The following is a 55,831-nucleotide window of genomic DNA, read 5'->3' as shown; positions in this document are numbered from 1 at the left end:
GGGAGGCGTTGTTCATGCCCTGGATATGGGTCAGCAGCACCACGCCCATGGCGAAGAAGACGCTCAGGGTGATGCCGAGGCCGGCGTCGGTCTTGAGCCGGCTCATGCGGGTCAGCAGCAGCATCACCAGGGCGGCCAGCGCCCCGGTGGCCAGCGCGCCGAGCAGGATGCTGCCGATCTCCCGGGTGCCAGCGATGATGAAGCCCAGGCAGACCCCGGGCAGCGCCGCGTGGGACATGGTGTCGCCGAGCAGGCTCTGGCGGCGCAGCACGGCGAAGGTGCCGAGCACCCCGCTGACGAGCCCCAGCAGGGCCGCCCCCATGACGACGTTCTGGATGGTGTAGTCGGAGAGCAGCTCGACGAAGCTCATTCGGCCCGCTCCACGGGCTCGGCGGCCGCCTCCCCGGAGAGGAAGGTATCCTGGTCGAGCAGCGCGATCTGGCCGCCGTAGGCCTGGCGCAGGTGCTCGGCGGTGTAGACCTTCGCGACCGGCCCCTGGGCGATGACCCGCACGTTGAGGATCAGCAGCCAGTCGAAGTAGCTGCGCACCGTCTGCAGGTCGTGGTGCACCACGATCACCGTCTTGCCCTCGTCGCGCAGGCGGCGAAGGATGTCGACGATGGCGCGCTCGGTGGTGGCGTCGACCCCGGCCATGGGCTCGTCGAGGAAGTAGACGTCAGCCTTCTGCACCAGCGCCCGGGCCAGGAAGACCCGCTGCTGCTGGCCGCCGGAAAGCTGGCTGATCTGGCGGCGGGCGAAATCGGCCATGCCCACGAGCTCCAGTGCCTCCATCGCCTCGTCACGCTCGCGGCGCCCGGGGCGGCGCAGCCAGCCCAGCCGGCCGTAGAGCCCCATGGTGACGACGTCGAGCGCGGTGGTGGGGAAGTCCCAGTCGACGCTGGAGCGCTGCGGCACGTAGCCGACCCGGCGGCGCTGCGCCTTGTAGGGCCGCCCGTGCAGGGTGACGTGGCCCGCCACCGTGGGCACCAGCCCCAGCACGCTCTTGATCAGGGTGCTCTTGCCGGCGCCGTTGGGGCCGACGATGGCGGCCATCACCCCGGGCGGCACGTCGAAGTCGATGTCCCACAGCACCGGCTTGCTGTGGTAGCTGACGGTCAGGTCCTCGACGTGCAGGGCCAGATCCGGTTCGTGTAGCGTCGTCGACATGGGGCTCTCCCGCGGGATGGCGGCTCTGGGGTGGCGGTCAATACGTTCGGCGGTCAGGACGAGGGGGCTCGTCGGCTGCAGGCGATCAGCTGGTGGGGATCTCCCAGCGCTCGGCCCAGCCCTCGAGGGTCTCGGGCAGCGCGGCCGGCTCGCCGCCGAGGGCCTCGACAATGTGCCGGGTATTGGCGTGGAGCATGCCGATGTAGGTGCCGCCGGCGGTGCCCGCCTCGCCCATGGCATCGGAGTAGAGCTGGCCGCCGATCTCGACCTCATGGCCCTTCTCGCGGGCGGCATCGATCACCGCCTGGACGGTGCGCGGGTTGATGGTGCTCTCGATGAACACGGCGGGCACCTCACGCTCGATCACCACCTGCGTCATGCGACGGATGTCCGCCACGCCGGTCTCGGTCTCGGTGCTGATGCCCTGGATGCCGGCGACCTCGATGCCGTAGGCGCGGCCGTAGTAGTTGAAGGCATCGTGGGCGGTGACCAGGATGCGCTGCTCCTCGGGAATCGTCGCGATGCTCTCCTCGATCCAGCCGTGCAGCGCCTCGAGCTGGCTGGCGTAGGCGTCGGCGTTGGCGCGGATGTCGGCCTCGCAGTCGGGGCGCACCTCGACGAAGGCGTCAGCGAGGGTGGGAATGATCTGAGCCCACAGCGAGGCGTCCATCCACAGGTGCGGGTCGATGCCGTAGACGTCCTGCACGGTGATCAGGCTCGCCGTGTCGATGGAGGACGGCGCCACCGCCACGGTCGGAGTGATCTCGGCGAAGCGTTCCAGCACGTTGCCGAGCTGGCCCTCCAGGGAGTAGCCGGAGTAGAAGATCTGCTCGGCCTGCTGCAGGGTCGCCACGTCCCGGGCGCTCGCCTGGTAGAGGTGGGGATCGACCCCGGGCCCCATGATCGCCGAAACGTCGGCGCACTCGCCGCCCACCTCGCTGGCCACGTCGGCGATCATGCCGATGGTGGTCACGGTGGTCACCGGCGGCTCCGCCGCCATCGTCTGGCCGCTCAGCGCCAGCGGCGCCAGCAGGCCCAGCATCCTCTTCCCGCGTGTCATCTGCCTTTCCCCATCAACGTGGCCACAGTAGGAGTGAGATAGTCGATCAAGTATAGCCTTTGCTATACAACAGGGTAACGCGGGAACGCCTCCCCCGCCCACCATGCCTTTGCGGTCGGGTGATCACGGCGTCACGTCGTGCGTCGCCCGGTGCGGCCCGGCGCCGCGCGCCGGCGGTTCAGTCCTCGTCGAGAAAGCGCTCGAAGGCCGCCAGGGTCTCGCCGCTGACGTGGTGCTCGATGCCCTCGGCATCGAGGCGGGCGGTCTCGGCGCTGACCCCCAGCTTGCGCAGGCAGGCCTCGACAAGGCGGTGGCGCCGTCGGCTCTCGGCGGCGAGACGCTCCCCGGCCTCGGTCATGGAGATCCCCCGATAGGGCCGCTTGACGATCAGCCCCTCCTCCGCGAGGCGCTTGAGCATCTTGGCCACGGTGGGCTGGGCGACGCCGAGGCGCCGCGCGATATCGATCTGCCGGGCCTCGCCGCTATCGGCGATCAGGTCCGAGATCAGCTCGACGTAGTCCTCCGCCAGCTCGGTGCGCCGCGCATCGCGCGCCTTGCGAAAGCCCTGCACGTGGCTGTCCGGCTCGATGAGTCGCCCATGGCGAGGCTTAAGCGCTGATGTCATCGGATCCTGACCTGGGGGAAAAGAGTGGGGGCGTGATGTCCTCATGATGCCTTGCGACAACAGGAATGCAATTTTGGTGGCGCACGCACTGGCAACGGCACCTCGGTACGCCCGCCCGAGACGCAGAACTCGCTCGGCTCGCCAGGCGCAGCCATTCACGCAGAGCAAAACGCTACCTACAGGCCTTTCTTGCAGGCCTTATCACTCTGAGATGAGCGCCAACTGGTATACTTCTTGCCTATTACATCATGAGGGCCTACCCGGCCCGAGTGATCACGGCGCCCTACCCGGGCACCGAACGAACGAGGAGAAACCCGATGTCATCCGATCCGGTTACCCTGATGGTGGCGCGCCGCGTGGCCCGCGGCCGCTACCAGGACTTCAGCGCCTGGCTCGAAGAGGGCCGCGAGCTCGCCTGCGACTTCGCCGGCTACCTGGGCTCCGGGGTGCTGGCCCCGCCGCCCGGCGAGGACGAGTATCAGATCATCTTCCGCTTCCGCGACGCCGAGACCCTGGCCGCCTGGGAGCACTCCGCCTCGCGCCGGGCCTGGCTGGCCCGCGGCGAGGGGCTCTTCGAGGCGCCTCAGGAGCACCGCGCCAGCGGCCTGGAGGGCTGGTTCCAGGACGCCACCGGCCAGGCGCCGCCGCGCTGGAAGCAGGCGATCGCCATCTGGCTGGCCTTCTTCCCAGTCTCGCTGGTGTTCCAGGCGCTGTTCGGCGAGGCGCTCGCGCCCCTGCCGCTGCTGCCTCGGGTGCTGATCGGCACCCTGATGCTCACCCCGGTGATGGTCTTCGTGTTCATCCCCCTCTCCATGCGCCTGCTGGGGCCATGGCTGCGCGGCGAGCTCACCCCCTTGGCGCTTTTCCGCCGCCGCCTGCACCAGCGCAGGGCATGACGCCCCGGTGGCTCCTTGAGCGGCTCGTCATTAACGGCTAGGGTCCATGTGCCGACCCAAGACCGGCGACGCCCTAGCCATTCCGAAGAGGGACAGTGACCCGATGAGCGCTGAACAACACCGCATAGTGCTGCTGGATGGGGGCATGGGACAGGAACTCAGGCGGCGCAGCGATCGCCCCGCCACTCCGCTGTGGTCCGCGCAGGTCATGCTGGACGAACCACAGCTGGTCACCGACGTCCACCGCGACTTCATCGACGCCGGCGCGCGGATCATCACCACCAACAACTACAGCGCCACGCCGCAGCGCCTGGCGCGCGACGGCGATCCCGCCCTGTTCGCGCCGCTGCAGGCCGCCGCGCTGGACGCCGCCCACCAGGCCCGCGAGCAGAGCGGCCGGGCGGTGCGCATCGCCGGCTGCCTGCCGCCGCTGGTCGCGAGCTACCACCCCGAGGTGGTGCCGGACGACGCCACCTGCCTGCGCGACTATCGCCGGCTGGTCCAGGCCCAGGCCGAGGGGGTCGACCTCTTCATCTGCGAGACCATGACGCTGACCCGCGAGGCGCTGGCCGCGACCCGCGCGGCGATGGAGCACGGCGTGCCGGTGTGGGTCGCCTTCACGGTGGACGACGGCGACGGCACGCGCCTGCGTTCCGGCGAGCCGCTGGCCGAGGCGGCCCGGGCGGTAGCGGCGGCCGGCGCCGCGGCGGTGCTGGTCAACTGCTCGGTGCCCGAGGCGGTCACCACCGCCATGGCGACGCTGGCCGATCTCGACGTGCCCTACGGCGGCTACGCCAACGGCTTCACGGCGGCGGCGGATCTCGCCCCCGGCGGCACGGTGGAGGCGCTGGAGACCCGCGAGGACCTGGGCCCCGCAGGCTATGCCGAGCACGCCTGCCGCTGGATCGAACAAGGCGCGACCATCGTCGGTGGCTGCTGCGAGGTCAGCCCGGCGCATATCGCCGCCCTGGCCGAGCGCCTGACCGCCGAGGGCTATCGCCTGGCTTCCCCCTGAGGCCAGGCGGCCGACCCGGGCCGGCCGTGATAGGCTCGGGGCCATTATCCATGTGAGGAGCGCGCCATGACCGCCACCCAGCTACTCGACCGCCTGGTGGGCTTCGCCACCGTCTCCCGGGACTCGAACCTGGACCTGATCGCCTTCGTGGAGGGCTATCTGGACGAGCACGGCGTGGAGCACTGGCGCGTCGAGAGCGACGATGGCGGCAAGGCCAACCTGCTGGCGCGCATCGGGCCGGATGTGGCGGGCGGCGTGGTGCTCTCCGGTCATACCGACGTGGTGCCGGTGGACGGCCAGCCCTGGTCCACCGATCCCTTTACGCTTTCCGACAAGGGCGACGGCCGCCTCTACGGCCGGGGCACCTGCGACATGAAGGGCTTCATCGCCTGCGCGCTGGCCGAGGTGCCGCGCTGGGTCGGTCTTGAGCTCGACACGCCGATCTGGCTGGCCCTCTCCTACGACGAGGAGGTGGGCTGCATCGGCGCCCCACGGATGATCGAGACGCTGCTCGCCGATCACCCCCGCCCGGCGGCGGTGATCGTCGGCGAACCGACGATGATGCACCCGGTGGTGGCCCACAAGGGCGCCACCAACCTGCGCACCACCGTCACCGGTCGCGCCTCCCACTCCAGCCAGGTCAACCAGGGGGTCTCGGCGATCCACGTGGCCGCGCGCCTGGTGACCCGCATCGAGGACGTGATGGCCGAGCTCAAGGCCGAGGGCCGCGTCGACGAGGCCTTCAACGTCGTGCACTCGAGCCTGCACGTCGGCAAGATCGCCGGCGGCACGGCGATCAACATCATGGCCCGGGAATGCAGCTTCGAGTGGGAGATCCGCCACCTGCCGAGCGACCGCTTCGAGGAGCTTCTCGGGCGTGTGAACGCCACCGCCGCCGAACTCGAGGCCGAGATGCAAAGGCGCGCGCCGGAGGCGGGCATCGTCACCGAGGCGCTCAATACCACGGTGCCGGCACTGGCCGACGACAACAACGCCGAGGTGCTCGCCCTGTGCCGCGAGCTGCTCGACGAGCGCCCCGCCGGCGCCGTCGCCTACGCCACCGAGGCCGGCCAGTTCCAGCGCGAGGGGCTGCCCACGGTGATCTGCGGCCCGGGCAGCATCGGCCAGGCCCACCAGCCCGACGAGTACCTCGACATCGAGCAGCTCGAGGCGGGCGCGCAGTTCATGGCGGCACTGGGCGAGCGGCTACAACGAAAGTAGAATACCGGCTTCCCGCCCTCGCCCGGAGCCCTCATGCCGCGCCTGACGATCCTCAAGACCGGAGACAGCTTCGACGACGTGGTCCGCGACCACGGCGACTTCGAGGACCTCTTCCTCGCCACCCTGGCCCCGCTGGCCGAGGCGCGCGACGATCTCATCCTGACGGTCCACGATGCCCGCACCGCAGGCGTTCCGCCGGTGCCGTCCGCCGAGGACGGCGTGGTGATCACCGGCTCCCACGCCATGGTCAGCGAGGCCGAGCCCTGGAGCGAGGCGCTCAAGCCCTGGCTCGTCGAGGCCCGCGAGCGCGGCGTCGCCATGCTCGGCGTCTGCTATGGCCACCAGCTGATGGCGGCGGCCTTCGGCGGCGCGAGCGGCTATCATCCGGGCGGCCGCGAGGTCGGCACCCGCCGGCTGCGTCTCAGCGACGCCGGGCGTACAGATCCGCTGTTCGGCACCCTGCCGGCGGCCTTCCCCGCCCAGCTGACGCATTCCCAGTCGGTGCTCACTGCCCCGGCGGGCGCCGCGGTGCTGGCCGACAACGACCACGACCCCTTCCAGGCGCTGCGCCACGGACCGCGGCAGTGGAGCGTGCAGTTCCATCCGGAGTTCAGCGCCCCGGTGATGCGCGCCTATCTCGCCCACCAGCGCCAGGCCCTCGCCGATCAGGACGACGACCCCGAGGCGCGGCTCAAAGCGGTCGAACCCACCCCCGAGGCCGGCGGCCTGATCGCCCGCTTCGCCGAGCGGCTCATGCGCGTGCAGAGCGTCGCCTGAGCCTCGGCCCCGTCGGCGCCTGGCCAACCCGGCTTCTGCAAACGGCCCACCGAACACAAGAACGCCCCCGCACCAGACGGTGCGGGGGCGCTTGCATGGCATGACAGCCGGCCTGGCGGCCCGAGGCTAGCGGCGCGAGCTCTCGGCGACCTCCCCGGCCGGTGCCTCGTCCTCGACGGCCTGCTGCTGGATGCGCCCGATATCCGGCGCCCCGCCGGCGGCCTTGCGCCGCTGGCGATGCAGGTCGCGCAGCGAGCTTGCCATCATGGTGACGACGATGATGCCGCCGCCGATCAGCGCCAGCCGGGTCGGCACCTCGCCGACCCACCACCACACCAGCAGCGAGCCGAGCAGGGTCTCCAGCAGCAGCACCAGGCTGACCTCGGCGCCGGGCAGGTAGCGGGCCCCGGTCTGGATCAGGAAGTAGGCCGCCGGCAGGAACAGCGCCATGATCGCGAGCAGCGGCACGTCCTCGGCCGGGGGCAGGGTCGCGCCGCCGAAGAGGGCGGCCGGCAACAGCATCGCCAGACAGCCCAGCGGCAGGATCACCGTGGTGTCGATGCCGCGGCGCCGCTCGCCCTTCTGGGCACTGGCCACCGTGGTGTTGATGGCGATGGAGATCGGCACGAACAGCGCCACGCCGAGCCCCAGCAGGCTGCCCTGCCCCACCTCACCGGCCGCCATCAGGCTGGCCCCACCGACGCAGATGGCGATCACCACCCAGGTCTGGCGACGCAGGCGCTGGCGGAAGAACACCAGGCCGATCAGCCCGGCGACCAGGGGTGCCAGGTTCATCATCACCAGCACGTTGCCGGCCGAGGTGAAGCGGTTGGCGATGACGAAGGCCCAGCCGCTGGCGGCGAAGGCAAGCGGGCACCACCAGGCGGCGGGCCCGCAGGCGCGGATCGCCTCGGGCAGGCGGTGGCCGTAGCGCGCCAGGGCGATCATCAGCAGCACGGTGCCCAGCAGCAGGCCGCGCCAGAACAGGAACGTGACCGGTGATACGCCGGTCCCCTTGACCAGCAGGGCATCCGGCGAGAGCAGCAGCACCCCGGTCATGGTGATCAGGTAGCCCCGCAGCCGAAACGGCAAGCGCTTCCACATGTGAGGGTCCTCCTTGCGGGTGAAGATGTCGGGGTGACCAACGACAACAGGCCGGAGCAAGGCTCCGGCCTGTCGATGAGGCAGGGGTGCCGCCCTGGGGCGGCAACCGCTGTCTCAGGCGCTGGTGCGACGGCGAATCGGCGCGTCACCGTCCTGGCGACGACGCGGTGCACGCTCCGGCGCACCCTTGTCCTCGCTGATCTCCAGCGGACGACCGGCGACGCGAGCCCGGGCCATCTTGGCCAGGATGCTCTCCGGCAGCGAGCTCGGCAGCTCGACCACCGAGAAGGCGGTGCGGATGTCGATGCGACCGATCCGGTTGCCCTCGATGCCGCCTTCGTTGGCCAGGGCGCCGACCAGCTGACCCGGCTTGACGCCGTCCTGGTGGCCGACGGCGACGCGGTAGCGGGTCATGCCCTCGCGCGGCGCGCTGTCGCGGCGCTTCGGCTTGGCGTCACGCGCGTTGCGGTCGTTGTTGCGCTCGGCGCGGGGCGCCTGCAGGCGACCGATGGGCGGCTCGTCGGCACGCGCCATGCGGGAGAAGGCGCAGGCCAGCTCGATGGGGTCGTGACCCTCCTCGACCAGGCGCTCGATCAGCGCACGCTGCTCGTCGGCACCGGCGGTCAGGGCGGCGACCACGCGCTGGTGGAACATCTCGTCGCGATGGGCGCGGATGGCAGCCTCGTCGGGCAGCGGCATCTCGCTCATCTTCTGGCCGGTGGCCTGCTCGAGCCAGCCCACCTTGCGGCCTTCGCGGAAGCCGACGAAGGTGATCGCGACCCCGGTGCGACCGGCACGGCCGGTACGACCGATGCGGTGGGTGTAGGCCTCGGCATCCTGCGGCAGGTCGTAGTTGATGACGTGGGTGATGCGCGGCACGTCGAGGCCGCGGGCGGCGACGTCGGTGGCGATCAGCACGTCGACCTTGCCGCGCTTGAGGCGCTGGATGGTGCGCTCGCGCAGGCTCTGGTCCAGGTCACCGGAGAGGCTGGCGACGCTCATGCCGCGGGCGGAGAGCTGCTCCATCAGGGTGGTGCAGGCGGCACGGGTACGCACGAAGACGATGGCGCCATCGACGGGCTCGACCTCGAGGATGCGCGCCAGCGCCTCCTGCTTGGCGCCGCCGTCGACCCGCACCATGCGCTGGTCGATGCTGGCCGCGGTGCCGACCTTGGCGGCGATGGCGACCTTGACCGGGTCGACGAGATAGCGGTTGACGATGCGCTCGATCTCGGTCGGCAGGGTCGCGGAGAAGAAGACCCGCTGGGCGTTCTTGGGGGTGTCGGCGACAACGCGCTTGACGTCGTCGATGAAGCCCATGCGCAGCATCTCGTCGGCTTCGTCGAGCACCAGCGCGGAGAGGCCGTCGAGCTTCAGGCTGCCACGATCCAGGTGATCGATGATGCGGCCCGGGGTGCCCACAACGACCTGGGCGCCACGGCGCAGGGCGGAGAGCTGCTCACGGTATTCCTGACCACCACACAGGGTGGCGACTTCCAGGCCCTTGAGGTTCTGACCGTACTTGCTGAAGGAGGCGGCCACCTGCTGAGCCAGTTCCCGCGTGGGGGCCATCACCAGCACCTGGGGCTCGCGGCGCGTCAGCTCGAGGCGAGATAGCAGCGGCAGAGCGAAGGCAGCGGTCTTGCCGGTGCCGGTCTGGGCCTGGCCCAGCATGTCGCGGCCTTCCAGCAGCGCGGGAATGGTCTGTGCCTGGATCGGCGACGGGGTCGTATAACCCTGGGATTCGACAGCAGAAAGAACGGCAGGCAGCAGGGCCAGTTCGCCGAAGGACGGCGAGACGACAGAAGTCGAGGTCATGAATCACACCTTAATAGGCCGGCATCGCCGGCAAGTAACATCGGTGGCGCCCCTGACGCGGTAAAGCCATCAAGGCACCCTGCCGACCGTCGGCCCGAAGGCAGCGGAGCAGAGCGTAAATCGGAGTCGGGGACGCCGGTCGCACCTGGCATTCGGCCCATGCCATCGCAATCGATGGCCGCATGAGCCGCTGTGGCGACCGTTGGCGCCGATCTCGCCCGGGTGGCGGATCTCGGTGGCGCTCCATCTACACAATTCGAACGCGTGAGGCGCAGCTCTCGTGGCTGGGCTTCCCGCTTCGGCGCTTGCCTCGCCCGTCGGGGGGAGGTCGCGTCGTCATGATGGTGGGGTCAACACATGCGAGGAGCGCGCATGCTACCATCGTCGCGATGACCTGGCCAGCCTTATTCGTTCCACCTCTTCAGGAGCCCTTCATGCCGAGCCTCTGGGTCGATGCCGACGCCTGCCCCCGGGCGGCGCGCGAGATCATCATCCGCGCCGCCGAGCGCACCGCCACGCCGACCTGGTTCGTGGCCAACCACGCCGTGCCGCTGCCGGCCTCGAAATGGGTCAAGGGCCTCGCGGTGAGCCAGGGCTTCGACGCCGCGGATAACGAGATCGTCGAGCGCATCCAGCGGGGCGACCTGCTGATCACCTCGGACCTGCCGCTGGCCCTGGAGGCTATCGAGCGTGAGGCAAAGGTAATGACCACCCGCGGCGAGTCGCTGGATGCCAACAACATCCGCGCGCGGGTTCAGATGCGGGATTTCATGGAAACGTTGCGCGCCAGTGGCGAGCACACCGGCGGCCCCAGCGGCTACTCCGACGCTGACCGTCGCGAGTTCGCCAACGCCCTGGACCGGTGGCTGGCCAAGAACCCCTAATCGTAACGCCTCCGCACCCGGTGCAGATGCGACTGATACCAGGACGGGCATGGATACCCTGCGCGCCAGCGGCGAGCACACCGGCGGCCCCAGCGGCTACTCCGACGCCGACCGTCGCGAATTCGCCAACGCCCTGGACCGGTGGCTGGCGCGGCAGCGGTAGAGAGCGGCTTACTGGCGACAGGCTGCGCGGAGGCGCTGTAATCCCTTCCCTGGGCGCTACTTTTTCCATCCCTGGAAAAAGACCTCCGCTTCGCTCTGTCCCCAGCGCCACTCTCCGGCACGGCAGGTCGCCATCCTGAACGAAGCCGCCCGGTTATCGCTTAGGCCTTCTCGCGGATCCCCTGCCCCGGCAGGCGGTCGCGGTCGTGGGGCCGCTCCAGCTCGAGGCGCGGGCCGGCGGGCACGATGCGGGTCGGGTTGATGGTGTCGTGGCTGTAATAGTAGTGGCGCTTGATATGGTCGAAGTCCACCGTCTCCGCGATGCCCGGCCACTGGTAGAGCTCGCGCAGATAGTTCGACAGGTTCGGGTAGTCCTCGATGCGCCGCAGATTGCACTTGAAGTGGCCATGATAGACGGCATCGAAGCGCACCAGGGTGGTGAACAGGCGGATATCGGCCTCGGTCAGCCACTCGCCGGCCAGGTAGCGGGAATCGGCGAGGCGCGCCTCGAGCCGGTCAAGGGCCGCGAACAGCGCCATCACGTGCTTCTCGTAGACCCCCTGCTCGGTGGCGAACCCCGACTTGTAGACGCCGTTGTTGACGTGTTCGTAGACGTCGGCGTTGACGGCATCGATGGTCTCGCGCAGGTCGGTCGGATAGAGGTCCAGCCGATTGCCGGTGAGCCCGTCGAAGGCGCCGTCGAGCATGCGGATCAGGTCGGCCGACTCGTTATTGACGATGCGGCCCTGCTGCTTGTCCCACAGGGCCGGCACGGTCACGCGGCCGGTGTAGTGCGGGTCGGTGAGGGTATAGAGCTCACGATGGTAGTCGACGCCGTTGACGGCATCACCGCTGGAGCCCTCGTCACGGTGGTAGCTCCAGCCCTGATCGAGCATCAGCGGGCTGGTGTGGGAGACCCCGATCAGATCATCGAGGCCCTTGAGGCGCCGCATGATCAACGCGCGATGCGCCCAGGGGCAGGCCAGGGAGACATACAGATGGTAGCGACCCGCCTCGGCCGGCAGCCCCGGCTGGCCATCCGGCCCCGGGGAGCCGTCGGGGGTGATCCAGTCACGCAGCTTCGCCGATTCCCGCACGAACTCCCCGCCGTGCTTCTTGGTGTCGTACCACTGGTCGTGCCACTGTCCGTCGATCAAGAGCCCCATCTCGGCCTCCTCGGTTCGTCATGAGATACTTTCAGCTTACGACTATAAAATCGAAGCTCAAGCGCACTTTTTGCCCTCAATCATTCGATTTTTTCAATCACCGGCACCGAGTGCGCAGGCCTGGACGGCCTCTTGCAGGTGGCGGGCCATGGCGCGGGTGGCCGGCCCGGCGCGGTCGCGGTCGCGATGGATGAGCTGGATCGGCACCTCGCGCCGCCCACCCGCCGCCAGCGGCAACGGCGCCAGACGACCCGATTCCAGGGCCTCGGCGATGCGTGTCTCGGGCACCCAGGCAAAGCCGAGGTTGCGCTCGAGCATGTCGATGGAGGTATCCAGATGGCTCACCGTCCAGCGCTGCTCGGCCTTCAGCCAGCCGGAATCCAGCGACTGGCGCAGGGCGGAATCGCGCACCACCAGCTGCCGGTGCTGCTCGAGGTCGCGCAGGTCCAGCACCCGCCCCAGGCGATGCAGGGCGTGGTCGGGATGGGCGACGGCGACGAAGGCAACGGTCACCAGCGGCTCGCCCAGGAAGCCCTTGGCGGTGAGACCCGAGATCAGCAGGTCGGCATGGCCATCCTGGAGCATCTCCAGGCCGCCGTTGAGCACCGTTTCGTGAAGCTGCACCCGGACGTGGGGATAGGACGCGGAGAAGGCCTCCAGCGCCCGGGCCAGGGCATCCGGGGGAAAGATCTGGTCGATGGCCAGCACGATCTCCGCCTCAAGGCCCTCGGCCAGCCGACTCGCCACGTCCTCCAGGGAGTCGGCGTTCTCGATCAGCTGGCGGGCGCGGCGCAGCAACATCTCGCCGGCCTCGGTCAGTCGCACCTGACGCCCCACGGGCTCCAGCACCCTCACTCCGAGCTGCTGCTCCAGCTTGTGCACCGCATGGTTGAGGGTCGAGGGGCTCTTGTGAATGGCCTCGGCGGCGCGCGCGAAGCCGCCATGATCGACCACGGCGGCCAGCATCTGCCATTGGGCCAGGGTGACACGTGACATTTCGATTTCCTCGAATATCAATAGCGAAATATTGCGCTTAATCTTCGAAAAAACCGACCTAGAATGCCAGTCAAGATCCCCAAATGGAGACAGACCATGGCCCCCTCCCCGACGACCCGGCAAGTTGCACGCCTGTTGAACACCCGGCCGAGCCAGGATGGCGACGGCGTCAAGATCCAGCGACTGCACGACTTCGGCGGCGGCCTGGATCCGTTCCTGATGCTCGACGAGCTGGTCTCCGACCAGCCAGATGACTATATCGGCGGCTTCCCGCCTCACCCCCACCGGGGCATCCAGACGCTGACCTACGTGATCCATGGCGGCCTGACCCACGAGGACCATCTCGGCCACTCGAGCACGATCCACCCCGGCGATGCCCAGTGGATGCACACCGGCCGTGGGATCATCCACTCCGAGATGCCGCTGACCGATCACCAGGGGCTCCACGCCTTCCAGCTGTGGCTGAACCTGGCGGCCGAAGACAAGCTCAGCGAGGCGACCTACCGGGACGTTCGGGCGGAAGAGATGCCACGACTGACCGACCGCCACGCCTCATTGACGGCGTTGGGCGGGCACTGGCAGACGCTCGCCGGTGACGGCGTCGACGGCCCCCTGACGCGACTGGCCGGCCAGGGCGCCGTCGCCCACGCGCGACTGGCGCCCGGCGGCACGCTTGAACTGGCCACCCACGCCACCACGCTGCTGGTCTATGTCTTCGCCGGTGGCCTGGACGTCGCCGGCACCCGGATCGAACGAGGACAGCTCGCGCAGCTGGCCAGCGGGGAGGCGCTCAGGCTGACCAGCGCCGAAGGCGGGCAGGCCCTGCTGCTGGCCGGCGAGCCGCACGGCGAACCGATCGCCCACTATGGCCCCTTCGTGATGAACCGTCAGGCGGAACTGGAACAGGCGCTCAGGGACTACCGCGATGGCACCCTCACCGACTGATCGCGCTCCCCTGGGTTGAAAAACTCCGCGCCGACCTATTCAATATGCTTAGAGAACGGCGTTCGCGCCCCGACGCTCGCTCGATAATCGCCGCCCTGGCGCCTCGAGCGGGCTTTTTCTGTATATCTATACAGACTAGGCATCTCATGCATCATAGAGTATGGTTCTAAGGCCCTTTTTTTGTTTTCTTCATTCAACTTGTCACGGCCTTTTCCCCATGATGCGAATCCTTCATTCGCTACCCCGCACCCATAAGCTGCTGCTGTTACCCGTTGCCACCATGGTGACCGTGCTGGGAGCCCAGAAGGTGCTCACTACCTTCGAAGATGTTCAGCGTGATCGACAGACACCCGATACCGTTCTCGTTCCTCTCGATGCCGATGCCAGCCCCGGCCTGCCCTCGCTCAATACCAAGCGCGACGCGGTGAGCGAAGCCCTGGCGAAGGCCAACCAGGCGCTCGACGCCACCCGCGGCCACGTGCCGATCTCCGCCCTGACCGCCTCGGAAGTCGTCGACATCGACTTCATCGATGCCGCACGAGCCAACCGGACCGAATCCGGGGTCCCCGCAACGCTGGCCATGCCCGCCCAGGGCACCGCCTCTGCCCGAACCGGTCAGGCGCCAATCGAAGGCGACGCGATGCGTCTCGACGAGGGTGCCCAGCACATGGCCGTGGTCATCGGGACCATCGCCGCCGGCATGCTCGAGCTCGAGGACGGCATGGTGGCCGATGCCACCTCCTACGAAGACGTCACCGAGGACGAACTCGCGCTGTTCGACGAGGGCCCGATCGTCCTGGAGCAGGAGATCGTCGCCAACGAGCCCTTCGTCCCGCAGTGGCAGACCTATACCGTCCAGAGCGGCGACACCTTCGCCATCATGGCCCAGCAGCACCTCGAGATGGGCTATAGCGAGGTCATGGCCCTGCTCGACAGCATGCCCGAGCCGCGCCTGCTGACCCACTGGCGGGTCGGCGATCATTTCGAATACCAGCTGGACGAACAGGGCGACCTGCTCGCCCTGCGGATGATGAAGAACGCCCGCGACGGCTACCTGGTCGAGCACAAGGACGACGCCTTCGAGGTCGCCACCATCGAGCGCGCCGGGGAAGCGACCCAGCGACTCTTTGCCGGTACCATCAGCGGCAGCTTCGCGCGCTCGGCCAAGGCCACCGGCCTGACCAGCGCCGAGGTCTCGGAACTCTCGCGGGTGCTGGAGAAGAAGCTCGACTTTCGCCGCGACACCCGTCGCGGTGATCGCTTCCAGGTGCTGGTGGAGTCCGACATCATCGACGGCGAGAGCCTGGACCCGCGCGTCCTGGCGGTGGAGTACGAGGGCGCGCGCATGAACCTCACCATCGTGCGCAACAGCGAAGACAACCGCTTCTATACCCCCGAAGGCGAAAGCCTCGACCCGGCCTTCAACCGCTATCCCTTCGAGGGGCGCTACCGGCTGAGCTCGCACTTCAACCCCAACCGCCACCACCCGGTCACCGGTCGCATCAGCCCCCACAAGGGCACCGACTTCGCGATGCCGATCGGCACCGCCGTGCGGGCCCCGGCCAACGGCCGCGTCGAGAAGGTGGGCAACCATCCGGCGGCGGGACGCTACGTGGTGATCCGCCACGACAACGGCTACAAGACTCGCTACCTGCACCTCTCGCGGCCGATGGTCAGCAACGGACAGCGCGTCACCATGGGCGAGCGCATCGCGCTCTCCGGCAACACCGGGCGCAGCACCGGACCGCACCTGCACTACGAGGTCCTGGTCAACAACAGCCAGGTGAACGCCATGAAGGTCTCCCTGCCGGAGAACCAGAGCCTGCAGGGCGATCGCCTGGTGGCCTTCCAGCGTCAGGCCGAGCCGATGCTGGCGGCCCTGGAGAGCGGCCAGACCGGCGCCGTGGTGGCCAGCACCGAGACGCCGGCCGCGGACGACGACGAGGGCTGATCACTCCTCGTCACCCGCTGCCGCTACTGCGCCCCGCCCCGTGCGGGGCGCCGTCGTTTCGGGCCCGGCTCAGCCCAGGATCATCACCACGCAAGCCGCGGTCAGCAGGCCCATCACGGCGTTGAAGATTCGCCAATGGCGCCTGGTCTTCATCAGCCGGCCCACGGCCACGCCGAAGCCCGCCCAGAGCGCGATCGACGGCAGGTTGGTCATGCCCATCACCGCGATCACCACCACCGCCGAGGCCAGGAAGGCATCACCGGAGAGCGTGAAGGAGGCGATGCCCGAGATCGCCATCACCCAGGCCTTGGGGTTGGCGAACTGAAAGGCGGCAGCCTGCCAGAAGGTCAGCGGCCTGGCCTCGTGCTGGGCGCCGTCACGCTCTGGCGGCGGCGCGGTGGCGATCCGGTAGGCGAGCCACAGCAGATAGGCGCTGCCAATCAGCTTGAGTGCCTGCTGCAGCGGCGGCCACTGCTCGAACAGGGCGCCGAGCCCCAGCGCCACTGCCCCCATCAATACCATCACGCCGATCGAGATGCCGAGCATGTGCGGCAGGGTGCGCAGGAAACCGAAGTTGGCACCCGAGGCGGTCAGCATCATGTTGTTGGGGCCGGGTGTGGCGGACATGCTGATCGCAAACAGCATCATCGGACCGACCAGGGCGAGCAGCTCGGGCAGCGGAAGGGTCATGGGAGCTCCTGTGAGTCGGGCAGCGAATCGAAATCGAGGCAAACGCCGACCATTGTAGGGGTACAATTTGACGCAAATTGCCTGACAAGGCCGGAAATTGCGCGCACAATCTCAGTATGCGCCGCCGTGTTCGCCGATCAAGGACGGCTTTGTCACCCCGACATTGTCCGATTCCCGAGCCGCCCTGATGCTGTCGGACAGGGTCGCCCGCAAGACCCAAGACCCAAGACCCTGCCGTTACCCGAGGGAGAGACGCCCCATGGACATCCAGGCCCAGGCCCGCGCTCGCTGCCAATGGCTGCCCGACCTCGAGGGCACCGACACCCCGCGCTACCAGGCGCTGGTCGATCAGCTGGCCGCCGATATCGCCGCCGGCACCCTCGCCCCCGGCGAGCGCCTGCCGCCCCAGCGCCTACTGGCCGATGCGCTCAAGGTGACCGTCGGTACCATCACCCGCGCCTATCGCGAGGCCGAGCGCCGCGGCCTGGTCGAGGCCCGGGTCGGCAGTGGCACCCGAGTTCGCTCGCCGTCGACGGATGCGCCGCGCTTCCACCACCTCTCCCACGCCGCCGAGGGCAGCATCGACCTGTCGCTGAGCGTACCGATCCCTCACCCCTGGCGGGCCGAGCAGCTCGCCGGCGTGCTGTCGCGCCTGAGCCAGTCGCCGCCCGCCGTCGAGGCCGCCCTGGCCTACCCCTCCGAGCAGGGCAGCCCGGCCAGCCGCGAGGCACTGGCCGGCTGGCTGACCCACCAGGGCCTGCCGATGAACGCCGAGGACCTGATTCTCACCGCCGGGGGGCAGCACGCCGACTTCCTGGCCCTGCAGGCGCTGGTGCAGCCCGGCGAGGCGGTCGCCTCGGCGGCCCTCACCTACCCCGGCATGATCGCCACCGGCCGCCAGCTGGGCCTCAAGCACGTGGCGGTGCCGATGGACGACGAGGGCATCCGCCCCGAGGCGCTGGAGCGCCTCTGCCAGCAGCAGCGCATCCGCCTGCTCTACCTGATGCCCGAGCACAACAATCCCACCGGCGCGCGGATGGGCGAGGCGCGACGCCACGCCATCGTCGAGGTGGCCCGGCGCCACGACCTGCTGCTGCTCGAGGATGGCGTGCAGTTCGTCACCGCCGCGACCCGCGGCACGCCCTTCTACCGGCTGGCGCCGGAGCGCGCGCTCTACATCTTCAGCGTCTCCAAGCTGCTCGCCGGTGGGCTGCGCCTGGGCGCCCTGCGGGCCCCCGCCAACCTGATGCCGCGCCTGACCGCCTCCCTGCGGGCCCAGTGCTGGGCGATGCCGGAGCTGATGACCCGCGCCGCCGTCGACTGGCTGACCGGCGCCGAGGCCACGACGCTGATCGAATGGCAGTGGCAGGAGGTGGCCGCGCGCCAGCGACTGCTCGCCGAGCGCCTCAGCGGCCATGAGATCGTCGCCCACCCCTGCGGCTTCCACGCCTGGCTGCGCCTGCCCGACCCCTGGCGGGCGGTGGACGTGGTGGCCCGCGCAGCCGAACGCGGCGTCACCCTGCTCGGCGCCGATCCCTTCTGCGTGGGCAGCCAGCCCGCCCCGCAGGCGGTGCGCCTCTGCGTGACGCCACCCGCCGAGCGCGCCCGGCTCGACGAGGGGCTGACCCGGCTGGCCGCGCTGCTCGAGGAAGAGCCTCGCCGGGTCTCGCCGCTGATCTGACGTCCCCCTCTCCCCCTTCACTGCCAGGAGCCACGCGCTTGTCCTCACCTCACGCTCACGCCCCCTCCGCGCCACGCCCCGGCGGCATGCTCGCCAGCTTCGTCGGCGTCTTCCGCTACAGCCATCGCGCCCTGGCGCTGGTCTGGCAGACCTCACGCCCGCTGACCCTCGGGCTCGCGCTCTGCACCCTGGTCGCCGGTGTGCTGCCGGCGGTGGCGGCCTGGATCGGCCAGCTGATCGTCGACTCGGTGGTCGCGGCGATGGCCCTGCATCGCGACACCGGGCGCGTCGAGTGGTGGGGGGTGCTTCGCTACGTTCTGGCGGAAGCCGGGGTGATCGCCACGATTGCGCTGGCCCAACGCGGCCTCGCGGCCCAGCAGTCACTGCTGCGCGCCCTGCTCGGCCAGAAGGTCAACGTGATGATCCTCGAGAAGGCCGGCACCCTGTCACTCGAGCAGTTCGAGGACTCCGAGTTCTACGACAAGCTGACCCGCGCCCGCCGCGAGGCCTCGACGCGCCCGTTGGGCCTGGTCAACAAGACCTTCGGCCTCGCCCAGAACGCCATCTCGCTGGCGAGCTTCGGCGTGCTGCTGGTGCAGTTCTCGCCCTGGGCGATCCTCGTGCTGGTGATCGGCGCCCTGCCGGTGTTCGTCTCGGAGGCCAAGTTCTCGGGCGACGCCTTCCGGCTGTTCCGCTGGCGCTCACCGCAGACCCGCATGCAGATGTACCTGGAGACGGTGCTGGCCCGCGAGGACAGCATCAAGGAGGTCAAGCTGTTCGGCCTGGAGCCGCTGCTGCTGGATCGCTACCGGACGATCTTCGACACCCTCTACGATGAGGATCGACGCCTGACCATCCGACGCGAGACCTGGGGCTTCCTGCTCGGCCTGCTCGGCACCCTGGCCTTCTACGGCGCCTACGCCTGGGTGGTGGTGGAGACCGTGACCGGCGCGCTGACGCTGGGCGAGATGACCATGTACCTGATGGTCTTCAAGCAGGGCCAGGCGGCGCTCTCGGCGAGCCTGACGGCGATCGGCGGCATGTACGAGGACAACCTCTACCTGTCGAACCTCTACGAGTACCTCGAGCAGCCGGTGCCGGCCGAGCGTGGCACGCTGACCGAGGGCGCGATACCGGGCGACGGCATCCGCTTCGAGGCGGTGAGCTTCACCTACCCGGGCACCGCGACACCGGCCCTCGCGGGGATCTCGCTGCACCTGCGGCCGGGCCGCAGCCTCGCCCTGGTGGGCGCCAACGGCTCGGGCAAGACGACGCTGATCAAGCTGCTGACGCGCCTCTATGAGCCGACCGAGGGGCGCATCCTGCTCGATGGCAGCGACCTGCGGGACTGGGAGGTCCAGACGCTGCGCCGACGCATCGGGGTGATCTTCCAGGACTTCGTGCGCTACCAGATGAAGGTGGGCGAGAACCTCGGCGCCGGGGACGTCGAGGCCTTCGGCGACGAGGCACGCTGGCAGGAAGCGGCGCGCCGCGGCCTGGCCGACGATTTCATCGCCGAGATGCCCGGCGGCTACCACACCCAGCTGGGGCGCTGGTTCAAGGGCGGCCAGGAGCTCTCCGGCGGCCAGTGGCAGAAGATCGCCCTGTCACGAGCCTACATGCGCGAAGGGGCCGACATCCTGGTGCTCGACGAGCCCACGGCGGCCATGGACGCCGCCGCGGAGGCCGCCGTCTATGCCGACTTCCGCGAGCACAGCCGCGACCGCATGACCATCCTGATCTCCCACCGCTTCTCGACGGTGCGGGCCGCCGACTGGATCCTCGTGATCGACAACGGCGAGATCCTCGAGCAGGGCGACCATGCGAGCCTGATGGCCGGCAATGGCCGCTACGCGAGGCTGTTTCGCCTGCAGGCGAAGGGCTACGAGTGATCGACGGCGCGGAGTCAGCGATAAGCCCGGCCTAGCGAGCGGGGGGGCCATCGAGGGCCTCGAGCAATGCCGCGTCGCGCTGGTAGATATCGGGGCGGAAGACCAGCTGGCCCTCCTCGCCCGGGTGCACCGTCCAGTAGTGCAGGATGACCGGCACGGGACGCTCGAGGTGAATATTGCGGGTTCTCCCGCTGGCGACCAGGGTGGAGACCCGGGCGTCTGTCCCGGTGTCGTCGAAGAGCTGCTGGGCGAGCTCGAGCACACCCTGCACGCGGATGCAGCCCGAGCTGAAGGCGCGCTGTTCCCGGTCGAAGAGCGCCTGTGCCGGGGTATCGTGCAGGTAGACCAGGTGATCGTTGGGAAAGCGCAGGACCACGCGCCCCAGGGCGTTCCGGGGACCGGCACGCTGGCGCAGGATGACGTTGCCGGGCCGCCACCAGTTGACGTCTCTCGGGTCGAGGCGTCGCCCGGAGGGGCTCAGCACCATCAGATCCTGCTGCCACAGGTAGCCGAGGTTGCGGCGCACCCTGGGCAGCACATCTTCGCGCAGGATGGTCGGCGGCACCGTCCAGGTGGGGTTGATCGTCAGGTGGGTGATCTGCGAGCGCAGCGAGGGGGTGCGACGATAGGGCCTTCCCACCACGATGCGCGAGCGCCAGACGTCGCCGTCGGGACGGAAGTAGCGGATCCGGTAGCCGGCGATATCGACCAGCACGAAGGAGTCCGGCAGGCCATGGAGCAGCCAGCGCGCGCGCTCCAGGTTGACGCGGATCTGGTCGATGCGGGTGGCCACGGGGACATTCAGGGCCGCGCGCGTCCGGGGGCCGACGATGCCGTCCACCTCCAGCAGGTGGCGCTGCTGGAAGCGCTCCACGGCCGCCACCAGGCGCTCATCGTAGCGGCGCGGATCGATGGCTCCCGACGCGGGCTCATCGGCGACGCGTGCCGCCATCACCTCGAGCTCGCCCAGGATCGCCAGGCGCTCACGCAGCAGTCGCACATCCTCGTGGCTATCTCCCGGGCGCAGCGACTGGGGTCGCGGCGGCATCATCGGCCAGCCCCCCTGCCGCGCGATGTGACGATAGCGTGCGAGGCTCGCCCGCAGGCGCTCGTAAGGCGGCGCGCTGGGGCGCGCCGAGGCGAAGGCCTGCTCGAACCGACGGGCGTCCACCGCCTGCGATATCACCGCAAGATCGAGCGGAGGCGCCTCGATGGGCACCTCCCAGCCGAGGTCGATGCGATAGGGATCCACCTTGCCGCGCTGAAGGTGATGCAGGGCCGTCAACAGGGTCTGGCTGGCTTGCAGGTCGAAGCGAGCCCGCGCCTCTGGGGGACTCTGCTCGTCATGTGCCTGGCGATGGGCCGCGACCAGTGTGTCCGGCCGGTAGTCCTGCGGCATCAGGCCATCGGCATCGAGGGTGCGCAGGGCAGTGGAGAGGGCCATCACGGTCGCGGTTTCCTGCCAGGCAGGCCGTCCATCGCGCGCCGCGTAGAACGCCCGCAGGGTCACGTCCTGCTCTTCCAGGCGTTCGGCGAGGACCTCGTCCAGGGAGGGCTTGCCCTCCTCGGCCAGCGCCGAGGTGGTGGGCGACAGCATCATCGCCGCCGCGAGAATCAGCGGCTTCCATCCGGTTGCCCAGCGCATGGTGAACCTCCTCGAGGTTGATGTTGGTGGCTGGTTCTTTATGATGCTCACCATCATCATAGTGTCTGATCGCGAGCCGCAGGGAAGCCGCTCGTCAGTTCGCGTGATCGCCCCTCCGTCCCGGAATGGACGTCGAGTCGGCAGCGCACCCCACCCGACAGGTTTCCCGAATGCCGATCCATACCCCGAGACATTGGCTGCCCGGTGCGGCCCTCTTCAGCGCCCTGCTGCTGAGCCCCCTGCCCTCCGTGGCCAGCGACGACTTCCTGACGCAGGCCGACATGCCCGCCCCCCAGCCCTCGCCGGCACTCGACCAGACCCTGCAGCGGCTGGCCCCCGACGCCGATGCCCGGGTGATGCGCCTGGCGGCCCGCGCGCTTTCCTGCGCCGACCCGGACGCCGAGCGACTCGCGGTGATCGACTTCTCGCTGCCCTCCACCGAGCCGCGCCTGTGGGTCTTCGACCTGCAGCGTCAGCGGTTGTTGTTCAAGGAGCTGGTCTCTCACGGCCAGGGATCAGGCAATGCCGTGGCCCAGAACTTCTCCAACGTGCCGGAGAGTCATCAGTCCAGCATCGGGCTGTTTCGCACCATGAACAGCTACCGGGGGAGCAACGGCTACTCCCTGCGCCTCGAGGGGCTGGAGCCCGGCGTCAACGACCTGGCCTACGAGCGCGCCATCGTCATCCACGGTGCCGACTACGTCAGCGAGGACTTCATCGAGCAGACCGGCCGGCTCGGCCGCAGTCACGGCTGCCCGGCGGTGCGCCAGGAAGTGGCGACCCCGCTGATCGACAGCATCAAGGAGGATCAGTACCTCTTCACCTACTACCCAGATCCGGAATGGCTCGCCAGCTCGAACTTCTTCCGCTGTGACCGTGACGCGACGCCCCTGGCCATGCACTGAGGCTCCGCCCAGCGTCCGGCGGCGCCCGCAGGGGCGAGCGAGCCGCGCGCCGGGATTGCGCCGATGTCGGTGACTGCGCCATTCTGCATCCTGGTGACTCACTGGCACAGGAGAGGACGATGAAAGATCGGGTATTACTGATTACCGGAGCCTCGAGCGGCATTGGCGCGGCCACGGCCCGCGCCGCCGCCCGCGACAACTACAAGCTGGTGCTGGCGGCCCGCTCTCGGGAGAAGCTGAGCGCCCTGGCCGAGGAGCTGGGGCAGGAAAACGTCCTCGCCCTCGGCTGTGACGTCACCTCCATGGACGATCAGCAGGCCATGGTCGAGCAGGCGCTGGAACGCTTCGGGCGCATCGACGCGGTTTTCGCCAACGCGGGACGCGGCGGCTCGCCGGGCGGCTTCAGCGGCGCCGACCACGAGGCATGGCGCGACATGATCCTGACCAACGTCTATGGCGTGGGCCTGACCCTGCAGGCGACCCTGCCGGCACTGCGCCATAGTCGCGGCCAGGTGCTGCTCACGGGATCGGCCGCCGGCCGGGCCACCATTCCCGGCTCCATGTACAGCGCCACCAAGTGGGCGGTCACCGGTATCGGCTACAACCTGCGTGAAGAGCTGCGCGGGAGCGGCATCCGGGTGACGCTGATCGAGCCCGGCATGGTCAACACCCCCTTCTTCGACGAGCCTCCGGAACACGCCCTGGAGGATCGCGATATCGCCAATGCGGTGATCTACGCCCTTCAACAACCGACTCACGTGGATGTCAACGAGATCCTCATCCGCCCCACGCCCCCGGTGGAGTAAGCTCTCTCCTTCCACCACTTTCGTTACCCTTCATCGCTGCCTGGCTTCACCCGCCAGATCCTGGGCCATGGATGGCCGCAGCTCCCCTCCAGCACGGGCGTCATCGGACGCGCTCCGATCGAGCCCCTCGGTATCCAGACGCAACCGGAAAGATCGACCGGTGGCCGGATAGCGAGCGCGTTCTCGGGCAGGGCATGGTGCCAAGAAGCTCGAGCAAAAAGTCCAACGTCGAGACGACGGGACACTGGCAAGATGAGCCTTCTCAGAAGCATTAATGATGCCTTCGCCTGTCCAGGTATCAGTCCAATACCGCTTACCAGCCTCAAGTACCAATTTCATGATGCCAATGGCCAGACGATCTCTCGTCAGCCACCGGATATCTCCTCCCAAACCTCTGAAACGACGAGGTTTTCCTTTGTATGACGGATCATTCACCGATCATCACATTTACCACCGCTCTGTAACATGACTTTACAATAAAGAGAGAGCCGCCAACACTGGGAACGGCAGGCATTGGACAGTGATCGCCATGCCATCGATTCGCCACTTTCCCCTCCTTCCGGCATGGGGGCGGTCATGCTCATGTTCTGAAGGGGCTGGGGCGAGTTGCATCATGAAATGACATCATGACAAGCGGGCCAAGACCCGTGGTATCAGCAGGCTTCGCAGGGCCCTGATCACCATCAACGATGGTTGCCAGCAACCATAAGGACAACTGATGATGGAGTCATCACGGCAGATCATGGCAATCGGAAATCACTCGGCCTTTCAGGCCACCATCGAGGAGCTCTCACACCAGGGCTGGTCAGTTTTTCACCCCGAAAGCCTCCCTGAAGCCCTGGCGATTATCGGCAAGCATGATTGCAGGATTGGACTGGCCTTCCTCGAAGAAGACACCGCATCGCTACCCCTTGAAATGGAACGAGCCTCAGAGTTGGCGGCGCTTCACTGGGTCGTGCTCGTCGAGGATGTCGAGCGGTTGAGTGACAAGGCTCGCGACCTGATATACAGCTATTGCTTTGCCTATCGCGCCGCCCCCCTGGATATCCACAGCGTCAACGTGCTCCTCGAGGGGGCGCTGGGCATGGCCAAGCTGCAGGACCGCTACGATGCCTACCGAGAAGGCCATCAGAATGATGACTTGCGCATGGTTGGCGATACACCGGTCATGCAGTACCTCTACCGCACCATTCATAAGGTGGCCTCCGTCGATGCCCCCGTCCTGATCACCGGAGAGTCGGGGACCGGAAAGGAGCTCACCGCACGGGCGATTCATGAGCTATCGTCTCGACGCCAGGGGCCGTTCAACGTCGTCAACTGCGGAGCGCTTCCCGCAGGACTCATTCAGTCGGAACTCTTCGGCCATGAGAAAGGCGCCTTCACCGGGGCCAATCAACGCAAGACCGGCATCATTGAGAATTCACAGGACGGCACGCTCTTCCTAGACGAAATAGGCGACCTTCCCCTCGATATGCAGGTCAACCTGTTGAGGTTTCTTGAGACCCTGACGGTATTTCGCGTCGGCGGTCTCAAGGAGATCCCCGTCGATGTCAGGGTCCTGGCGGCGACCCATGTCGACCTCGAAAAGGCCGTCGAGAGGGGGGAGTTCAGAGAGGATCTCTTCCATCGCCTCAATGTCCTGCAAGTGCAAACTCCCGCCCTCAGGGAGCACCCGGAGGATATCGAACCGCTGGCCAACTTCTTCTTTCATCGCTTCTCTTCTGACAAGCCGGCGAAGGTCAGGGGCTTCAGCCATGAGAGCCTGGTGGTGATGCGACAGCATCGTTGGCCGGGGAACATACGCGAAATGGTGAACCGGGTAAGACGCTCCATGATCATGTGCGAGCATCGCCTGATCAGCCCCAGCGACCTGGGACTGGAACGGCGCAATGGCCATTCCCGCGACACCGACTCCCTCCAGCAGGTCCGCGACACGGCGGAGTGCGAGGCGATCAAGGCCGCGCTGGTCCGCAACAAGCACAAGGTCTTGCACGCGGCACGGGAGCTCGGCATCTCACGGGTCACGTTGTATCGACTGCTCGAGAAGCATGGCATCGACAGGAGCGGCGGCTCGGACGAGACGACGGGGGCCTTTCCATCGACATCCAAGACCATTCAACTAACCTGAACATGAGCCGGGGATGGGGCCGCTGCCAGCCCATACAGCGGTGCCCCGGGGGACAGGTTGATGTGATCGGGATCATTGCGTGCCTTATCACGCTGCGGGTGAGGTGCGAGACAGGCAATAACAACAGGAAGGAAGCCATGAGCTCAGGAACCACGACCCTCCGCTATGCTGCTGGCCTTATCACGGTGCTTGGCTGCCTGCCGGCCCTTGCCCAGGAAGCGGCCCAGGACGCAACAGAGCAAACGCGACAGGAAGCGATACAGAACGTTCGGGGCAAACCGGTGGGGCAGGCACCCGAACCGCAGGATGAGCGACCGCAGATCCAAGCCGCCGCCGAGTACGGAGGGGTGCTGACCCCCAAGGGTCGGCTCATCCTGGAACCCGAATTCCAGTACTCCCACGAAAGCATCAACCGCATGACCTTCGAAGGGGTCAGCGTGCTGAGTACGCTGCTGATCGGGGTGTTCACGGCCCAGGACGTCGATCGTGATAACTATACCGCCTCGCTGACCGGCCGCCTGGGCTTCACCGATCGTCTGGAGCTCGAGATGAAGGTGCCCTACGTCTATCGGGACGAGAACGAGCGGGTCAATGTCCCCATCGAGGATAGCCAGGACGACGTCTTCAGCCTCGACCGTGAGCTCTCCGGCGACAGCCTGGGCGACATCGAGCTGGCGGCCCACTATCAGCTGAATCGCGGACAGAACGGCATGCCCTTCTTCATCGGCAACCTGCGCTACAAGACCACCACCGGCAGGGGCCCCTTCGATATCGATCGCGACAGCTCAGGCAACCCGCTGGAGCTCTCGACCGGCACGGGCTTCCACTCGATCGAACCCAGCATCACCATGCTGCTGCCCTCGGCACCGGCGGTCTACTTCGCCAACCTAGGCTATGTCTTCCACCTCGAGGACAGTGTCGACCAAAGCCTGACAGACGTCGAAGGGGATAACATCGAAGTCGGCGACGTCGATCCAGGCGATGCCGTGCGCCTCAGCTTCGGCATGGCCTATGCGATCAATCCGCGGACTTCCTTTACCCTGGGCTACAAGAACGATTTCATCGGCAAGACCAAGACCGAATACGTTAATACCATCAATGGCAGCACGACCCAGGTAGAGTCGCAGACGCTGAATGTCGGCTCGCTGCTGCTGGGCTGGAATTACTCGCTTAGCCAGGACGTCAATATCAACTTGGGGCTTGAGCTCGGCATCACGGAGGACGCCCCAGACACCACCCTGACCCTGCGTATGCCCATCGGCATGAACGTCTTCTAAGCTGACACGCACGGAGCACGGAGAGACGTCAACGCAGGGAAAGAAAAGTAGTAGATTCAACAGTAATGAGGCTGCCCGTAAAAGGCAGCCTCATTGTTTGCTCTGTGGCTCGATAAAAGAACGATGGGAAAGTCAGGCAGTGTCAGCGCAGGATGCCGGAGAAGGAATCCACGATCGCTGCCCGTTTCCTGGCAGCGTCCAGGGCACCCATGTTGTTGAGGCGAACGTTGATATCGATTCGCTGCTGGATGTTTCTGCTCGTTGCGTTGCTCACCACGCCGCTGATGATGGCATCTCGAGTGATATTGTGCAGGGCGGTGGTAAAGCCCTTGGCATCGTTCAAGGCAACACCCGAAAAGTCGGCGAGGCCCGTCAGATCTACACCGCCAGGTGTCACGTTGGTGACCGAGACCGCGCCGTTACCTATCGGTATCGCCGCCCCGGCAGGATCACGGAAGGTCTGGGAAACGACATTGGCGCCTGCCTGGGTGAAGTTCACGACGGAGACCATCTCGACACGGTTGTCGATCAGCGTCTGCAGACGGGCGCCGAAATCCACATCGAGCCCGCCAAAATTGAAGCCGGCGCGCATCTGGCCCATTTCCTCATCCGCGATCACGGTGCCGCGATAAAAGCCGTCCTGCGCCCCTGAAGATTGCGAGACCTCCTCATAGAACCTGTCCTCCCCATCATGGACCGCTGCAGGCGCCACGGGAGAAAGCGTTGCGGCCTGAGAGGCAGCCGCCACAAAAAGCGCCGCCGCGCAGGCCCACCCAAGCCGGCTTGCCGTCGCTTGTCCAAAAGCCCGAGAGTTCATCGTGTCATCTCCTCGTTACCGACCCAGTTCGTTGTACGCGGGCAGGGTCAGCAGACTGGCCCCGACGCTCGAGCGATTCACGCCCCTGGCCAGTGGGGAGTCGGGGCGCACGGCCCAATCCTGGTCATGGTTGAAATTCTGGCGGGCCACTTCGATCTCTGCGCGAGCACCGAGTACCGACCCGTTCCACAGATTCTCGAAGTGCTCGCGAGGCACCACCAGGGTACCGGCGGCCGGATCCCCCACCAGGATATTGTCGCTATCGATCCCCTTGACGACGACGAAATGCTTGTAGCCCCCGGTGTTCACCATGGTGATGGCCGGCACGCCGATGCGAATGAAATCATCCAGCGAGATCCGGAAACCATCGGCATTGAGCCCACGGCCGTCCAGATAGCGTTTCATGTCGAGCATGGAAAACCCATGTCGCTGGATCTTCTCGGCGTCTCCGGCGCGAATCATGGTCTCGAAGACCTCGGCCTCGGTCGTGTCACGCTGATAGTGGTAGGTCAATAAGGTAGCCACAGCGGCCGACCCACAGCTGAAGTCATACTCCTGACGAATCACCCTGTCCCAGCCCTTTTCCTGCAGGCTCTTGGCCTCGACCTGAAAGTTGCCGAACCGACTGGCGATGGTCACCTGACCGGCGATGGCGTCCATGCTGCCCGCGATGAGCAGCAGTGATGCCAAGCCACAGCAAAGTCTCCGATGCACGTTCATGGCGAATCATCTCTTGGTGAGCGTGTCTAGTGACGGGCTTTCGTCGGGCTAGTCGGCGATGAACACACTGATTCCCACCGCGTTATTGATGGAGTTGCCGTTGCCGGTGACGGCGCTGAAGATGCCGGTGCCACTGTAGCTGCCCAACGCTTCCGGCGCGAAGGTGATGTTCCCCGACACCATGTTTCCCCCGATATCGAAGGAGGTGTCGTTCACCGACGCCTTCATCTTCTGGACGCTCTTGACCGTGTTGATATTGACGATCCTCTGCCCTTCACGGGCCCTGGCCAGCTCCATGGTCGTGAGGTCCAGCTGCTCCATGGCCGCAAAGCCCTCGGAAAATCCCTCAATGCGGCTATCACCGACACCGACGCCGCTCCCTACCACGGCGGCTTCTTGATACAGGGTGGTGGTTGTCTCCGCCTGGCCGTTCGACGCCCCCATCGCCAGCAGCGCCGCGAGGAGAAATGAGGCCGTCACCGTGTGGCGATGATGGCTACTGCCAGGGCATGAACTGACTGTCGTACTCTTCATAGCGTGAATCATGGCGTGAACTCCTGAACTCCGGTCCATAGGGACGTTTCATCAAGGAGCCAGTGGAGTGACCCCCACCGGCTCCCGACTCTTGCGTCGTATCAGCGCATCATGCGCTCCGGATCAGTTGCCGATGCTCACGTTGCTGTGAGCCGCCACGCTGGTGCCGGACAGCTGGGAGTTGTAGAGGCCGGTGGACACGTTCATGTTGTTGATGCCACCGAACACTCCGCCACCCACGGACACATTGGCCGCACCGGTGGCCAGGCTGGCTGCCCCGCCGTTGCCGCCATCACCGCCAGCGCCGCCATTACCGGCGTAGGCATAGGCGTTGCCGCCGGTGCCTTGGCCGCCACCGCCGCCGCCGCCGTTACCGGCGCCGCCGTTACCGCCGGCTGCCGTGGCCGTGCCGCCGTTACCGCCAGCGCCACCGGTGCCGGAGCCTGAGCCGTTGCCGGAACCGGAACCGGAACCGTTGCCGGCGGTGCCGCCCGCCACTGCAGAGCTGGCGTTGGCATCACCGTTGGTGCTGTCACCGTTGGTGGCATCATTGGTGTTGTCGTCGTCGAAGTCATCGGCATTGACAGCGGCATAGCCATCGGCCGCTCCGCCGTTGGCGTCGGTATCGTCGTTAGTGGCATCGGCGCTGCCGCCATAGCCATAGCCTTCGCCATAGCCTTTGCCGTAGCCCTTGGCCTTGCCGCCATCGCCACCGTCGGAGCTACCGGCACTGGCGTAGCCGCCTTCGCCGCCGTCACCTTCGCCGCCGTTGCCGCCGAAGCCTTCGCCCCAGCTAGTAGCACTGGCGGCACCGCCAGCAGCACCAGAGGCACCACGTGCTCCGTTACCGCCGAAGATGCTGATGCTGGAGCCACTGACATTAGAGTCCATCTCCTGCAAGGAGATGACGCTGGTCGAGGTATTGTAGGACTCGCTCATGGCCCAGGCATCGCCACCGCGACCGGTGGAACCGCCGGTTCCACCCATGCCGGTGCCTGCGCCGTAGCCGCCGGTACCTGCACCACCGTTACCACCATTGACGGTGTTGTCGTCGTCATCGTTGACAGCGGCATTAGCGTTACCACCGTAGCCATGTCCACCGGTACCGTTGCCGTTTCCATTACCACCAAAGGCGTTGCCACTATTGCCCCCGGTCGCCGTGGCGTTCGAGGTCACGGTCTGATCAACCTCATCAGCAAAACCAGCGCTGGGGTTGGCATGCGCCGTGGAGATGGCCATCACCAGGGCCAGCAGGGGCGTACCCGCGAGTACAAGATGCTTTTTCATGATCATGTCTCCATTTGTTGTGTCTGCTGCAGCCTGCGAACTCGCGCCATCGTCCACAACTCGGAGTGCTGGACCCTTGAATGACGCTTCCCGCTCGCAGTCGTAAAGACAGGAGCAGGAAGCGTGCCAACGCCGTCTCGCCGCCGATGTAAGCAACTGTAAGAGTAAGAAATTTATAAATCTCGGGGACTTCCAAGACGATGGGGAGGTTAGGCGACCCGTTTGTAGCGGAACTGTGAGTGCATCATGTCCTGAACACAGGGCCGGGAGAACTGCCCGGATACGCTGTTATTCTCATGCAGAACAATTCCTTAACGACGTTCTGCAAAGTGACTCGAGAACGTTACAGTGCCTGGGAGCCAGCCCGTCGAGGCGTTGCTTCGATCGGCAAGGCGGCGCTGCTCGTGGAGGGGATACAGGCGTCAGCCGGGGCATTGGCTGGCTGGTCGCTGCCCCGCCACGCCAGTATGCTGAACGTGATCCTAGGCAGTCGCGTGCCGGCTCGCCGGCCGATGGAGCGGACATGAGCGAAAGAAAACGCATCGATCTGGCCCTGCAGGGGGGCGGTGCTCACGGCGCCTTCACCTGGGGCGTCATGGATCGCCTGCTCGAGGACGAGCGCATCGAGATCGAGGGCATCAGCGGCACCAGTGCCGGGGCCATGAACGGCGTGGTGATGGCCGACGCCCTGACCCGTGGCGACGAGTCGACCGCCCGCCAGGCGCTGCGTGACTTCTGGCGTGCGGTGAGCCGAGCGGGCATGGCGAGCCCCGTGCGTCGCACCCCGCTGGATGTGATGACCGGCAACTGGAGCCTCGACCACTCCCCGGGCTATCTCGCCCTGGACCTGATGAGCCGGCTGGTCTCGCCTTACCACTTCAACCCCCTCAACCTCAATCCACTGCGCGACATCGTCGCCGAGCGCGTCGATTTCGACCGAGTACGCGCCTGCGAGCATCTCAAGCTCTTCGTCACCGCCACCAACGTGCGAAGCGGCAAGCAGCGGATCTTTTCCCGGGAAGAGATGAGTCTCGATGCGGTGATGGCCTCGGCCTGCCTGCCCACCGTCTTCCAGGCCGTGGAGATCGACGGCGAGGCCTACTGGGACGGCGGCTACATGGGCAACCCCTCGCTCTCGCCCCTGCTGCACGACTGCACGGCGGGCGACATCCTGATGGTACAAATCACTCCCATGCATCGTCAGGAGCTGCCTACCAGCGCCGCGGACATCCTCAACCGCCTCAATGAGATCACCTTCAATGCCGCGCTGATCAAGGAGGTACGCATGATCGCGGTGCTGCAGAAGCTGCTCGGCGAGCATGACATCGACATCGGCTGCTATCGCGATGCCAGGCTTCATCACCTCAGTGGCGACGAGCCGCTCTCGCACCTCTCGGTGTCCAGCAAGCTCAATGCCGAGTGGGCCTTCCTGTGCCATCTGCACGACCTGGGGCGCGCGACCACCGAGGCCTGGCTGGACGATCACTTCGAGGCGCTGGGCAAGCACTCCACGCTGGACATGGAACGCATCTTCCAGGAAGTCGAATCCGCTCGCTGAGCCAGCGTTGATGGCTCATCATGATATTGCATTGCAGCATCCATGAACGGCGTCCATGCTCGAATCAGGCCGGTACTTCGGCGGCCCCGACGACCACCAGGACACCAGGAGGTGACACGACACCTATCGAGCGGGACGACAACGCTTGCGCCCTTGTCACCTCCCTGACATCGCGCGCCGGCAGTGTCGACACCATGACACCAGGAGAACTGCGCCGATGGTACGCATCGACAAGAAGGCCACCCGGCTCTACGTGCTGGACACCAACGTCCTGATCCACGACCCCGCCGCCCTCTACCAGTTCGACGAGCACGAAGTCGTCATCCCCATGACCGTGCTCGAGGAGCTCGACAAGCACAAGAACGGCATCCGCGAGATCGCCCGCACCGCCCGCCAAGTCAGCCGCACCCTCTCGGACCTCACCGCCAACGTCGATATCGACCAGATTCGCGACGGCATTCCCATCCCGCGACTCGTCGGTCCCGAGGGTCGACTGCGCCTGCTCTGCTACAACGACCTGAAACCGCTGGACCCGCTCGAGGAGAGCCCCGACAACCGCCTGCTGGCCGAGACCTGCCGACTGCGCGACGAGCGCCCCGACGCCTCGGTGATACTGGTCACCAAGGACATCAACCTGCGGGTCAAGGCGGCGGCCCTGGAGGTGCCGGTCGAAGACTACCTCACCGATCGCGCCTTCGACGACAGCGACGCCATGATCGACGGCGCCCGGATCTATCCCGATGCCGGCCACGACGGCAGCGGGCTGTGGGACAGCCTCGAGGTAGACGTGAAGGTCGAGCGCCAGGATCATCGCATCGTCTATCGTCTGGCCGGCGACATGCCTCGCGAGTGGCACCTGGGGATGCTGGTGTCCGACAGCGACGAGAGCGCGAGCTTCGAGGCCATCGTGCGCGAGGCGGGACCGAAGCACGCCCACCTGGAGCTGCTGACCAACTATCGCCATGGCGCCAGCGTGTGGGGCGTGCATGCCCATGACAGCCGCCAGAACTTCACCCTCAACCTGCTGATGGACGAGGAGATCGACCTGGTCACCATCGCCGGCAGTGCCGGCACCGGCAAGACCTTCATGACCCTGGCCGCCGCCTTCCAGCAGACCCTGGACAGCAAGCGTTTCGAGCGGATCGTCTTTACCCGGGCGCCCATCACCATGAGCGAGGACATCGGCTTTCTGCCCGGCACCGAGGAGGAGAAGATGTCGCCCTGGATGGGCGCCTTCCATGACAACATGGATAACCTGCTGCGCGACGAGCACGACGGCAGCAGCACCTGGAACCAGGAAGCCACTCGCCAGCTGCTGGCCTCACGGGTCCAGATCCGCGCGCCCGGCTTCATGCGTGGACGCACGCTCAACGATACCTTCCTGATAATCGACGAGGCCCAGAACTTCACGCCCAAGCAGCTCAAGTCGCTGATCACCCGGGCCGGGCGCAATACCAAGATCGTGTGCCTGGGCAATGTCGGGCAGATCGACACCCCCTACCTCACCGCCAACACCTGCGGCATGGCGGCGGTGGTCCAGCACTTCCGCGACTGGCCCCACGCCGGCCACGTCACCCTCAAGAGCGTCGAGCGCTCACGCCTGGCCCTGGCCGGCGAGGAACTGCTCTGACCCGTACGGCTATAAAGGAAGCGACCTGAACGCCGAAGGGCCGGCGCCTCACGGCCCGGCCCTTCCTGATGGTCCACCACACGGTGGCCCGCCTCGCGGTGATCCGCCTCGCGGTGGCCCGTCAGGCACCGCGGTTGACCGCCTTCTCGATCAGGGCCTCGCTCTCGCTGCAGGGCCCCTTTCTCAGCACGGACTGTGCCTCGTGCCACAGGCAGACGAAGCGATGGCAGGAGGCGCAGTGCACCTGATCATCGGGATTCTTGACGCTGGAGACTCGCATCAGGTGACTGCCGCAACTCGGACAGGCGACAGGCAGGCGAAAGTCTTCCGACAGGGACATGGCATGGCTCCTCGGGTTGCGGTGTAAGTGATCCCTATCCTGCCGATCTCGACGGCGTTTCTCCAGCCATTCGGCACCCGATCAGCGGATGTGTTCCTCGGGGTGAGGGTAGCCCGGCGCCGGGACGAGGCGATTGCGTCCCTCGTGCTTGGCGCGGTAGAGCGCGCCGTCGGCCTGGGAGAGCGCGAGCTCGAGGCTGCCCTGCGGGGGCATCACCGCCAGGCCCAGGCTGACCGTCACGTCCAGTATCTCGCCCTGCACGTCGAGCTCAATCGCCTCCACCGCGGCGCGCAGGCGCTCCAGCACCCCCCAGGCTTCCTCGGGCGAGGTGTCCACCAGCATGACGGCAAACTCCTCGCCGCCGATGCGCGCAAAGAGATCGTAGGGGCGCAGGCACTCACGACAGGTCGTGGCGAACGTCTGCAGGGCCAGGTCGCCAGCGGCATGGCCGTGGGTATCGTTGAGCCGCTTGAAGTGATCGATATCGAGCATGGCCAGGGGCACCGCCCGACCATGACGCGCGGCGAGGGCGCGCACGGCCTCGCCGTAGTCGAAGAAGGCGCGACGATTGAGCACCCCAGTGAGCATGTCGGTGCTGACCAGCTTCTGGGTGCGCTGCTCTTCCCCCTTGCGCGCGGTGATATCCAGCAGCACACCGTCCCACAGGGTGTCGCCGTCGTGCTGCCGTCGAGGCGTGGCCCGCCCCTCGATCCAGCGCACGTCATCACCGAAGACGAGGCGAAAGTCCAGCGTCCAGGGCGCCAGGCTGACCGCCGACTGCGCCAGGCTCGTGCTGAGCCGCTGACGATCGTCGTCGTGGACCCTCGCCAGCAGTGCCTCGGCGCTCTCCATCCCGTCCCGCGACGAGAGCCCCGCCAGTGCCTGGAGCCCGGCACTGAGGTAGCGGAAGTCGAGATCGCCCCTCGCCGACTGGCGTAGCTGGAAGACCACGCCGGGGAGCCGGTCGAGCGTCCCCTGCAGGGATTCGAGCCTGGCATGATCGTGCAGGGCACCCTGATGCAGGTCGGTGATGTCGTGCAGGGTCACCAGCAGACGCAGCGTTTCCCCCGGCCGAGTCTCCAGTGGCTGGAAGACGCCCTGCTGATGGCTCTCCTGCCCGTCGGCCCGGCGACACCGCAGCACCCCTCGCCAGGGAGAACGACGTGCCAGGCAGCACGCCAGGGCCCGGCTAATATCGCCGTGCAAGGGATCCACGTCCAGGCAGGTGACGCGACGACCGAGCATGGTGTGGGCAGGGTGACCGCTGTAGCGCTCGAAGCCGGGATTGACGCTCAGGATGACGCCGTCGGCATCGAGGAGCATGGCCACACCTGGGAAACCGTCCAGCAGCGACGAGGCCAGCGAGGCCTGCCGCCTGCGGGACGAGGTCCAGTGCCGCCAGTGATCCCTGATGCCTGCCATGCCCACCGTCCCGGGCTTCCCCGCGTCGATCATGAAGGATCTCCTGCCCCTCGTTCATCTCACAACCTAGCCCAGGATGGTCGAGGACACATGTCCGAGGGTTCGACGGTTCGACGGGACGACGAGCGGGCTACAGCCCGAGTCGGTCCGCGACGTAGTCGGCGTCCTTGTCCCCCCGGCCCGAGAGGTTGACCAGGATATGCCGATCGGCGGCCAGGGTCGGCGCCGTCCTCATGGCCCAGGCCACGGCATGGGCGCTCTCCAGCGCCGGAATGATGCCCTCGATCCTCGACAGCGTCAGGAAGGCCTCGAGACACTCGTCGTCGGTGGCACTCTGGTAATCCACTCGCCCCAACTCCTTGAGGTAGCTGTGCTGGGGGCCCACCCCGGGGTAGTCCAGTCCCGAGGCGATGGAGTGCACGGCCATCGGCTGGCCCGCCTCGTCCTCCAGCACGTAGCAGGCCATGCCGTGAATCTCGCCGGGCCGGCCCAGGGTCAGAGTGGCGGAGTGCCGTGAGGTATCGAGACCTTCACCCGCCGGCTCCACGCCCACCAGGTGCACGTCGGCGTCGTCCAGGAAGGCGGTGAACATCCCCAGGGCATTGGAGCCGCCGCCCACGCAGGCAGTGACGTGATCCGGCAGGCGACCGTGGCGCTCGAGAAACTGCTCCCTGGCCTCGCGGCCGATGATCGCCTGGAAGTCACGCACCATCTTCGGGAAGGGGTGCGGCCCCACGACCGAGCCGATGGCGTAGATGAAGCGATGCGGATCCTTCAGGTACTCCTCGAAGGCGCTGTCCACGGCATCCTTGAGGGTCGCGGTGCCCCGGGTCACCGGCACCAGCGTCGCCCCCAGGATCTTCATCTTGGTGACGTTGGGGTGCTCTTTCTCGATGTCGACCTGCCCCATGTGGATCTCGCAGGGAATGCCAACAAGCGCACAGGCCGTGGCCAGTGCGACGCCGTGCTGGCCGGCGCCGGTCTCGGCGATCACCTTTGTCTTGCCCATGAACCGGGCGAGCAGCGCCTCGCCGAGGCAGTGGTTGATCTTGTGGGCACCGGTGTGGTTCAGATCCTCGCGCTTGAGATGGATCTGGGCCCCGCCCAGCTGCCGGGAGAGCCGGCGCGCATGGAAGATGGGGCTGGGGCGTCCCACGTAGTCGGCGAGCAGATCAGCCAGTTCGCGCTGGAAGTCCTCACGATGGCGGATCTCCTCGTAGGCGGCGTCGATCTCGTCCATCACGGCCTTCAGGGCCGGCGGAATCTGCTGGCCGCCGAAACGGCCGAAATAGCCCTGAGCATCGGGAAGCTGGGCAAAGGGAGAGGCATTCATGGTCACGGTCCTGGGGGCATGCGGCATAACGTCATGCCATCCTGCCCCGGCCCCATGCCCCTGTCGAGGCGACCTTCGCCGAAGCGTCAGGCGGCGAGCCAGAGCCCCAGGTTGAGCAGCGCGAGACTCGCCAGCAGCAGCGCGACGTTGAGGCCCAGCAGCGGCAGCAAGGGGGCGACCCCGCCCTCCTCCACCTCGGTTGGCAACCGCCAGAGGCCCACGATGAGCCGCAAGGCCGCGGGCGCGGCGAGCCACATCCACCACGCCTCGGCGGGCAGCCAGCCCACGGCCCAGGCCAGCGGGACCACCAGGAAGGCTCCGAGCACCAGCACCGCTACCAGGCGTGACGCCCGCCGGGCGCCCAGCACGATCGCCAGGTGATGGCGCCCCACCCGGCGGTCGGGCTCGATGTCCGGCAGCTGGTTGGCCAGCAACAGGGCGCTGACCAGCAGGGTCGGCACCGCCGAGACGGCCAGCGCCGTGGCAGAGAAGCCGCCGGTGAGGGCATGGTTCGCCCCGACCACCATCAGCGTGCCGAAGCCCAGTCCCGGCGCCACCAGGCAGAGCAATGGCCGGCGAGTCAGCCAGCCGGTATAGGCCACCACCAGCGCCAGGCCGAGCAGGCCGTAGGCGAGCAGCACGGGGCCGGCCCGCCACAGGCACCAGCCGCCGATGACTACGACCCCGGCCAGGCAGGCGAGCGCGGCACGCTGCACCGCCCGGGACGCCTCGGGATGCGCGGGCAGCGCGCCGCTGCCGCCGGAGAAGGGCGTGCGCCGGGTGGTGGCATCGAGGCCGCTTTCGAAGTCGTGATGCTCGTTGAAGAGGTTCACCGCGGCGTGGGCCAGCAGCGCGGCGAGCAGCACCAGCAGGATCGCCCCACCCTCCGGCGTCCGGCCATCGAGCCAGGCGCTGGTCACCGCGAGCCCCGCGCACAGCGGCGCCAGCACCAGGAAGTTGGGACGCGCGCATCGCCAGCAGACGCGCAGCACGCCCGCCGAGGAGGCGGAAGCCATCACGCGAGTGTCACGATCGGGCACGGCCGGCGCTTCAGCGCGCCAGCCGCTCGGCCAGCCAGCGGCCGATATCGCTGATCTGCTGGGGGCAGAGCGCATGGGCCATGGGATAGCGGCGGTAGTGCGCCGGATACCCGAGCGTCAGCACGCGATCGTACCCGGCCTTGCCCAGCGACTCGGGTACCACCGGATCGAAACTGCCGTGGTGGACCTCGATCGGCAGCGCGCGATTGGCCTCGGCGAGCGTCACGCTGTCGGCGGTGGCGAAGTAGGTAGAAAGCGCCAGCAGGCCGCCCAGCGGCGCCTCGAAGGAGAGCGCCGCCTGGTAGGCCACCGCGCCGCCCTGGGAGAAGCCCGCCAGGATGATCCGGCGGCTGTCGATGCCGTGCTCGATCTGCTCGCGCACCATGGCCTGGATGCGCTCGGCGGAAGCCAGCAGCTGCGGCTCGTCGATCTGGCGGTCGAGGCTCATCTCCTTGATGTCGTACCAGGCCGGCATGGTCATGCCGCCGTTGACGGTCACCGGGAGGCGCGGGGCATGGGGCAGGATGAAGCGCACCGCGGCCTCGTCGGGCAGGGGCAGCGCCGGTACCAGCGGCTCGAAGTCGCGGCCGTCGGCGCCCAGGCCGTGCAGGATGATGACGCAGGCATCGGCCGGCTGGCCGTTTTTCGGCTCGATGATCAGTTCGCCGGGATGGTTCATTCAGTCGCCTCCAGGGCCGTAAATCGGGTCGGTCGAAGGACGACACCCTACCGCAAACGCCGCCCGCCGGCGAGCGCGCTCAGAAGGGCCAGAACAGCGGGATCAGGGTCAGCGCCACCAGGGCGATGAGCAGGTTCAGGGGGCCGCCGAGGCGCAGGAAGTCACCGAGGCGATAGCCCCCGGGCCCGTGCACCATCAGGTTGGTCTGGTAGCCGATCGGCGTCAGGAAGCTCGCCGAGGCGGCGAACATCACCGCCACCACGAAGGGCATGGGACTCACCCCCAGGCTCTCCGCCCCGGCCATGACCACCGGGAAGGTGATCACCACGGCGGCGTTGTTGGTGACCAGCTCCGTGAGCAGGGCCACCAGCAGGTAGCTCCCCACCAGCAGCAGCCAGGGATTGCCGTCGGCCAGCGCCAGCGCCAGGCCGGCCAGCGTGGCCGCGGCGCCCGAACTCTCGAGGGCCGCCCCGAGCCCGAAGGAGGCGGCGATGGTCAGCAGCACCTGGGTATCGAGCCCGCGTCGCGCCGCCCCGACCGAGCAGCAGCCGGTGGCCAGCGCCAGCAGCGCCCCGAGCATGGCGGCCTTCATCATGCTCATCACCCCAAAGGTCGCCAGCGCCACCACGCCCGCCAGGATGGCCCAGGCCAACCAGGCCTTCTCGTGGACCGGGCGCGCGGCACCGTTGACCTTGCTGATCAGCAGGAAGTCCCGCGACTGGCGATGGCGCTCGATGAAGGGCGGCCGCGCCTCCAGCAGCAGCACATCGGCGGGTTGCAGGCGGATCTGGCCGAGGTTGCCGGCGACCCGCTCGCCACCGCGGCAGACCGCCAGCACCGCCGCGCCGTAGAGGGTGCGAAAGTGGCCATCGCGAATGCGCCGGCCGATGAACTGGCATTGGCCGGAGACCACCGCCTCCACCAGGCGGCGCTCCTTGAAGTCCTTCTCGAGGCTCGAGGCGCCCTGGCGCGTCGGCACGAGTCCGCGAATCTGCTGCAGTTCCACGGCGCCCTCGCTGGTCCCGGCGAACACCAGCCGATCGCCGCCCTTGAGGTGCTCGCCGGGCCCCACCACGCTGACGACATTGCCGTCGCGCTCGATCTCGACCAGAAACAGCGCCTGCAGGTGGCGCAGGCCGGCCTCCTCGACCGTGCGATCCACCAGTGGGCCATCGGGCGCCACTTCCATCTCGATGGTGAACTCGCGGGGATTGTCGAAGGCCGAGGCGGCGCCTCGCCGCGCCGGCAGCAGGCGCGGTCCCAGCAGCAGCAGATAGAGCAGCCCCACCAGGGCCACCGGCACGCCGACCCAGGCGATATCGAACAGCCCCATCGCCAGGGAGGGGGCGCGATCGACGAGCAGGCCGTGGACGACCAGGTTGGTGCTGGTGCCGAACAGGGTGATGGTGCCGCCGAGGATCGAGGCGAAGCTGAGCGGCATCAGCAGGCGGTGCGCCGGGACGGCGACGCGCCGGCTCCAGCTCAGCACCGCCGGGATGAAGGTCGCCACCACCGGCGTATTGTTGAGCAGGGCGCTGAGCGAGGCGACCGGCAGCAGCAGGCGCAGCATCGCCCTGCCCTCACTGCGGGGGCGCCCCAGCACGTGGCGGATGATCAGGTCGATGCCACCGGTTTCACGAATGCTGGTCACCAGCACGTACATGAAGGCCACGGTAAACAGGCCCGTGCTCGAGAAGCCCGCCAGCGCCTGGGCCGGTTCGATCACGCCGAGGGTGAGCAGCAGGATCACCGCGCCGAGCAGCACGATGTCGGGGCCGACGCGCGAGAAGGCCATCAACGGGAAGACGGCGATCACGGTGGCAAGGGAGAGCCAGGCATCCAGCGGCATGAGGGGGATCCGGTCACGACAGAACGAAGCCCATTGTGAACGCCGACAGTTATTCTAAAAAGTTATTTTTAGAAATCTAGAAATAACTTTTTAGAACATAGAGGCCGAATGACCGCCCACGCAAAAGGCCCGCTTTCGCGGGCCTTTCTCGACTGCCGTCAGGCAGTCACATCAAGATCGGTCGACGTTCAGCCGATGACCTGGATGTTGGAAGCCTGGAGGCCTTTCTTGCCCTGGGTGACGTCGAAGGAGACCTTCTGACCGTCTTGCAGGGACTTGAAGCCTTCTGCCTTGATCTCGGAGAAGTGAGCGAACAGGTCGTCACCGTTGTCGTCCGGAGAAATGAAGCCGAAGCCTTTAGTGTCGTTGAACCACTTGACGGTACCAGTAGCCATGATCGAATTCCTCGAATAGCGTTAGATTGTGCCGGGAAATACCCGAGTTGCAGTGGGTAAAACAAGAAACTTTCACCGGGAAATCGACGCTATGAGCTTTCGATGACCGCTTGGACGTTCCAATTGCTAACCAACTGCACGCATAGTGCGCCGTTGCCGGGCACAGGTCAACACTATTTTGCACTGGAGACATTGTTTGCCGACGGCCCGAGCCCCCTTCGATAGCGTTGCGCCCGAAACTTGAGACCGCCCCCCGTCAGCGGTGGCGAAAGACGGGGGCGCGCTTCTTGACGAAGGCGCTCATGCCTTCCTTCTGTCCCTCGGTCGCAAACGCCGCCTGGAAGAGCAGACGCTCCTGACGCAGCCCCTCGGCCAGCGGGGTCTCGAACGCGGCGTTGACGGCCACCTTGGCCATCTTGACCGCCGGCATGTTGTACCCGGCGATGGTGTGTGCCGCCTCGAGGGCGTTCTGCAGCAGTTCGTCCTTCGGAACAATGCGCGCCACCAGGCCGGCATCCTTGGCTTCTTGAGCGCCAATGTTCCTCCCGGTCAACACCAGATCCATCGCCAGGGCCTTGCCGATCGAGCGAGCCAGGCGTTGTGAGCCGCCGATCCCGGGCAGGATGCCCAGCTTGATCTCCGGCTGGCCGAACTGGGCGTCTTCCGAGGCGATGATAAGGTCACACAACAGCGCCAACTCGCACCCCCCGCCGAGTGCGAACCCGCTGACGGCGGCGATGATCGGCTTGGACACCTGCCGGACCTGGTCCCAGGGCGACAGGAAATCATCCATGTAGAAGTCGGTGAAGGACTTCTCCGCCATCTCCTCGATGTCGGCCCCCGCGGCGAAGGCCCGGGGACTGCCCGTGATGACGATCGCGCCAATGGCCGGGTCAGCGTCGAAATCGCGAAGCGCGGCCAAGGTCTCTTCGGCCAGTTGGCGATTGAGCGCATTCAGGCTCTTGGGCCGATTCAGGGTGATCAGCCCGACGCGTTCGCGCCGTTCGACGATGATCATCTCGGGCCCCTTGCTCTTGGAAGATGAACCGGACACAGCGGCTCCCTTGGGGTCTTTTGTCTTGACATCATTGGCTTGGGACATCTCGATTCTCCAATATGCGCTAGGGACGTTGTTAACTGGGTGTCTTCGAGGCCTGGCGACTTTCCTCGTCGGCACTTTCCTCGACAGTTCGTTCTTCGCCTTCCTGACTCGACGGAAGATTGTAGGACCCGTAATGAGACATCAGCTCGGCCAGGATCGCTTCCCTGTGCTGCCCGAGTCCCGGAGAGCTGGATGGCATGTCAGCATCGAGATCCTCACGACCGGTCAGCTTGATCGGGTTACCGGCGGTCCTGAAGGATTTTCCGGCCTGGCCCTGAACCTTGACGATCATGTTGCGGGCTTTAAGTTGTGGATTATCGAATAGCTTGTCGATGGTATTGATCGGCGAGCAGGGAACCCCCTCCTCGTTGAGCAAGTCGACCCAGTGTTGAACCGGTTTTTTCGAAAGCACTTCTTCCATCTCGGCGACCATCGCCGGGCGATTCTGGCAACGCAGGTCATTAGTGATGAACCTGGGATCGAACGCCAGTCTCGGCACACCCAGCACGTCGGCCATCAAGAGGAAAAGCGTATCGTTACCGGCGGCAATCACGATCTTTCCGTCCTTGGCACGAAAGCTTTCGAAGGGTGCCAGTGACGGATGGCAGTCGCCGGTCCGGTTGGGCACTTTTCCCTCGATGTCATAGCGAGCCAGTGCCGTTTCCATCAGTGCCGCCTGGCAGTCGAGCATGCCGATATCGACCCGGGTACCCTGGGCATCCTTGGTGCGGCTGTAGATGGAGGCGATGATGCCCACCGCAGCGAATAATGCCGCGCTCAGGTCGCCGAAACTGGTACCGACTCGTGACGGCTCGCCGTCCGGCCAGCCCGTCAGGCTCATGATTCCGCCCATGGCCTGCACGACCATGTCGTAGCCGGGCAGTTCGCTGAAGGGCCCGGTATGGCCGAACCCCGAAATGGAGGAGTAGATCAGGTGCGGGTGCGTCAAGGCCAGGCGGTCGGGACCATACCCCAGGCGCTCCATCACGCCGGGCCGGAAATTCTCGACCAGCACGTCGGATTCATCCAGCAGTCGCTCCAGAAGTTCACGGTCACGCGGTGACTTGATGTCCAGGACGATGCTTTCCTTGTTGCGATTGAAGCAACTGAAATAGGCGCTCTCGCCCTCGACGAAGGGACCGAACTCCCGCGTATCGTCGCCGGTACCGATTTTTTCAACCTTGATGACGCGGGCGCCCAGGTCGGCCAGCACCATGGTGCAATAGGGTCCGGCAAGCACTCGGGAAAAATCGAGCACGGTGATGCCGTGAAGAGGGCCTTTTTTAGGCTCCATTTGCATAGAGGCGGCCATCGGTTTCCTCCCAGATCATTGTATGGTTCATTGTGATTTCAGGATCCATCCCGCTGCCTTCTCGGCGATCATCAAGGTCGGCGAATTGGTGTTACCGCTGGTGATGGTGGGCATCACGCTGGCATCGACGACCCTCAGGCCGTGAACGCCCTTGACCCGAAGATGCGAGTCCACCACGGCCTGCGGGTCGTCCTGGCGCCCCATCTTCGCGGTGCCCACCGGGTGGAAGATGGTGGTACCGATGTCGCCGGCCAGCCGTGTCAGGTCCTCGTTGCTCTGGTACTCCAGCCCAGGCTTGAACTCCTCCGGCGAATATTTCGCGAAGGCGGGCTGCTCGGCGATGCGTCGGGTGACCCGCAACGAGTCCGCGGCCACCTGACGGTCTTCGGGAGTGCTCAGGTAGTTGGGCGCGATGGCCGGGGCCTGTCGTGGATCGCGACTCTTGATGCGCACCGTGCCCCGACTGGTGGGATTGAGGTTGCACACGCTGGCGGTGATTGCCGGAAAATCGTGGAGCGGCTGGCCGAAGGCCTCCAGGCTCAGCGGCTGCACGTGATACTCGAGATTGGGATACGGCTGATCATCTGAGCTGCGCGTGAAGGCACACAGCTGGGACGGCGCCATGCTCATGGGGCCGGAGCGCTTGAGAACGTACTCCAGGCCGATCTTCGCCTTGCCCATGAGCGAGCTGGCCATGGTGTTGAGGGTCTTGGCCCCGGTCACCTTGTACACCGAGCGAATCTGCAGGTGGTCCTGCAGGTTTTCCCCCACGCCCGGCAGGTCGGCCACCACGGGGATGCCGTGCTCGGCCAGCAGATCCGCGGGGCCGATCCCCGAGAGCTGCAGCAAGTGCGGTGAGCCGATTGCGCCTGCGGAGAGGATCACCTCACGGCTGGCCGTCGCCACGACCCTCTCGCCATCCCGCTCGGTCTTGACGCCACTGCAACGCGGCACGCCGCCTTCGTCCTGCTCGACCTCGAGTCCCAGCACCTGAGTGGAATGCCACAGGGTCAGGTTGTCACGCTTCTCGACGCCACGCAGAAAGGCCTTGGACGTGTTCCAGCGCCAACCGGAGCGCTGGTTGACCTCGAAGTAGTCGACACCCTCGTTGTCGCCGCGGTTAAAATCCCGCGTCCGCGGGATGCCGGCCTCCACGGCAGCGGTGGCGAAATCGTCCAGCACCTGCCACTTCAGGCGCTGCTTCTCGACCCGCCATTCACCACCATGGCCGTGGAAGTCACGATGGGCGGCATCGGCGTCGCCCCCGTCATCCAGGCGATGGTGATCCTCATGCTTCATGAAGTCGGCAAGGCAATTCTCCCAGCGCCAGGCGTCGTCGCCGGTGAGCTCGGCCCAACCGTCATAGTCGCGAGCCTGGCCACGCAGATAGAGCATGCCGTTGATGCTGGAGCAGCCGCCGAGCGTCTTGCCGCGGGGATAGATCAATGAGCGGCCGTTGAGCCCCTGGTCCGGCTCGGTGCGAAACCGCCAGTCGGTACGGGGATTGTCGATGCAGTAGAGGTAGCCCACCGGGATATGAATCCAGTGGTAGGTGTCACGACCGCCCGCCTCGATCAGCAGCACCCGGTTGGCCGGGTCGGCACTGAGGCGGTTGGCGAGCAGGCAGCCGGCGGTGCCGGCGCCCACCACGATATAGTCGAAGGCGTGTTTATCGTTGGAATGGTCAGCCATGTCATGCTCTCGTTCGACATGCCGACCATACCGCCACCCGGGTGGCGGTACTCGGTCGCTGGCGGAAACCAGCTGGCCGGCCGGCATGCCTGTCGGTCATTGAGGGAGGAGTTACTTGGACGTCGGCATCGCGAACTCGGCCCCGTGCTCGATGGAGCTCGACCAGCGCTGCATGATCGACTTCTGCTTGGTGTAGAAGCGCACGCCCTCCTCGCCGTAGGCGTGGGTGTCACCAAACATCGAGCGCTTCCAGCCGCCGAAGCCGTGCCAGGCCATCGGCACCGGGATCGGCACGTTGATGCCCACCATGCCCACCTGGATGCGGCGGCCGAACTCACGGGCCACGCTGCCGCTCTCGGTGAAGCAACTCACGCCGTTGCCGAACTCGTGATCGTCGATCAGCTGGATCGCCGTGGCCACGTCCGGCACCCGCACGCAGACCAGCACCGGACCGAAGATTTCCTCCTTGTAGATGGTCATCTCCGGGGTGACGTGATCGAACAGGGTGCCGCCCATCCAGAAGCCGTCGGCACAGCCTTCCCCGGTAACGGAGGGATCGAAGTCACGACCGTCGACCACCAGTTCGGCGCCCTCGGCCACGCCCTTGTCGATGTAACCGGTGATGCGCTGGTGGGCCTGGGCCGTGACGATGGGGCCCATCTCGGCATCGAGCTCCATGCCGTTCTTGATCTTGAGCGCCCGGGTCCGCTCCGCCAGACGCGGCACGAGCTCATCGGCCACATCGCCCACCAGCACCGCCACGCTGATTGCCATGCAGCGCTCGCCGGCGCTGCCGTAGGCCGCGCCGATCAGGGCGTCGACGGCCTTGTCGAGGTTGGCGTCGGGCATCACCACCATGTGGTTCTTGGCGCCGCCGAGGGCCTGAATACGCTTGCCCTGGCGAGCGCCACGCTCGTAGATCAGGTTGGCGATGGGCGTGGAGCCGACGAACGACAGCGCCTTGACGTCGGGGTGGTCGAGCAGCGCCTCCACCGAGTCCTTGTCGCCCTGCACCACGTTGAACACGCCATCCGGCAACCCGGCCTGCTTGAGCAGGTCGGCCATCAGCAGCGAGGCGCTGGGATCCAGCGGGCTCGGCTTGAGGATGAAGCTGTTACCGGCAGCGATGGCCAGCGGGAACATCCACATCGGCACCATGGCCGGGAAGTTGAACGGGGTGATACCGGCCACCACGCCCAGCGGCTGGCGTGTGGTCCAGTTGTCGATGCCGGTGCTGACCTGCTCGGTGTAGTCCCCCTTGAGCAGCTGCGGGATGCCACAGGCGAACTCGACGATATCGATGCCCCGCGCCACCTCGCCCTGGGCATCGGTGAACACCTTGCCGTGCTCCCGGGTGATCGCCTCTGCCATCTCATCCTTGTGGGCATTGAGCAGCTCCAGGAACTTGAACATCACTCGCGCGCGCCGGATCGGCGGGGTATCGGCCCAGGCCGGAAAGGCGGACAGGGCGGCGGCCACGGCAGTGGACACATCGGCCTGGGAGGCCAGCGCCACCTGCCCCGTCACCTGGCCGGTGGCCGGATTCGTGACGGCCTGGCTCTGGCCGGATTCGCCGGCTGACATTTGCCCATTGATATAATGCTGGATGCTGGCTGTGGTCATGGTCGCCTCGTCTTGTCGTTGGTCGGGTCATCGTCAGGTCGCATCACTGCTGCTATCAGAAGCGATGCCATGGGCGCCAAGATGAGCTGGACCGTCACCAGGATCAATTGAGTAATTTCTAACCAGGATATAAGGTTTACAAATACCGCAGAACACAGGAGCGACACGCCCCATGCAGGAGCTTCAGAGCCTGCGCGCCTTCGTCACCGTCGCCCAGGAGGGCAGCGTGTCAAGAGCCGCCGAGCGTTTGCATCTGACCCAGCCGGCGGTCAGCCTCAAGCTCAAGCTGTTTCAGGAGAGCCTCGGCCTCACCCTGTTCCAGCGACATCCCAAGGGGCTGTCGCTGACCGAGGATGGTCAGGCCCTGTTGCCCGCCGCCGAGAAGGCCCTCGCGGCCGTGGCCACCTTCGAGCAGAACGCGCGCACCCTGCACAGCACCCTGCGTGGTCGGCTCAAGATCGGCACCATCGTGGACCCGGAATTCGTGCGCCTGGGCGCCTTCCTGCACCGCCTGGTGGAGCGGGCGCCGCAGCTCGAGACGGAGCTGCATCACGGCATGAGCGGCACCGTACTGGAGTGGGTGCGTCGCGGCGAACTGGACGTCGGCTTCTTCCTGTCGCCGCCCGGCGAGGGCCCGGACCTCCCCGGGATCGCCCACCGTGAGCTCACCCACTTCCACTACCACGTGATCGCCCCGGCCGGCTGGGGCAGCCGACTGGCCGGCGCCGACTGGTCCCGGCTCGCCACCCTGCCGTGGATCACCACGCCCGAGAACTCGGCCCACCACCGCCTGCTGCACGGCGTGCTCGACCCACTGGGTATCGTGCCCAGGGGCGTGGCCCAGGTGGACCAGGAGGCCTGCATGCTCGATCTGGTGCGCGCCGGGGTCGGGCTCAGCCTGGCCCGGGATGCCCTGGCCATGGCCGAGCGCCAGGAGCGCGGCCTGACGGTCGCCGAGGGCGTGCGCCTTCCCTGTGCGCTGAGCTTCATCTGGCAACGTGATCGCGGCGAGGAGACGGTGATCGCCGAGGCCCTGGAGGTGCTCTCCCGGGTCTGGGGTACGCCGGAGTGACGACGCCACGCCCTGACCACCGTGGCCCTGACAGCAGAGAGGAGGAAGGATGACGGGGCTCGAGGCCTGGGAGTATGCCCTGATCGGGCTCATCTTCGTGTGGAGCGGCTTCGTCAGGACCAGCCTCGGCTTCGGCGGTGCCGTGCTGTCGCTGCCCTTCCTGCTGCTGGTGCTCGATGAGCCGCTGGTCTTCCTGCCGATCATCGCCGTGCACCTGCTGATCTTCTCCAGCTGGATCGCCTGGCGCGGCCACCGCCAGCTGGTGGCCGCCAACGACGGCCAGGCACCGACCGAGGGCAACATCGACTGGGGCTACCTGCTCAGGGCGATGAAGGTCATGATCATCCCCAAGCTGATCGGGGTCGTCGGCCTGCTGACCCTGCCGGGCAATGTGCTGAGCAGCATCATCTTCGTGATCGTGATGGTCTACGCGGTCGGCTATGTGCTCGACAGGCCCTTTCGCAGCCACAACCGCGTCCTGGACGGGGTGCTCCTGGCGCTGGGTGGCTACGTCAGCGGCACCTCGCTGATCGGCGCTCCACTGATCGTCGCGGTGTTCGCCACCCACGTGGCCGCCCACCAGCTGCGCGACACCCTCTTCGTGCTCTGGTTCATCCTGGTGCTGATCAAGATGGTCTCCTTCGTGATCGCCGGCGTCGACCTGCAGCTCATCCACCACCTGTGGCTGCTGCCCTGCGCCCTGCTCGGCCACCTGCTGGGCGAACGCGCCCACCAGCACATGCTCGCCAGCCGCACGAACCTCTACTTCCGGGTGCTCGGCGGGGTCCTCATCCTGGTCAGCGTGGTGGGGCTCTATGGCTCGGCGGGCTGAGTCTCGTGGCGCGAACCGCCGGCAGGGGCTCGCCACATGAACGCCGAATGAACGAGGCGTTCAGGCTGCTGCAAGGCGCACAGGTGTAAGACGGATCATGTACCCCACAGAGAGGAGTGATCCTGATGCACTGGCTCGATACCGAACACCGCTATGGCGCCGTCTCCCGCGCCCTTCACTGGTCCATGGCCCTGCTGGTGCTGCTGATGCTGGGCAGCGACTGGTGGATGGAGGAATTCGAGGGCCTCGGCGAGGCCGCCGCGATGACCCTGCACCAGAGCATCGGCATGACGCTGCTGGCGCTGCTTGCCTTTCGCCTGGCCTGGCGCGTCGTCAACCGCGGCCGCCCGGTACCGCCCGCCCACTGGCGTCTGGCCGCGCGGCTCGGCCATCTGGTCCTCTATGCCCTGCTGCTGGTGATCCCGCTGAGCGGCCTGCTGGCGGCCATCGGCAGCGGCGAGGGCGTGACGCTCTTCGGCGTGCCGCTGGTCGCGGCGGGTGCCGAGATCGAGTGGCTCGAGGAGGCCTTCGAGGAGACCCACGAGGTGCTCGCCAACCTGCTGTGGTTCGTCATCGCCGGTCATGTGATCGCCGCCCTGGCGCACCAGTGGTGGCTCGGGGAGCGCAGCCTGCAGCGCATGACCTGACCGCCCCACGCAGCGGGCCCGGCGCGAGGCTGTCGCGCCGGGCCCGCTGCGTTCAGGAGTTGACGCCGGGGCCTGTGGCCCCGGCGGTGGCTCAGTCCTGCTCCACCTCGAGCAGCTCTCCGCCACGGCTCTTGACCTCGAGCTCACGGCCATCGGCGTCGCGGCCCTCGATCTCGATGCGACCGTCGCGGTCGACCTCGACCTCCTCGAACTCGGCCAGGCCCTCGTCCATGGCCAGGACCATCGCCTCGCGAACCTCGGCCTCGCTCATGCCCCAGGCGCCACCCTCACGACGCTTGCGTTCCTCCCTGAGGCTCTCGCCGCTCTCCAGCGAGAAGCGCACCTCGGCACGCCACTCGTCGTCGAGCCAGCCCTCCACCGTGAAACGGTCATTGCGCTGCGCCTCGATCTCCTCGAAGGACTGGAAGCCGAAGGCGCTGGCCTGGGCGAGGATGTCATCGAGCCGCTCCGTCGCCTGGCGCCCATCCTCGGCCTGGACCAGGGTGGCGGCGCCCAGCAGGGCGGCCAGGGAAGCGGTCAGTATCATCTTGCGTTGCATGGGTCATTCCTCCTCTGCGGGTTGCCGGTCCGTTGTACCGCGGCGGACCTTGCCACAGGGTGACGGCGCCGTTCATGCTGCATTCATGTTCGGCCTGGCACGCTGTCACCATGATCACAAGACGCCTGCTCTCCCCCAATTCCCGCCCGTGCCTAGCGGCACTGGCGGCTCTCTTCGTCCTGCTGGCCGCATCCCCCGCGCCGGCAGACGAGGCGTGGCGCGACCTTCACGAGGCGGTGCGCGAAGGGAGAGTCGTGCCCCTGTCCGACATCCTCGACTGGCTCGAGGCCCGCTATGTGGGCCAGGTCCTGGAGGTGGAGCTCGAGCGTGACGATGGCAGGATGATCTACGAGGTCGAGATGCTCGGCCCCCAGGGCCAGGTGGTGGAGTTCGAATTCGATGCCGCCAGTGGCGAGCTGATCGGCATGGAGGGCGTGAACATCGACGGCATGAGGCGCGAGCCATGAAGGTGCTTCTGGTGGAGGATGACCGGGCGCTGGCCGAGGCGCTGCAAGAGGCCCTGGGTGACGCCGGCGTGCTGATGGAGACCGCCGCCACCGGCGGCGAGGCGGACTTCCTGGTGCGCACCGAGGCCTATGACGCGGTGATCCTGGACCTTGGCCTGCCCGACGGTGATGGCAGCCGCTGGCTCGCCGAGTGGCGCGAGGACGCCATCGACACGCCGGTGCTGGTGCTCACCGCCCGCACCCGCTGGGCCGACAAGGCCGCCGGCTTCTCCGCCGGCGCCGACGACTACGTCACCAAGCCCTTCGAGACCGCCGAGGTGCTGTTCCGGCTGCGCGCCCTGGTGCGGCGCAGCCACGGCCACGCCCACCCGGTGCTGAGGATCGGCGAGCTTGCCTTCGACACCCACACCGGCAGCGTCACCCTGGCCGGCCGCCCGGTGAGCCTGACCGCCCAGGAGTCGCGGCTGCTCGCCTACCTGGCCCACGCCGCGCCCGGCGTGGTGAGCCGCAGCGAGCTCGCCGAGCACGTCTACGACCGCGACCACGAGCCGGACTCCAACGTCATCGATGTCCAGATCAGCCGGCTGCGCCGCAAGCTCGGTGCCGCCCGCATCCAGACCCACCGAGGCCAGGGGTATCGTCTGGTCGGAGACGACGAGACACCATGAGTCGACTGCGGCGTCTGTCGCTGGCCAGCCGCCTGCTGCTGGCCTCCCTGCTGACCCTCGCGATCGCGCTGCCGCTGGCCGGCGCGGGGCTCTCCCACTACTTCCGCACCACCGCGACGGGCGCCTTCGACGAGCGCCTGGACGCCCTGCTCAACGTGGTGGTCGCCGGTCTCGACTGGGACTCGGCGCAGCAGCGGCTGGTGCATGAGCGCTCGCTGGGCGACCCGCGCTTCGAGCAGGCCCTCTCCGGCTGGTACTGGCAGATCAGCGACGGCGGCGAGCGGGTGCTGACCTCCCGCTCGCTGTGGGACCAGCGCCTGCCCACGCGCCAGCACCGCGAGCTGATTCTGCGCGACCTGACGGGACCCCGCGGGACGCCGCTGCGCGTCATCGAGCGCGATATCCTGCTGGCATCGCTGGACGGCCCCCTGCATGTCAGCGTGGCCGTCTCTAGGGAAGCGCTGGACACGGAGCTCGCCCGCTTCACCCGGCTGGTCACGCTCTTCCTGGTCGGGCTGGGGCTGCTGCTGCTGGCGACCCTGGCCCTGCAGGTGCGCTGGGGCCTGGCCCCGCTGCGCCGGATACAGGCCGACCTGCAGCGGGTGGAGAACGGCGACGCCGAGCGCCTGGATACGCGCCTGTCGCCGGAGCTCGCGCGCCTGGCCCGGGCCATGAACGGGGTACTGGACCGCGACCGGCGACTGATGACCCATGCGCGCCACGCCGCGGGCAACCTGGCGCACGCGCTGAAGACCCCGGTGAGCGTGCTGACCACCCTCGCCGACGGGATCGAGGAACCCCGCCGCACGCGCCTCCGTGACGAACTGGCGCGCATCGATGCGGCGGTCCGCCACCACCTGGCCCGCGCCTCGGCGGCCGGGGACACCGGCCTGGCGCCGCGCCTCGCCGCCGGCGAGGTGCTCATGCCCATCCTCGCGGGGCTTGGCCGCCTGGCCGAGCGACGCGGCATCACCCTCTGCCACGACTTGCCGGCCTCCATGCGCGTACGCATGGAGGCCCAGGACCTGCAGGAACTGGTCGGCAACCTGCTGGACAATGCCCTGCGCTGGGCAAACGGACGGGTCGAGATGCGCGGCGGCAGCGATGCCGAGGGAAGCTGGCTGGAGGTCGAGGACGACGGGCCGGGCATGGACGAGGCCAATCGCCAGGCCGCCCTGGCCCGCGGCGCCCGGCTCGACGAGCAGCGCCCGGGCAACGGCCTGGGCTTGGCCATCGTGGCCGACCTGGTGAAGCTCAATGGCGGCCGGCTGGAGCTAGCCCGCGCGCGCCTCGGTGGCCTGGCAGTGCGCGTCTGGCTGCCCGACCGCCCCTTCCAGTCCGCCGGCTGATGCGGCGCGCGCGACCCTGCCCTGACGGGCACATTGACACCCCTTCCGCGCCGCCGTGCAATGGCGGCACCGACCCCTGTCAGGAGCGCTCCATGCCCCCGTTTCCGCTGCGCTACGGCGCCTATGTGATCAGCCTGCTCGGCCTCGCCGGCAGCCTCCTCGGCGCCGAGGAAGACCCTGGCTGGTGGTGGGGCGTGCTCGGGTTCGGCCTGCTCGTCGCCCTGGGCAGCCATGACATCCTCCAGCGCAGGCGCACGGTGAGCCGCAACTACCCGATCCTCGCCCACCTGCGCTACAACCTGGAGTCGTTCGGTCCGGAGCTTCGCCAGTACATCATCCAGCCCGACAACGAGGCGGTCCCCTTCTCCAGGGAGCAGCGCCGGCTGGTCTACCAGCGCGCCAAGGACATCAGCGACAAGCGCCCCTTCGGCTCGCTCTGCGACATGCGCACCCCCGGCTACGAGTGGATGAGCCCCTCGCTGTCGCCGGCCCGCATCGACGACCCGGACTTTCGCATCACCATCGGGGCCGGGCGTGCCAGGCCCTATCGGGCCAGCGTGTTCAACATCTCGGCGATGAGCTTCGGGGCGCTCTCCGCCCATGCCATCAGCGCCCTCAACCAGGGGGCAAGGCTCGGCGGCTTCTACCACGACACCGGCGAAGGCGCGATCTCCCCCCACCACCGGCATGGCGGCGACCTGGTCTGGGAGATCGGCTCCGGCTACTTCGGCTGCCGAGACGAGCAGGGCCGGTTCGACCCCGAGCGCTTCCGTGAGCAGGCCACCGCGGACACGGTGAAGATGATCGAGATCAAGCTCAGCCAGGGCGCCAAGCCGGGCCATGGCGGCATCCTGCCCGCCGCCAAGGTGACTGCCGAGATCGCCTCGACCCGCGGCGTGACCATGGGCCAGGACGTGGTCTCCCCCGCCGCCCACTCGGCCTTCTCCACGCCCCGCGAACTGATCCACTTCATCCGCCGGCTACGCGAGCTCTCCGGTGACAAGCCGGTGGGCATCAAGCTGGCCATCGGGCATGCCTGGGAGTGGTTCGCCCTGGTCAAGGCGATGCTGGAGGAGGACGAGGCCCCGGACTTCGTGGTGGTCGACGGCGGCGAGGGAGGCACCGGCGCCGCCCCGCTGGAGCTGACCAACCGTCTGGGCATGCCCCTCACCGAGGCCCTGCTGCTGGTGCACAACACCCTGGTGGGCGCCGGGCTGCGCGAGCGGGTGTCCCTCGGGGCCGCCGGCAAGGTGATCAGCGCCTTCGATCTCGCCCGCGCCATGGCCCTGGGCGCCGACTGGTGCAATGCCGCCCGGGGCTACATGTTCGCCCTGGGCTGCATCCAGGCCCAGAACTGTCACACCGACCGCTGCCCAAGCGGCGTGGCGACCCAGGACCCGCTGCGCGGCAGCCGGCTGGACGTCGAGCACAAGTCGCGCCGGGTCGAGCGCTTCCACGCCAACACCCTCGCGGCGCTGGCCGAGATGCTGGCCGCCGCCGGCCTCTCCCATCCGCGGGAACTCGGCCCCGAGCACGTGATGCATCGACTCTCCGCCCATGAGGTGAAGAGCTTCGACGAGCTCTACGACATCCTGCCCCCGGACGAGCTGCTGAATGGCGGCGCCTCACGCCATCCCGTGTTTCGCGACTACTGGGACCTCGCCGACCCCGACCACTTCGACCCGCCCGACGCGCTGGCACGGCGGCGTCACAGCAAGCTGGTCTAGCGGCCCGGGCATCGGGCCTCGGGGAGACGCTCAGTCGCGCTGCTCCCCGGACGCCGCGGGTTCATCGGCGCAGTGGTGCCGGCTCTCGAGCTGGATGGTGGCATGGGAAAGGCCATAGCGCTCCACCAACAGCGAGCGGATCGCCAGCAGAGCGGCCTGGCGATCCTCGCCCTCGTCGATGGCCGCATGCAGCGAGACGAGATGGCGTCCCGGCGTCAGCGACCAGACATGCACGTGATGCACGTTGCAGACCGCCTCGAGCTGCTCGGGAATCTCCCGGCGCAGCGCCGAGGGATCGACGCCCGCCGGCGCCCCCTCCAGCAGGATGTGCCCGGACTCCCGGGTCAGCTTCCAGGCACTGCGCAGGATCAGCAGAGCCACCAGCATCGAGAGCAGCGGGTCGATGGGCATCCAGCCGGTGGCGAGGATCACCAGGGCCGCGACGATCGCCGCCACCGAGCCCAGCAGGTCCCCCAGCACGTGCAGGGCGGCCCCGCGAATATTGAGGTTCTCGCGGTCGCCGAAGTGCAGGATGGCGAACACCACCACGTTGACCAGCAGTCCCAGGCCGGCGATCACCAGCATGGTGCTGCCCGTCACCTCCACCGGCGACAGCAGCCGACGGATCGCCTCGATGAGGATCCAGACCACGATGGCGATCAGCGTCAGGCCGTTGACGAAGGCGGCGAGGATCTGCACCCGGTGGTAGCCGAAACTGCGCTTCTCGTCGGCCGGCCGGCGACTGATGCGCGCGGCGAACCAGGCGAGCGCGAGGGCCGCGGTGTCGGTGAGCATGTGGCCGGCGTCGGCGAGCAGGGCCAGCGAGCCGGAGAGGATGCCCCCGACCACCTCGGCGACCATGAAGCCGCCGGTCAGCAGGATCGCCCAGAACAGCCGGCGCTGGCTGTCCAGACCGGTGTGAGGTGTGGCGTGATGCGAATGGTGATGGTGATGATCGTGTGCCATGTGCCCTCCCTTGCCAGGCCCCCAGCATACCGCAACGGCTGCCGGTGAATCGGCCCTCATCGCACGCCGCCCGGCAGCGCGCCGTCCGTCGGGCGCCCCTTATCCGATGAAGGGCGCCACCAGCAGGCCACCGGCCAGCCAGGCCAGGGAGAGCACCACCATGGCTTGCAGCACGCGGCTGCCCAGGGAGGTGCCGCCGCCCCCGTGATCATGGTGGTGATGCCCACCCGCCTGGCGCCCCCGCCACCAGAGAAAGCCCAGCGCCGCCGAGGCGGCCAGGAAGATCAGGTTGAGGACGAAGCCGTAGTTGAACGCGAAGAAGTCGCGCTCGGTGATCGCGCCCGCGCCGCTCCCCTGGGGCAGCCAGCCGAGCAGGTCCATGCCGAGGTGCAGCAGCAGCGCCGTCACCACCAGGGTGCTGAGCAGCAGCGCCAGGATGTAGAGCGCCATGCGCCAGCCGTAGTAGGTGGCATTGATACGCAGCACCGGCAGCACCACCAGGTCGGAGAAGATGAAGGCCATCACCCCCGCGAAGCTCACGCCGTTGTCGAAGAGCACGGCGGCCAGCGGAATGTTGCCCATGGAGCCGATGAAGGTGAAGAAGGCCGCCAGCGGGCCGACCAGCGCCTGCGCCAGCAGGGCGAAGAAGCCGGGATCGTCGTCGCCGGCGCCGAGAAACAGGGCCTGGAAGAAGCTCTCCGGCACGAAGGCGGCGATCACGCCGGCCACGGTGAAGCCGATCAGCACGTCCTTCCAGACCATCTGCCACTCCATGACGTAGGTCTGGCCGATCCGACGCCAGCCCTCGCGGCTCTTCACGGTCTGTCGCCAATCCGGCACCTGCTCCTCGTCGTGCTCGTCGTCGCCCTCCAGCCGCTTACGCACTCGCGCGATGAGTGCCTCGGGACGGGTCAGGCGGATGAAGGCCCAGGCCAGCAGGATCAACAGGATGCCGCCGGCATACTCGCCGACCACGAAGGGCCAGCCCAGGAAGATCGCGATCACGAACCCGAGCTCCACCACCAGGTTGGTGGAGGCCAGCATGAAGGCCAGGGAGGGCGCCAGGCCGGCACCCTTCTGGAAGAGCGTGCGGGTGGTCGCCAGCGCCGCGAAGCTGCAGGAGCTGGAGATGAAGCCGAAGACGCTGGCCAGCAGCATGCTGCGCGGACCATCCGTGCCCATGGCGCGCTGCATGCGCTGCCGGGTGACCAGCACCTGGATCAGGCTGCTGATCAGGTAGCCCAGGGCGAAGGCCCAGAGCGCCATCCAGAAGAAGCCCAGGCTGGTGAGGGCCGCTTCGCGCCATAGCGACAGGAAGTGTTCCGTCATCCGCTCCTCCTCCGACGGTCGTCGAAAGGGCGGGCCGGGAGCCCCCGGCCCACCATGGATGACGAATAAGG

51 protein-coding genes (1 of these 51 running past the window's edge) are annotated in these 55,831 nt (G+C 67.2%); 23 read left to right on the top strand and 28 right to left on the bottom strand.

Annotated elements, in window-relative coordinates:
• The 4 genes from ACGTNG_RS11780 to mntR form a co-directional block, all read right to left on the bottom strand.
• Positions 1 to 370, bottom strand: partial view of a metal ABC transporter permease gene (locus ACGTNG_RS11780; RefSeq protein ID WP_394577219.1) — the 5' portion only. Its footprint begins 776 nt before the window's first position; 370 of the gene's 1,146 nt are visible here — the first part of the coding sequence; its start codon is at positions 368 to 370; the stop codon falls past the left edge of the window.
• On the bottom strand, positions 367 to 1,167 hold the full coding sequence (locus ACGTNG_RS11775) for a metal ABC transporter ATP-binding protein (RefSeq protein WP_394577217.1): 801 nt from the start codon (positions 1,165 to 1,167) through the stop codon (positions 367 to 369). The genes ACGTNG_RS11780 and ACGTNG_RS11775 overlap by 4 nt, the downstream gene beginning before the upstream one ends.
• Positions 1,168 to 1,252: 85 nt before the next feature.
• Entirely contained in the window at positions 1,253 to 2,227 is a 975-nt protein-coding gene (locus tag ACGTNG_RS11770) for a metal ABC transporter solute-binding protein, Zn/Mn family (protein ID WP_394577215.1), read from the bottom strand.
• 178 nt (positions 2,228 to 2,405) lie between these two features.
• Complete coding sequence (gene mntR, locus ACGTNG_RS11765; RefSeq protein ID WP_394577214.1) at positions 2,406 to 2,852, bottom strand: manganese-binding transcriptional regulator MntR; 447 nt, start codon at positions 2,850 to 2,852, stop codon at positions 2,406 to 2,408.
• A 317-nt stretch (positions 2,853 to 3,169) separates the two neighbouring features.
• On the opposite strand from mntR, the gene ACGTNG_RS11760 reads away from it, so the two are divergent.
• The 4 genes from ACGTNG_RS11760 (at position 3,170) to ACGTNG_RS11745 (ending at position 6,761) form a co-directional block, all read left to right on the top strand.
• The gene (locus ACGTNG_RS11760) at positions 3,170 to 3,748 is read left to right on the top strand and encodes an antibiotic biosynthesis monooxygenase (RefSeq protein WP_394577212.1); all 579 of its coding nucleotides are present in this window, start codon (positions 3,170 to 3,172) and stop codon (positions 3,746 to 3,748) included.
• Between the two features lie 103 nt (positions 3,749 to 3,851).
• A complete protein-coding gene (locus ACGTNG_RS11755; RefSeq protein WP_394577211.1) occupies positions 3,852 to 4,763 on the top strand; it encodes a homocysteine S-methyltransferase family protein in 912 nt (303 codons plus the stop codon).
• Between the two features lie 66 nt (positions 4,764 to 4,829).
• On the top strand, positions 4,830 to 5,984 hold the full coding sequence (argE, locus tag ACGTNG_RS11750; protein ID WP_394577210.1) for an acetylornithine deacetylase: 1,155 nt from the start codon (positions 4,830 to 4,832) through the stop codon (positions 5,982 to 5,984).
• A 33-nt stretch (positions 5,985 to 6,017) separates the two neighbouring features.
• Positions 6,018 to 6,761 carry a glutamine amidotransferase gene (locus ACGTNG_RS11745; protein WP_394577208.1) on the top strand — a complete coding sequence of 248 codons (744 nt, stop codon included), beginning with the start codon at positions 6,018 to 6,020 and terminating at the stop codon, positions 6,759 to 6,761.
• A gap of 126 nt (positions 6,762 to 6,887) precedes the next feature.
• Here the strand turns inward: ACGTNG_RS11745 and ACGTNG_RS11740 are convergent, their stop codons facing one another.
• Together ACGTNG_RS11740 and ACGTNG_RS11735 are read right to left on the bottom strand one after the other, a co-directional pair.
• Positions 6,888 to 7,865: a DMT family transporter gene (locus ACGTNG_RS11740; RefSeq protein WP_394577206.1), complete on the bottom strand. Its 978-nt coding sequence runs from the start codon at positions 7,863 to 7,865 to the stop codon at positions 6,888 to 6,890.
• 114 nt (positions 7,866 to 7,979) lie between these two features.
• A complete protein-coding gene (locus tag ACGTNG_RS11735) occupies positions 7,980 to 9,683 on the bottom strand; it encodes a DEAD/DEAH box helicase (protein ID WP_394577204.1) in 1,704 nt (567 codons plus the stop codon).
• A 434-nt stretch (positions 9,684 to 10,117) separates the two neighbouring features.
• Between ACGTNG_RS11735 and ACGTNG_RS11730 the strand changes: the two genes are divergently transcribed.
• Positions 10,118 to 10,567, top strand: a complete 450-nt coding sequence (locus ACGTNG_RS11730; protein WP_394577203.1) for a YaiI/YqxD family protein — start codon at positions 10,118 to 10,120, stop codon at positions 10,565 to 10,567.
• Positions 10,473 to 10,730: a DUF188 domain-containing protein gene (locus ACGTNG_RS11725; RefSeq protein WP_394577202.1), complete on the top strand. Its 258-nt coding sequence runs from the start codon at positions 10,473 to 10,475 to the stop codon at positions 10,728 to 10,730. Before ACGTNG_RS11730 ends, ACGTNG_RS11725 begins: the two co-directional genes overlap by 95 nt.
• A 160-nt stretch (positions 10,731 to 10,890) precedes the next feature.
• Here the strand turns inward: ACGTNG_RS11725 and ACGTNG_RS11720 are convergent, their stop codons facing one another.
• Entirely contained in the window at positions 10,891 to 11,895 is a 1,005-nt protein-coding gene (locus ACGTNG_RS11720; protein ID WP_394577201.1) for a glutathione S-transferase family protein, read from the bottom strand.
• 93 nt (positions 11,896 to 11,988) lie between these two features.
• Positions 11,989 to 12,891 (bottom strand): LysR family transcriptional regulator, encoded by a 903-nt coding sequence (locus ACGTNG_RS11715; RefSeq protein ID WP_394577199.1) that lies wholly within the window; start codon positions 12,889 to 12,891, stop codon positions 11,989 to 11,991.
• Positions 12,892 to 12,987: 96 nt separating this feature from the next.
• Between ACGTNG_RS11715 and ACGTNG_RS11710 the strand changes: the two genes are divergently transcribed.
• Both ACGTNG_RS11710 and ACGTNG_RS11705 read left to right on the top strand, forming a co-directional pair.
• Positions 12,988 to 13,836, top strand: a complete 849-nt coding sequence (locus ACGTNG_RS11710) for a pirin family protein (protein WP_394577197.1) — start codon at positions 12,988 to 12,990, stop codon at positions 13,834 to 13,836.
• A 217-nt stretch (positions 13,837 to 14,053) separates the two neighbouring features.
• Positions 14,054 to 15,787: a peptidoglycan DD-metalloendopeptidase family protein gene (locus ACGTNG_RS11705; protein WP_394577196.1), complete on the top strand. Its 1,734-nt coding sequence runs from the start codon at positions 14,054 to 14,056 to the stop codon at positions 15,785 to 15,787.
• 69 nt (positions 15,788 to 15,856) lie between these two features.
• On the opposite strand, the gene ACGTNG_RS11700 is transcribed toward ACGTNG_RS11705, so the two are convergent.
• Entirely contained in the window at positions 15,857 to 16,477 is a 621-nt protein-coding gene (locus ACGTNG_RS11700; protein ID WP_394577195.1) for a LysE family translocator, read from the bottom strand.
• A gap of 259 nt (positions 16,478 to 16,736) precedes the next feature.
• Between ACGTNG_RS11700 and ACGTNG_RS11695 the strand changes: the two genes are divergently transcribed.
• On the top strand, positions 16,737 to 18,158 hold the full coding sequence (locus tag ACGTNG_RS11695) for an aminotransferase-like domain-containing protein (protein ID WP_394577193.1): 1,422 nt from the start codon (positions 16,737 to 16,739) through the stop codon (positions 18,156 to 18,158).
• A gap of 86 nt (positions 18,159 to 18,244) precedes the next feature.
• Complete coding sequence (locus tag ACGTNG_RS11690) at positions 18,245 to 20,050, top strand: ABC transporter ATP-binding protein (protein ID WP_394577266.1); 1,806 nt, start codon at positions 18,245 to 18,247, stop codon at positions 20,048 to 20,050.
• A gap of 31 nt (positions 20,051 to 20,081) precedes the next feature.
• Here ACGTNG_RS11690 and ACGTNG_RS11685 read toward each other — a convergent pair whose 3' ends face one another.
• Positions 20,082 to 21,695 (bottom strand): L,D-transpeptidase family protein, encoded by a 1,614-nt coding sequence (locus ACGTNG_RS11685; protein ID WP_394577191.1) that lies wholly within the window; start codon positions 21,693 to 21,695, stop codon positions 20,082 to 20,084.
• 170 nt (positions 21,696 to 21,865) lie between these two features.
• On the opposite strand from ACGTNG_RS11685, the gene ACGTNG_RS11680 reads away from it, so the two are divergent.
• The 4 genes from ACGTNG_RS11680 to ACGTNG_RS11665 all read left to right on the top strand — a co-directional run bounded on the left by ACGTNG_RS11680 (position 21,866) and on the right by ACGTNG_RS11665 (position 26,811).
• On the top strand, positions 21,866 to 22,600 hold the full coding sequence (locus tag ACGTNG_RS11680; protein ID WP_394577190.1) for a murein L,D-transpeptidase catalytic domain family protein: 735 nt from the start codon (positions 21,866 to 21,868) through the stop codon (positions 22,598 to 22,600).
• 119 nt (positions 22,601 to 22,719) lie between these two features.
• Positions 22,720 to 23,406 (top strand): SDR family oxidoreductase, encoded by a 687-nt coding sequence (locus ACGTNG_RS11675; RefSeq protein WP_394577189.1) that lies wholly within the window; start codon positions 22,720 to 22,722, stop codon positions 23,404 to 23,406.
• A gap of 718 nt (positions 23,407 to 24,124) precedes the next feature.
• Positions 24,125 to 25,534, top strand: coding sequence for a sigma-54 dependent transcriptional regulator (locus ACGTNG_RS11670; RefSeq protein WP_394577188.1), 1,410 nt, complete (start codon positions 24,125 to 24,127; stop codon positions 25,532 to 25,534).
• A gap of 62 nt (positions 25,535 to 25,596) precedes the next feature.
• Positions 25,597 to 26,811, top strand: a complete 1,215-nt coding sequence (locus ACGTNG_RS11665) for a transporter (protein ID WP_394577186.1) — start codon at positions 25,597 to 25,599, stop codon at positions 26,809 to 26,811.
• Between the two features lie 142 nt (positions 26,812 to 26,953).
• Here the strand turns inward: ACGTNG_RS11665 and ACGTNG_RS11660 are convergent, their stop codons facing one another.
• The 4 genes from ACGTNG_RS11660 to ACGTNG_RS11645 all read right to left on the bottom strand — a co-directional run bounded on the left by ACGTNG_RS11660 (position 26,954) and on the right by ACGTNG_RS11645 (position 30,169).
• A complete protein-coding gene (locus ACGTNG_RS11660) occupies positions 26,954 to 27,628 on the bottom strand; it encodes a hypothetical protein (RefSeq protein ID WP_394577185.1) in 675 nt (224 codons plus the stop codon).
• A gap of 15 nt (positions 27,629 to 27,643) precedes the next feature.
• Positions 27,644 to 28,318 (bottom strand): C39 family peptidase, encoded by a 675-nt coding sequence (locus ACGTNG_RS11655; RefSeq protein WP_394577184.1) that lies wholly within the window; start codon positions 28,316 to 28,318, stop codon positions 27,644 to 27,646.
• Between the two features lie 78 nt (positions 28,319 to 28,396).
• The gene (locus ACGTNG_RS11650; RefSeq protein ID WP_394577183.1) at positions 28,397 to 28,894 is read right to left on the bottom strand and encodes a hypothetical protein; all 498 of its coding nucleotides are present in this window, start codon (positions 28,892 to 28,894) and stop codon (positions 28,397 to 28,399) included.
• Between the two features lie 111 nt (positions 28,895 to 29,005).
• Positions 29,006 to 30,169, bottom strand: a complete 1,164-nt coding sequence (locus ACGTNG_RS11645; RefSeq protein ID WP_394577182.1) for a hypothetical protein — start codon at positions 30,167 to 30,169, stop codon at positions 29,006 to 29,008.
• 523 nt (positions 30,170 to 30,692) lie between these two features.
• Here ACGTNG_RS11645 and ACGTNG_RS11640 point away from each other — a divergent pair.
• Together ACGTNG_RS11640 and ACGTNG_RS11635 are read left to right on the top strand one after the other, a co-directional pair.
• On the top strand, positions 30,693 to 31,727 hold the full coding sequence (locus tag ACGTNG_RS11640) for a patatin-like phospholipase family protein (protein ID WP_394577181.1): 1,035 nt from the start codon (positions 30,693 to 30,695) through the stop codon (positions 31,725 to 31,727).
• Positions 31,728 to 31,944: 217 nt separating this feature from the next.
• On the top strand, positions 31,945 to 33,357 hold the full coding sequence (locus tag ACGTNG_RS11635; RefSeq protein WP_394577180.1) for a PhoH family protein: 1,413 nt from the start codon (positions 31,945 to 31,947) through the stop codon (positions 33,355 to 33,357).
• A gap of 121 nt (positions 33,358 to 33,478) precedes the next feature.
• Here the strand turns inward: ACGTNG_RS11635 and ACGTNG_RS11630 are convergent, their stop codons facing one another.
• The 11 genes from ACGTNG_RS11630 to ACGTNG_RS11580 form a co-directional block, all read right to left on the bottom strand.
• Positions 33,479 to 33,697: a hypothetical protein gene (locus ACGTNG_RS11630; protein WP_394577179.1), complete on the bottom strand. Its 219-nt coding sequence runs from the start codon at positions 33,695 to 33,697 to the stop codon at positions 33,479 to 33,481.
• 81 nt (positions 33,698 to 33,778) lie between these two features.
• Positions 33,779 to 35,152, bottom strand: coding sequence for a sensor domain-containing diguanylate cyclase (locus ACGTNG_RS11625; RefSeq protein WP_394577178.1), 1,374 nt, complete (start codon positions 35,150 to 35,152; stop codon positions 33,779 to 33,781).
• 97 nt (positions 35,153 to 35,249) lie between these two features.
• Positions 35,250 to 36,452, bottom strand: coding sequence for a tryptophan synthase subunit beta (gene trpB, locus ACGTNG_RS11620; protein ID WP_394577176.1), 1,203 nt, complete (start codon positions 36,450 to 36,452; stop codon positions 35,250 to 35,252).
• 86 nt (positions 36,453 to 36,538) lie between these two features.
• On the bottom strand, positions 36,539 to 37,468 hold the full coding sequence (locus ACGTNG_RS11615) for a prenyltransferase (protein ID WP_394577174.1): 930 nt from the start codon (positions 37,466 to 37,468) through the stop codon (positions 36,539 to 36,541).
• 34 nt (positions 37,469 to 37,502) lie between these two features.
• Positions 37,503 to 38,171, bottom strand: a complete 669-nt coding sequence (locus tag ACGTNG_RS11610; protein WP_394577173.1) for an alpha/beta hydrolase — start codon at positions 38,169 to 38,171, stop codon at positions 37,503 to 37,505.
• Between the two features lie 79 nt (positions 38,172 to 38,250).
• A complete protein-coding gene (locus tag ACGTNG_RS11605; protein ID WP_394577171.1) occupies positions 38,251 to 40,020 on the bottom strand; it encodes an SLC13 family permease in 1,770 nt (589 codons plus the stop codon).
• A gap of 188 nt (positions 40,021 to 40,208) precedes the next feature.
• The gene (locus ACGTNG_RS11600; protein ID WP_040185674.1) at positions 40,209 to 40,415 is read right to left on the bottom strand and encodes a cold-shock protein; all 207 of its coding nucleotides are present in this window, start codon (positions 40,413 to 40,415) and stop codon (positions 40,209 to 40,211) included.
• A gap of 256 nt (positions 40,416 to 40,671) precedes the next feature.
• Positions 40,672 to 41,517: an enoyl-CoA hydratase gene (locus ACGTNG_RS11595; protein ID WP_444875022.1), complete on the bottom strand. Its 846-nt coding sequence runs from the start codon at positions 41,515 to 41,517 to the stop codon at positions 40,672 to 40,674.
• Between the two features lie 31 nt (positions 41,518 to 41,548).
• Positions 41,549 to 42,829 (bottom strand): CaiB/BaiF CoA transferase family protein, encoded by a 1,281-nt coding sequence (locus tag ACGTNG_RS11590; protein WP_394577170.1) that lies wholly within the window; start codon positions 42,827 to 42,829, stop codon positions 41,549 to 41,551.
• Positions 42,830 to 42,856: 27 nt separating this feature from the next.
• Positions 42,857 to 44,521 (bottom strand): GMC family oxidoreductase, encoded by a 1,665-nt coding sequence (locus ACGTNG_RS11585; protein ID WP_394577169.1) that lies wholly within the window; start codon positions 44,519 to 44,521, stop codon positions 42,857 to 42,859.
• Positions 44,522 to 44,632: 111 nt separating this feature from the next.
• Complete coding sequence (locus tag ACGTNG_RS11580; RefSeq protein WP_394577168.1) at positions 44,633 to 46,144, bottom strand: CoA-acylating methylmalonate-semialdehyde dehydrogenase; 1,512 nt, start codon at positions 46,142 to 46,144, stop codon at positions 44,633 to 44,635.
• A 172-nt stretch (positions 46,145 to 46,316) separates the two neighbouring features.
• On the opposite strand from ACGTNG_RS11580, the gene ACGTNG_RS11575 reads away from it, so the two are divergent.
• From ACGTNG_RS11575 to ACGTNG_RS11565, 3 genes are all read left to right on the top strand, one after another.
• Positions 46,317 to 47,216: a LysR family transcriptional regulator gene (locus ACGTNG_RS11575; RefSeq protein WP_394577166.1), complete on the top strand. Its 900-nt coding sequence runs from the start codon at positions 46,317 to 46,319 to the stop codon at positions 47,214 to 47,216.
• 49 nt (positions 47,217 to 47,265) lie between these two features.
• Positions 47,266 to 48,048, top strand: a complete 783-nt coding sequence (locus tag ACGTNG_RS11570) for a TSUP family transporter (protein WP_394577165.1) — start codon at positions 47,266 to 47,268, stop codon at positions 48,046 to 48,048.
• A gap of 125 nt (positions 48,049 to 48,173) precedes the next feature.
• Positions 48,174 to 48,695 (top strand): cytochrome b, encoded by a 522-nt coding sequence (locus tag ACGTNG_RS11565; RefSeq protein ID WP_394577164.1) that lies wholly within the window; start codon positions 48,174 to 48,176, stop codon positions 48,693 to 48,695.
• 91 nt (positions 48,696 to 48,786) lie between these two features.
• Here ACGTNG_RS11565 and ACGTNG_RS11560 read toward each other — a convergent pair whose 3' ends face one another.
• Entirely contained in the window at positions 48,787 to 49,254 is a 468-nt protein-coding gene (locus ACGTNG_RS11560; RefSeq protein WP_394577163.1) for a PepSY domain-containing protein, read from the bottom strand.
• 110 nt (positions 49,255 to 49,364) lie between these two features.
• On the opposite strand from ACGTNG_RS11560, the gene ACGTNG_RS11555 reads away from it, so the two are divergent.
• The 4 genes from ACGTNG_RS11555 to ACGTNG_RS11540 all read left to right on the top strand — a co-directional run bounded on the left by ACGTNG_RS11555 (position 49,365) and on the right by ACGTNG_RS11540 (position 53,465).
• The gene (locus ACGTNG_RS11555) at positions 49,365 to 49,721 is read left to right on the top strand and encodes a PepSY domain-containing protein (protein ID WP_394577161.1); all 357 of its coding nucleotides are present in this window, start codon (positions 49,365 to 49,367) and stop codon (positions 49,719 to 49,721) included.
• Complete coding sequence (locus tag ACGTNG_RS11550) at positions 49,718 to 50,389, top strand: response regulator transcription factor (RefSeq protein ID WP_394577160.1); 672 nt, start codon at positions 49,718 to 49,720, stop codon at positions 50,387 to 50,389. The genes ACGTNG_RS11555 and ACGTNG_RS11550 overlap by 4 nt, the downstream gene beginning before the upstream one ends.
• Positions 50,386 to 51,738 carry a sensor histidine kinase gene (locus ACGTNG_RS11545; protein WP_394577159.1) on the top strand — a complete coding sequence of 451 codons (1,353 nt, stop codon included), beginning with the start codon at positions 50,386 to 50,388 and terminating at the stop codon, positions 51,736 to 51,738. Before ACGTNG_RS11550 ends, ACGTNG_RS11545 begins: the two co-directional genes overlap by 4 nt.
• Before the next feature lie 92 nt (positions 51,739 to 51,830).
• Positions 51,831 to 53,465, top strand: coding sequence for an FMN-binding glutamate synthase family protein (locus ACGTNG_RS11540; RefSeq protein ID WP_394577158.1), 1,635 nt, complete (start codon positions 51,831 to 51,833; stop codon positions 53,463 to 53,465).
• Between the two features lie 30 nt (positions 53,466 to 53,495).
• Here the strand turns inward: ACGTNG_RS11540 and ACGTNG_RS11535 are convergent, their stop codons facing one another.
• Together ACGTNG_RS11535 and ACGTNG_RS11530 are read right to left on the bottom strand one after the other, a co-directional pair.
• On the bottom strand, positions 53,496 to 54,431 hold the full coding sequence (locus ACGTNG_RS11535) for a cation diffusion facilitator family transporter (protein ID WP_394577156.1): 936 nt from the start codon (positions 54,429 to 54,431) through the stop codon (positions 53,496 to 53,498).
• Positions 54,432 to 54,530: 99 nt separating this feature from the next.
• Positions 54,531 to 55,760, bottom strand: a complete 1,230-nt coding sequence (locus ACGTNG_RS11530) for a permease (protein WP_394577155.1) — start codon at positions 55,758 to 55,760, stop codon at positions 54,531 to 54,533.
• Between the last annotated feature and the right edge of the window lie 71 nt (positions 55,761 to 55,831).

The sequence above is a fragment of the Halomonas sp. B23F22_3 genome (genome assembly GCF_043496965.1).
In the GTDB taxonomy this organism is placed as follows: Bacteria; Pseudomonadota; Gammaproteobacteria; order Pseudomonadales; family Halomonadaceae; genus Halomonas.
This window is presented reverse-complemented; position numbering and strand designations above follow the sequence as displayed.

What these genes read in the sequence shown, in the direction of transcription:
- ACGTNG_RS11775 (WP_394577217.1), bottom strand. Translation starts at nt 1,167, where the DNA reads ATGTCGACGACGCTACACGAACCGGATCTGGCCCTGCACGTCGAGGAC.
- ACGTNG_RS11770 (WP_394577215.1), bottom strand. Translation starts at nt 2,227, where the DNA reads ATGACACGCGGGAAGAGGATGCTGGGCCTGCTGGCGCCGCTGGCGCTG.
- mntR (WP_394577214.1), bottom strand. Translation starts at nt 2,852, where the DNA reads ATGACATCAGCGCTTAAGCCTCGCCATGGGCGACTCATCGAGCCGGAC.
- ACGTNG_RS11760 (WP_394577212.1), top strand. Translation starts at nt 3,170, where the DNA reads ATGTCATCCGATCCGGTTACCCTGATGGTGGCGCGCCGCGTGGCCCGC.
- ACGTNG_RS11755 (WP_394577211.1), top strand. Translation starts at nt 3,852, where the DNA reads ATGAGCGCTGAACAACACCGCATAGTGCTGCTGGATGGGGGCATGGGA.
- argE (WP_394577210.1), top strand. Translation starts at nt 4,830, where the DNA reads ATGACCGCCACCCAGCTACTCGACCGCCTGGTGGGCTTCGCCACCGTC.
- ACGTNG_RS11745 (WP_394577208.1), top strand. Translation starts at nt 6,018, where the DNA reads ATGCCGCGCCTGACGATCCTCAAGACCGGAGACAGCTTCGACGACGTG.
- ACGTNG_RS11740 (WP_394577206.1), bottom strand. Translation starts at nt 7,865, where the DNA reads ATGTGGAAGCGCTTGCCGTTTCGGCTGCGGGGCTACCTGATCACCATG.
- ACGTNG_RS11735 (WP_394577204.1), bottom strand. Translation starts at nt 9,683, where the DNA reads ATGACCTCGACTTCTGTCGTCTCGCCGTCCTTCGGCGAACTGGCCCTG.
- ACGTNG_RS11730 (WP_394577203.1), top strand. Translation starts at nt 10,118, where the DNA reads ATGCCGAGCCTCTGGGTCGATGCCGACGCCTGCCCCCGGGCGGCGCGC.
- ACGTNG_RS11720 (WP_394577201.1), bottom strand. Translation starts at nt 11,895, where the DNA reads ATGGGGCTCTTGATCGACGGACAGTGGCACGACCAGTGGTACGACACC.
- ACGTNG_RS11715 (WP_394577199.1), bottom strand. Translation starts at nt 12,891, where the DNA reads ATGTCACGTGTCACCCTGGCCCAATGGCAGATGCTGGCCGCCGTGGTC.
- ACGTNG_RS11710 (WP_394577197.1), top strand. Translation starts at nt 12,988, where the DNA reads ATGGCCCCCTCCCCGACGACCCGGCAAGTTGCACGCCTGTTGAACACC.
- ACGTNG_RS11705 (WP_394577196.1), top strand. Translation starts at nt 14,054, where the DNA reads ATGATGCGAATCCTTCATTCGCTACCCCGCACCCATAAGCTGCTGCTG.
- ACGTNG_RS11700 (WP_394577195.1), bottom strand. Translation starts at nt 16,477, where the DNA reads ATGACCCTTCCGCTGCCCGAGCTGCTCGCCCTGGTCGGTCCGATGATG.
- ACGTNG_RS11695 (WP_394577193.1), top strand. Translation starts at nt 16,737, where the DNA reads ATGGACATCCAGGCCCAGGCCCGCGCTCGCTGCCAATGGCTGCCCGAC.
- ACGTNG_RS11690 (WP_394577266.1), top strand. Translation starts at nt 18,245, where the DNA reads ATGCTCGCCAGCTTCGTCGGCGTCTTCCGCTACAGCCATCGCGCCCTG.
- ACGTNG_RS11685 (WP_394577191.1), bottom strand. Translation starts at nt 21,695, where the DNA reads ATGCGCTGGGCAACCGGATGGAAGCCGCTGATTCTCGCGGCGGCGATG.
- ACGTNG_RS11680 (WP_394577190.1), top strand. Translation starts at nt 21,866, where the DNA reads ATGCCGATCCATACCCCGAGACATTGGCTGCCCGGTGCGGCCCTCTTC.
- ACGTNG_RS11675 (WP_394577189.1), top strand. Translation starts at nt 22,720, where the DNA reads ATGAAAGATCGGGTATTACTGATTACCGGAGCCTCGAGCGGCATTGGC.
- ACGTNG_RS11670 (WP_394577188.1), top strand. Translation starts at nt 24,125, where the DNA reads ATGATGGAGTCATCACGGCAGATCATGGCAATCGGAAATCACTCGGCC.
- ACGTNG_RS11660 (WP_394577185.1), bottom strand. Translation starts at nt 27,628, where the DNA reads ATGAACTCTCGGGCTTTTGGACAAGCGACGGCAAGCCGGCTTGGGTGG.
- ACGTNG_RS11650 (WP_394577183.1), bottom strand. Translation starts at nt 28,894, where the DNA reads ATGATTCACGCTATGAAGAGTACGACAGTCAGTTCATGCCCTGGCAGT.
- ACGTNG_RS11645 (WP_394577182.1), bottom strand. Translation starts at nt 30,169, where the DNA reads ATGAAAAAGCATCTTGTACTCGCGGGTACGCCCCTGCTGGCCCTGGTG.
- ACGTNG_RS11640 (WP_394577181.1), top strand. Translation starts at nt 30,693, where the DNA reads ATGAGCGAAAGAAAACGCATCGATCTGGCCCTGCAGGGGGGCGGTGCT.
- ACGTNG_RS11635 (WP_394577180.1), top strand. Translation starts at nt 31,945, where the DNA reads ATGGTACGCATCGACAAGAAGGCCACCCGGCTCTACGTGCTGGACACC.
- ACGTNG_RS11630 (WP_394577179.1), bottom strand. Translation starts at nt 33,697, where the DNA reads ATGTCCCTGTCGGAAGACTTTCGCCTGCCTGTCGCCTGTCCGAGTTGC.
- ACGTNG_RS11625 (WP_394577178.1), bottom strand. Translation starts at nt 35,152, where the DNA reads ATGATCGACGCGGGGAAGCCCGGGACGGTGGGCATGGCAGGCATCAGG.
- trpB (WP_394577176.1), bottom strand. Translation starts at nt 36,452, where the DNA reads ATGAATGCCTCTCCCTTTGCCCAGCTTCCCGATGCTCAGGGCTATTTC.
- ACGTNG_RS11615 (WP_394577174.1), bottom strand. Translation starts at nt 37,468, where the DNA reads ATGGCTTCCGCCTCCTCGGCGGGCGTGCTGCGCGTCTGCTGGCGATGC.
- ACGTNG_RS11610 (WP_394577173.1), bottom strand. Translation starts at nt 38,171, where the DNA reads ATGAACCATCCCGGCGAACTGATCATCGAGCCGAAAAACGGCCAGCCG.
- ACGTNG_RS11605 (WP_394577171.1), bottom strand. Translation starts at nt 40,020, where the DNA reads ATGCCGCTGGATGCCTGGCTCTCCCTTGCCACCGTGATCGCCGTCTTC.
- ACGTNG_RS11600 (WP_040185674.1), bottom strand. Translation starts at nt 40,415, where the DNA reads ATGGCTACTGGTACCGTCAAGTGGTTCAACGACACTAAAGGCTTCGGC.
- ACGTNG_RS11595 (WP_444875022.1), bottom strand. Translation starts at nt 41,517, where the DNA reads ATGTCCCAAGCCAATGATGTCAAGACAAAAGACCCCAAGGGAGCCGCT.
- ACGTNG_RS11590 (WP_394577170.1), bottom strand. Translation starts at nt 42,829, where the DNA reads ATGGCCGCCTCTATGCAAATGGAGCCTAAAAAAGGCCCTCTTCACGGC.
- ACGTNG_RS11585 (WP_394577169.1), bottom strand. Translation starts at nt 44,521, where the DNA reads ATGGCTGACCATTCCAACGATAAACACGCCTTCGACTATATCGTGGTG.
- ACGTNG_RS11580 (WP_394577168.1), bottom strand. Translation starts at nt 46,144, where the DNA reads ATGACCACAGCCAGCATCCAGCATTATATCAATGGGCAAATGTCAGCC.
- ACGTNG_RS11575 (WP_394577166.1), top strand. Translation starts at nt 46,317, where the DNA reads ATGCAGGAGCTTCAGAGCCTGCGCGCCTTCGTCACCGTCGCCCAGGAG.
- ACGTNG_RS11570 (WP_394577165.1), top strand. Translation starts at nt 47,266, where the DNA reads ATGACGGGGCTCGAGGCCTGGGAGTATGCCCTGATCGGGCTCATCTTC.
- ACGTNG_RS11565 (WP_394577164.1), top strand. Translation starts at nt 48,174, where the DNA reads ATGCACTGGCTCGATACCGAACACCGCTATGGCGCCGTCTCCCGCGCC.
- ACGTNG_RS11560 (WP_394577163.1), bottom strand. Translation starts at nt 49,254, where the DNA reads ATGCAACGCAAGATGATACTGACCGCTTCCCTGGCCGCCCTGCTGGGC.
- ACGTNG_RS11555 (WP_394577161.1), top strand. Translation starts at nt 49,365, where the DNA reads ATGATCACAAGACGCCTGCTCTCCCCCAATTCCCGCCCGTGCCTAGCG.
- ACGTNG_RS11550 (WP_394577160.1), top strand. Translation starts at nt 49,718, where the DNA reads ATGAAGGTGCTTCTGGTGGAGGATGACCGGGCGCTGGCCGAGGCGCTG.
- ACGTNG_RS11545 (WP_394577159.1), top strand. Translation starts at nt 50,386, where the DNA reads ATGAGTCGACTGCGGCGTCTGTCGCTGGCCAGCCGCCTGCTGCTGGCC.
- ACGTNG_RS11540 (WP_394577158.1), top strand. Translation starts at nt 51,831, where the DNA reads ATGCCCCCGTTTCCGCTGCGCTACGGCGCCTATGTGATCAGCCTGCTC.
- ACGTNG_RS11535 (WP_394577156.1), bottom strand. Translation starts at nt 54,431, where the DNA reads ATGGCACACGATCATCACCATCACCATTCGCATCACGCCACACCTCAC.
- ACGTNG_RS11530 (WP_394577155.1), bottom strand. Translation starts at nt 55,760, where the DNA reads ATGACGGAACACTTCCTGTCGCTATGGCGCGAAGCGGCCCTCACCAGC.